This window comes from Rhodanobacter sp. ANJX3, assembly GCF_014200755.1.
GTDB lineage: Bacteria > Pseudomonadota > Gammaproteobacteria > Xanthomonadales > Rhodanobacteraceae > Rhodanobacter.
Window position 1 is genome coordinate 1 of record NZ_JACHCM010000008.1, and the last position, 56,556, is coordinate 56,556.

General features: G+C 61.6%; 50 protein-coding genes and 1 pseudogene. 23 read left to right on the plus strand and 28 right to left on the minus strand.

Annotated elements, in window-relative coordinates; genetic code table 11:
* From HDE76_RS17900 to HDE76_RS17920, 5 genes are all read left to right on the plus strand, one after another.
* Positions 1-3,045 (plus strand): RHS repeat protein (locus tag HDE76_RS17900; protein WP_184509545.1); only part of this gene is annotated, 3,045 nt, incomplete at its 5' end.
* Positions 3,045-5,090 carry an RHS repeat protein gene (locus HDE76_RS17905; RefSeq protein WP_184509547.1) on the plus strand — a complete coding sequence of 682 codons (2,046 nt, stop codon included), beginning with the start codon at positions 3,045-3,047 and terminating at the stop codon, positions 5,088-5,090. The genes HDE76_RS17900 and HDE76_RS17905, both read left to right, overlap by 1 nt.
* A gap of 1,304 nt (positions 5,091-6,394) precedes the next feature.
* Positions 6,395-7,114, plus strand: a complete 720-nt coding sequence (locus HDE76_RS17910; RefSeq protein ID WP_184509549.1) for a transposase — start codon at positions 6,395-6,397, stop codon at positions 7,112-7,114.
* A 464-nt stretch (positions 7,115-7,578) separates the two neighbouring features.
* Positions 7,579-8,091, plus strand: coding sequence for a hypothetical protein (locus tag HDE76_RS17915; protein ID WP_184509551.1), 513 nt, complete (start codon positions 7,579-7,581; stop codon positions 8,089-8,091).
* A 3-nt stretch (positions 8,092-8,094) separates the two neighbouring features.
* Positions 8,095-8,838, plus strand: coding sequence for a hypothetical protein (locus HDE76_RS17920; protein WP_184509553.1), 744 nt, complete (start codon positions 8,095-8,097; stop codon positions 8,836-8,838).
* Positions 8,839-8,947: 109 nt separating this feature from the next.
* On the opposite strand, the gene HDE76_RS17925 is transcribed toward HDE76_RS17920, so the two are convergent.
* The gene (locus HDE76_RS17925; RefSeq protein ID WP_184509741.1) at positions 8,948-9,247 is read right to left on the minus strand and encodes a helix-turn-helix transcriptional regulator; all 300 of its coding nucleotides are present in this window, start codon (positions 9,245-9,247) and stop codon (positions 8,948-8,950) included.
* 462 nt (positions 9,248-9,709) lie between these two features.
* Between HDE76_RS17925 and HDE76_RS17930 the strand changes: the two genes are divergently transcribed.
* Both HDE76_RS17930 and HDE76_RS17935 read left to right on the plus strand, forming a co-directional pair.
* Positions 9,710-12,358 carry a TonB-dependent receptor gene (locus HDE76_RS17930; protein WP_184509555.1) on the plus strand — a complete coding sequence of 883 codons (2,649 nt, stop codon included), beginning with the start codon at positions 9,710-9,712 and terminating at the stop codon, positions 12,356-12,358.
* A gap of 52 nt (positions 12,359-12,410) precedes the next feature.
* The gene (locus HDE76_RS17935) at positions 12,411-14,489 is read left to right on the plus strand and encodes an Atxe2 family lasso peptide isopeptidase (protein WP_184509558.1); all 2,079 of its coding nucleotides are present in this window, start codon (positions 12,411-12,413) and stop codon (positions 14,487-14,489) included.
* 8 nt (positions 14,490-14,497) lie between these two features.
* Here the strand turns inward: HDE76_RS17935 and HDE76_RS17940 are convergent, their stop codons facing one another.
* The 4 genes from HDE76_RS17940 to HDE76_RS17955 form a co-directional block, all read right to left on the minus strand.
* On the minus strand, positions 14,498-16,246 hold the full coding sequence (locus HDE76_RS17940; RefSeq protein ID WP_184509560.1) for an asparagine synthase C-terminal domain-containing protein: 1,749 nt from the start codon (positions 16,244-16,246) through the stop codon (positions 14,498-14,500).
* Entirely contained in the window at positions 16,246-16,923 is a 678-nt protein-coding gene (locus HDE76_RS17945) for a lasso peptide biosynthesis B2 protein (protein WP_184509562.1), read from the minus strand. Before HDE76_RS17945 ends, HDE76_RS17940 begins: the two co-directional genes overlap by 1 nt.
* A 45-nt stretch (positions 16,924-16,968) precedes the next feature.
* Positions 16,969-17,109 carry a benenodin family lasso peptide gene (locus HDE76_RS17950; RefSeq protein ID WP_184509565.1) on the minus strand — a complete coding sequence of 47 codons (141 nt, stop codon included), beginning with the start codon at positions 17,107-17,109 and terminating at the stop codon, positions 16,969-16,971.
* A 215-nt stretch (positions 17,110-17,324) separates the two neighbouring features.
* The gene (locus tag HDE76_RS17955; protein ID WP_184509567.1) at positions 17,325-17,954 is read right to left on the minus strand and encodes a GntR family transcriptional regulator; all 630 of its coding nucleotides are present in this window, start codon (positions 17,952-17,954) and stop codon (positions 17,325-17,327) included.
* Between the two features lie 376 nt (positions 17,955-18,330).
* Between HDE76_RS17955 and bla (HDE76_RS17960) the strand changes: the two genes are divergently transcribed.
* Positions 18,331-19,395 (plus strand): class A beta-lactamase, encoded by a 1,065-nt coding sequence (gene bla, locus HDE76_RS17960; protein ID WP_184509569.1) that lies wholly within the window; start codon positions 18,331-18,333, stop codon positions 19,393-19,395.
* A 99-nt stretch (positions 19,396-19,494) separates the two neighbouring features.
* Here the strand turns inward: bla (HDE76_RS17960) and HDE76_RS17965 are convergent, their stop codons facing one another.
* The 3 genes from HDE76_RS17965 to HDE76_RS17975 all read right to left on the minus strand — a co-directional run bounded on the left by HDE76_RS17965 (position 19,495) and on the right by HDE76_RS17975 (position 21,921).
* Complete coding sequence (locus HDE76_RS17965) at positions 19,495-20,295, minus strand: hypothetical protein (RefSeq protein WP_184509571.1); 801 nt, start codon at positions 20,293-20,295, stop codon at positions 19,495-19,497.
* A gap of 123 nt (positions 20,296-20,418) precedes the next feature.
* Positions 20,419-20,826 (minus strand): hypothetical protein, encoded by a 408-nt coding sequence (locus HDE76_RS17970; RefSeq protein ID WP_184509573.1) that lies wholly within the window; start codon positions 20,824-20,826, stop codon positions 20,419-20,421.
* Between the two features lie 453 nt (positions 20,827-21,279).
* Complete coding sequence (locus tag HDE76_RS17975; protein WP_184509575.1) at positions 21,280-21,921, minus strand: TetR/AcrR family transcriptional regulator; 642 nt, start codon at positions 21,919-21,921, stop codon at positions 21,280-21,282.
* Between the two features lie 80 nt (positions 21,922-22,001).
* Between HDE76_RS17975 and HDE76_RS17980 the strand changes: the two genes are divergently transcribed.
* On the plus strand, positions 22,002-22,736 hold the full coding sequence (locus HDE76_RS17980) for an SDR family oxidoreductase (protein ID WP_184509578.1): 735 nt from the start codon (positions 22,002-22,004) through the stop codon (positions 22,734-22,736).
* Between the two features lie 200 nt (positions 22,737-22,936).
* Here HDE76_RS17980 and bla (HDE76_RS17985) read toward each other — a convergent pair whose 3' ends face one another.
* Positions 22,937-23,860 (minus strand): subclass B3 metallo-beta-lactamase, encoded by a 924-nt coding sequence (gene bla / locus HDE76_RS17985; protein WP_184509580.1) that lies wholly within the window; start codon positions 23,858-23,860, stop codon positions 22,937-22,939.
* A gap of 113 nt (positions 23,861-23,973) precedes the next feature.
* A complete protein-coding gene (locus HDE76_RS17990) occupies positions 23,974-24,921 on the minus strand; it encodes an AraC family transcriptional regulator (protein ID WP_184509582.1) in 948 nt (315 codons plus the stop codon).
* A gap of 102 nt (positions 24,922-25,023) precedes the next feature.
* Between HDE76_RS17990 and HDE76_RS17995 the strand changes: the two genes are divergently transcribed.
* Positions 25,024-25,770, plus strand: a complete 747-nt coding sequence (locus tag HDE76_RS17995) for an SDR family oxidoreductase (RefSeq protein ID WP_184509584.1) — start codon at positions 25,024-25,026, stop codon at positions 25,768-25,770.
* Positions 25,771-25,782: 12 nt separating this feature from the next.
* On the opposite strand, the gene HDE76_RS18000 is transcribed toward HDE76_RS17995, so the two are convergent.
* The 6 genes from HDE76_RS18000 to HDE76_RS18025 all read right to left on the minus strand — a co-directional run bounded on the left by HDE76_RS18000 (position 25,783) and on the right by HDE76_RS18025 (position 32,713).
* On the minus strand, positions 25,783-27,300 hold the full coding sequence (locus tag HDE76_RS18000) for a peptidoglycan-binding domain-containing protein (protein WP_184509586.1): 1,518 nt from the start codon (positions 27,298-27,300) through the stop codon (positions 25,783-25,785).
* Positions 27,301-27,327: 27 nt separating this feature from the next.
* Entirely contained in the window at positions 27,328-27,777 is a 450-nt protein-coding gene (locus HDE76_RS18005) for a lysozyme inhibitor LprI family protein (protein ID WP_184509589.1), read from the minus strand.
* A 209-nt stretch (positions 27,778-27,986) separates the two neighbouring features.
* Entirely contained in the window at positions 27,987-29,060 is a 1,074-nt protein-coding gene (locus tag HDE76_RS18010; RefSeq protein WP_255481668.1) for an alpha/beta hydrolase, read from the minus strand.
* A gap of 25 nt (positions 29,061-29,085) precedes the next feature.
* Entirely contained in the window at positions 29,086-29,916 is an 831-nt protein-coding gene (locus HDE76_RS18015; protein ID WP_184509592.1) for an AraC family transcriptional regulator, read from the minus strand.
* A 155-nt stretch (positions 29,917-30,071) separates the two neighbouring features.
* Positions 30,072-30,848 (minus strand): TIGR00266 family protein, encoded by a 777-nt coding sequence (locus tag HDE76_RS18020; protein ID WP_184509594.1) that lies wholly within the window; start codon positions 30,846-30,848, stop codon positions 30,072-30,074.
* A 224-nt stretch (positions 30,849-31,072) separates the two neighbouring features.
* The gene (locus tag HDE76_RS18025) at positions 31,073-32,713 is read right to left on the minus strand and encodes a histidine kinase famiy protein (RefSeq protein WP_304624929.1); all 1,641 of its coding nucleotides are present in this window, start codon (positions 32,711-32,713) and stop codon (positions 31,073-31,075) included.
* A 116-nt stretch (positions 32,714-32,829) separates the two neighbouring features.
* Between HDE76_RS18025 and HDE76_RS18030 the strand changes: the two genes are divergently transcribed.
* Positions 32,830-33,381 (plus strand): GFA family protein, encoded by a 552-nt coding sequence (locus HDE76_RS18030; RefSeq protein WP_255481669.1) that lies wholly within the window; start codon positions 32,830-32,832, stop codon positions 33,379-33,381.
* Positions 33,382-33,441: 60 nt separating this feature from the next.
* Positions 33,442-34,047 carry a hypothetical protein gene (locus HDE76_RS18035; RefSeq protein WP_221262474.1) on the plus strand — a complete coding sequence of 202 codons (606 nt, stop codon included), beginning with the start codon at positions 33,442-33,444 and terminating at the stop codon, positions 34,045-34,047.
* A 442-nt stretch (positions 34,048-34,489) separates the two neighbouring features.
* On the opposite strand, the gene HDE76_RS18040 is transcribed toward HDE76_RS18035, so the two are convergent.
* Entirely contained in the window at positions 34,490-35,194 is a 705-nt protein-coding gene (locus HDE76_RS18040) for a hypothetical protein (protein ID WP_184509597.1), read from the minus strand.
* Positions 35,195-35,469: 275 nt separating this feature from the next.
* On the opposite strand from HDE76_RS18040, the gene HDE76_RS18045 reads away from it, so the two are divergent.
* Positions 35,470-36,270: a transporter gene (locus HDE76_RS18045; protein WP_184509599.1), complete on the plus strand. Its 801-nt coding sequence runs from the start codon at positions 35,470-35,472 to the stop codon at positions 36,268-36,270.
* An 86-nt stretch (positions 36,271-36,356) separates the two neighbouring features.
* Here the strand turns inward: HDE76_RS18045 and HDE76_RS18050 are convergent, their stop codons facing one another.
* The 4 genes from HDE76_RS18050 to HDE76_RS18065 form a co-directional block, all read right to left on the minus strand.
* Positions 36,357-38,369, minus strand: coding sequence for an XVIPCD domain-containing protein (locus tag HDE76_RS18050; protein WP_184509601.1), 2,013 nt, complete (start codon positions 38,367-38,369; stop codon positions 36,357-36,359).
* Positions 38,362-38,706, minus strand: a complete 345-nt coding sequence (locus HDE76_RS18055) for a hypothetical protein (RefSeq protein WP_184509604.1) — start codon at positions 38,704-38,706, stop codon at positions 38,362-38,364. The genes HDE76_RS18050 and HDE76_RS18055 overlap by 8 nt, the downstream gene beginning before the upstream one ends.
* On the minus strand, positions 38,703-39,044 hold the full coding sequence (locus HDE76_RS18060) for a hypothetical protein (RefSeq protein WP_184509606.1): 342 nt from the start codon (positions 39,042-39,044) through the stop codon (positions 38,703-38,705). Before HDE76_RS18060 ends, HDE76_RS18055 begins: the two co-directional genes overlap by 4 nt.
* Before the next feature lie 178 nt (positions 39,045-39,222).
* Positions 39,223-39,540 (minus strand): putative quinol monooxygenase, encoded by a 318-nt coding sequence (locus HDE76_RS18065; protein WP_184509608.1) that lies wholly within the window; start codon positions 39,538-39,540, stop codon positions 39,223-39,225.
* A 165-nt stretch (positions 39,541-39,705) separates the two neighbouring features.
* Between HDE76_RS18065 and HDE76_RS18070 the strand changes: the two genes are divergently transcribed.
* Both HDE76_RS18070 and HDE76_RS18075 read left to right on the plus strand, forming a co-directional pair.
* Positions 39,706-40,638, plus strand: a complete 933-nt coding sequence (locus HDE76_RS18070) for a M14 family metallocarboxypeptidase (RefSeq protein WP_184509610.1) — start codon at positions 39,706-39,708, stop codon at positions 40,636-40,638.
* 140 nt (positions 40,639-40,778) lie between these two features.
* A complete protein-coding gene (locus tag HDE76_RS18075) occupies positions 40,779-41,501 on the plus strand; it encodes a hypothetical protein (protein WP_184509612.1) in 723 nt (240 codons plus the stop codon).
* 100 nt (positions 41,502-41,601) lie between these two features.
* On the opposite strand, the gene HDE76_RS18080 is transcribed toward HDE76_RS18075, so the two are convergent.
* Complete coding sequence (locus tag HDE76_RS18080) at positions 41,602-42,435, minus strand: lysophospholipid acyltransferase family protein (protein ID WP_255481670.1); 834 nt, start codon at positions 42,433-42,435, stop codon at positions 41,602-41,604.
* A 357-nt stretch (positions 42,436-42,792) separates the two neighbouring features.
* Between HDE76_RS18080 and HDE76_RS20840 the strand changes: the two are divergent.
* Together HDE76_RS20840 and HDE76_RS18085 are read left to right on the plus strand one after the other, a co-directional pair.
* Positions 42,793-42,897, plus strand: a pseudogene (locus HDE76_RS20840) (LysR family transcriptional regulator); the annotation flags it as partial.
* A 102-nt stretch (positions 42,898-42,999) separates the two neighbouring features.
* On the plus strand, positions 43,000-43,221 hold the full coding sequence (locus tag HDE76_RS18085) for a TonB-dependent receptor (protein ID WP_179481379.1): 222 nt from the start codon (positions 43,000-43,002) through the stop codon (positions 43,219-43,221).
* A gap of 132 nt (positions 43,222-43,353) precedes the next feature.
* On the opposite strand, the gene HDE76_RS18090 is transcribed toward HDE76_RS18085, so the two are convergent.
* Positions 43,354-43,881: an SRPBCC family protein gene (locus HDE76_RS18090; RefSeq protein ID WP_184509614.1), complete on the minus strand. Its 528-nt coding sequence runs from the start codon at positions 43,879-43,881 to the stop codon at positions 43,354-43,356.
* Positions 43,882-44,045: 164 nt separating this feature from the next.
* On the minus strand, positions 44,046-44,909 hold the full coding sequence (locus tag HDE76_RS18095) for an NmrA family NAD(P)-binding protein (protein ID WP_184509616.1): 864 nt from the start codon (positions 44,907-44,909) through the stop codon (positions 44,046-44,048).
* A 146-nt stretch (positions 44,910-45,055) separates the two neighbouring features.
* Here HDE76_RS18095 and HDE76_RS18100 point away from each other — a divergent pair, with 146 nt between their 5' ends.
* On the plus strand, positions 45,056-45,958 hold the full coding sequence (locus HDE76_RS18100) for a LysR family transcriptional regulator (RefSeq protein ID WP_184509618.1): 903 nt from the start codon (positions 45,056-45,058) through the stop codon (positions 45,956-45,958).
* A 93-nt stretch (positions 45,959-46,051) separates the two neighbouring features.
* Positions 46,052-47,398, plus strand: a complete 1,347-nt coding sequence (locus HDE76_RS18105; protein WP_184509620.1) for a peptide MFS transporter — start codon at positions 46,052-46,054, stop codon at positions 47,396-47,398.
* A 24-nt stretch (positions 47,399-47,422) separates the two neighbouring features.
* Here HDE76_RS18105 and HDE76_RS18110 read toward each other — a convergent pair whose 3' ends face one another.
* A complete protein-coding gene (locus tag HDE76_RS18110) occupies positions 47,423-48,316 on the minus strand; it encodes a LysR family transcriptional regulator (protein WP_184509622.1) in 894 nt (297 codons plus the stop codon).
* 113 nt (positions 48,317-48,429) lie between these two features.
* Here HDE76_RS18110 and HDE76_RS18115 point away from each other — a divergent pair, with 113 nt between their 5' ends.
* The 3 genes from HDE76_RS18115 to HDE76_RS18125 all read left to right on the plus strand — a co-directional run bounded on the left by HDE76_RS18115 (position 48,430) and on the right by HDE76_RS18125 (position 51,457).
* Complete coding sequence (locus HDE76_RS18115; protein ID WP_179481367.1) at positions 48,430-49,275, plus strand: SDR family oxidoreductase; 846 nt, start codon at positions 48,430-48,432, stop codon at positions 49,273-49,275.
* A gap of 206 nt (positions 49,276-49,481) precedes the next feature.
* Positions 49,482-49,943 (plus strand): MarR family transcriptional regulator, encoded by a 462-nt coding sequence (locus tag HDE76_RS18120; protein WP_184509624.1) that lies wholly within the window; start codon positions 49,482-49,484, stop codon positions 49,941-49,943.
* A gap of 8 nt (positions 49,944-49,951) precedes the next feature.
* On the plus strand, positions 49,952-51,457 hold the full coding sequence (locus HDE76_RS18125; RefSeq protein ID WP_221262475.1) for a DHA2 family efflux MFS transporter permease subunit: 1,506 nt from the start codon (positions 49,952-49,954) through the stop codon (positions 51,455-51,457).
* Between the two features lie 402 nt (positions 51,458-51,859).
* On the opposite strand, the gene HDE76_RS18130 is transcribed toward HDE76_RS18125, so the two are convergent.
* The gene (locus HDE76_RS18130; RefSeq protein ID WP_184509627.1) at positions 51,860-53,257 is read right to left on the minus strand and encodes an Hsp70 family protein; all 1,398 of its coding nucleotides are present in this window, start codon (positions 53,255-53,257) and stop codon (positions 51,860-51,862) included.
* Positions 53,258-53,373: 116 nt separating this feature from the next.
* Positions 53,374-54,282, minus strand: a complete 909-nt coding sequence (locus HDE76_RS18135; RefSeq protein WP_184509629.1) for a LysR family transcriptional regulator — start codon at positions 54,280-54,282, stop codon at positions 53,374-53,376.
* A gap of 139 nt (positions 54,283-54,421) precedes the next feature.
* Between HDE76_RS18135 and HDE76_RS18140 the strand changes: the two genes are divergently transcribed.
* Entirely contained in the window at positions 54,422-55,183 is a 762-nt protein-coding gene (locus HDE76_RS18140) for an SDR family oxidoreductase (RefSeq protein WP_184509631.1), read from the plus strand.
* Between the two features lie 81 nt (positions 55,184-55,264).
* On the opposite strand, the gene HDE76_RS18145 is transcribed toward HDE76_RS18140, so the two are convergent.
* Positions 55,265-56,341, minus strand: coding sequence for a DUF6765 family protein (locus tag HDE76_RS18145; RefSeq protein ID WP_184509633.1), 1,077 nt, complete (start codon positions 56,339-56,341; stop codon positions 55,265-55,267).
* Positions 56,342-56,556: the final 215 nt, after the last annotated feature.

Below are 56,556 nucleotides of genomic sequence, written 5' to 3' on the forward strand. Positions count from 1 at the left end.
TATCTCGCAGATGACACTCAGAACATCAGCATCAATTATGCGACCGACAGCGCAGGCAACGTCCAGGCGACGGTCACCAATCCTTTAGGTCATCAAGCCACGCAAACCTATGATGGCACCTATGGAACGAACGGCGGTTATAACGGCCAATTGAGCTCGGTCAGCAATAATGCGGTAGCCGACTGCGGCGCGACGGTCAATTCGCGGCAGTACGACAACAACGGCAATTTGTCTCAGACCACCGACAACAACGGCAACGTGCACACCTACACGTACGCGGCCAACGGCCAGCTGCAGACGGAGACCGAAGCCTATGGCACGTCGCAGGCACGCACTACGGACTACGTGTGGGACCCCAACGCGCAACTCAATCGGCTGACCAGCGTCACGGTCGAAGGCTGGTCCAGGACTAGCTATACCTATAACGCACAGAACCGCTTGGCCTCCGTGTCAGTCACCAACCTGTCGGCCAACGGCACCGCCAATCAAACGCTGACCACCACCTACAACTACACGCTGTATGCCAACGGCATGGTGCAGACGATGTCGGTGACGCATCCGTCGCCGAACAACAGCGATACCGAGGTGACGACCTACGATGCGCTGGGCAACGTCAGCTCGTTTGCCGATGGCCTGGGACACACCACGACCTACAGCAACTACAACGGGCTCGGCGAGGTCCAGCATGTCGTCGGTCCCAACGGCGATGCCACCGACTACACCTACGATGCGCGCGGCCGCCTCAGCACCAAAACGACGTATCCCTATGGCATTAAAGGATCGTGGACCTACACCTACGACGGCTTCGGGCTGCTCTACACGCTCACGACGCCCGATAACGAGGTCACGACCTGGAACCGCAATGCGGAAATGATGGTGCAGACCATCACGCACAACGACAAGGACGGCACCTCGACGGAGACCTTCGGCTACGACCCCAAGGGGGATGTGACCAGTCATGTCGTCACACGCGGCAGCGATGTCGGCCTCAAGGAAACCGCCAACTATGACGCCCTGGGTCGGTTGTATCAAAAGACCGGCAACAACGGCCAGATGCTGACGTACGCCTATGACGGCAACGGTAATGTGGTTTCGACCACCAACGCCGTCGGGCATGTCATCAACTACCAATACGATCATCTCGATCGCCTCACGCAAACCGTGGAAAGCGGCGGCGCCAGCCCTTCGATACCCACGGCAGCGCCGACGCTCAGTGCACCGGCGAACAGCAGCAACGGCAGTTATACCGTCAGCTGGACGGCCGTGAGCGGCGCCACGAGTTATATCCTGCAGGAGCAGGCCAACGGCGGCGCATGGACGACGATCCAGAACAGCAGTGCCACCAGCGTGGCGCTCAGCGGCAAGAGCCCCGCCACCTTTGGTTACCGTGCCCAAGCCTGCACCAGCAGCGGGTGCGGTCCATGGAGCAACACGGGTACCGTCATCGTTACGCAAGTCTACGGCTACGTCGGTGGTGTATCCATCGATGGGTCGGGCAATGCCACCGTGACAGGCTGGGCGTGTTCCACAGGGATAGCGCAGTCCATCAGCGTGGATCTGTATCTGGGCGGACCGGCCGGCGCGGGTACCGACATCGGGCGCTACACCGCCAACCAAGCCAGCGAACCGGCGGTCGCCAGTGCCTGCGATGTGAGCAGCGGCAGCTACCGCTTCAGCATTCCCCTGTCCGTCGCCACTCGCACTCAATACGCAGGTCAGGTGATCTATCTCTACGGCATTTCACCAATAGGTGCCGCCAACCTCGCCCTGGTCAACTCCGGAAATTTTCAGGTACCGGTGAACGAGCCCGCCGGCGCGCCGACCCTCAGTGTGCCGGCCAGCGCCAATGTGAGCTACTACACCGTGAGTTGGAGTGCCGTTAGCGGCGCTACCAGTTACACCTTGCAGGAACAGGTGAACGGTGGCGCGTGGGCCACGGTGCAGACCAGCGCAGCGACCAGCTGGGCGGCCACGGGCAAGAGCAACAACACCTATGGCTACCGCGTGCAAGCGTGCAACAGTTCCGGCTGTGGCGCATGGAGTGTCACGGCCACCGTCACGGTCGCCATTCCACCGATACCGGCCAGCGCCCCCGCGCTCAGTGTGCCGAGCGTTAGCTACACCGGCGGCTACACGATCAGTTGGGGCGGTGTGAGCGCGGCGACCAGTTACACCCTGCAGGAGCAGGTCAATAGCGGCGGATGGAGCACGGTGCAAACGAGCGCATCGGCCAGCTGGAGCACCGCCAGTCGGGGCGCAGGCACCTATGGTTATCGGGTGCAGGCGTGCAATGTCAGCGGATGCGGTCCCTGGAGTGGTACCGGTTCGGTGACCGTTACGGCACCTACCGCCGCTCCCGGTCTGAGTGCGCCAGCCACCAATGCCACCGGCAGCTACACCGTGAGCTGGAGTGGCGTCACCGGCGCGAGTGCCTATCTCCTGCAGCAGCAGGTCAATGGCGGCAGCTGGACGAGCCTGCAGAACTCGGCGGCGACCAGCGTGGCGGTCAGTGGCGAAACGAATGGAAGTTACGGCTACCGGGTACAGGCTTGCGATGCGGTAGGTTGCGGGTCGTTCAGTGCCACGAGTACGACGGTGGTGACCATTCCCGTACCTCTCGCGATCAATGGCCAGTCGTACACCGAGAGCTATTCCATTTCTAAGGCCAGCGGAAGTGCGTCGATCGGTTTCGAAATCGTGAGCGGTACCACATGGGATGTTTGGGGCTCTAAGCCCAATGCAACCCATGCCGTGCTGATATCCGGCGCCGTGCCAGCCACGGCGGTTACCGTCCAGTACGTCTGGACGCTCATCGGCCCGCCTGCGGGTGATTCGGCGTCCACGGGTACGTTGGTCAATCCTGCCGCCTCACCGGTAGCGATTACGAGCAACCCTTCCAGTAACTATGTCACCAGCCTGTACACCTCATCGTCGAGTGGCAACGGTGAGCAATATCAGTTCACGGTGACTTTCTTCAATGCGGCTGGAGCCAACGTGTCCAGCTCGACCTGCACGCTCACGGCGAAAGTGGTGGGGACGAACTGATGAAACCACGTCTCACCACGCCGACCGTGCTTGGCGCCAAAAACCCAAGGAAGGACACCATGAATGCCCGGAAGAAAGGGTCAGCCGGCCTCAAGCTATTGCCCACAGCGGTACTCATGGCGCTTTGCTCACCCGCATTGCGGGCCCAGAGCGTCACCACAGTGATGACCTACGACGCCGGTGATCACGTGGCGAGCGTCACCGACCCACGCGGCCTGGTAACGACCTATACGCACGACGGTCTGGGCCACCTGCTGCAGCAGGTCAGCCCTGATACGGGCACCGTCAATTACGCCTACGACGGATACGGACGACCGTCCAGCATGACGCGCGCGGACGGAGTGCAGACCACCTACGGCTATGACAGCATCAACCGCCGCACCACCGTGAGCGCCGGTGGGCTGACCCAGACCTACGCCTACGACAACTGCACCAATGGGCTCGGTCGCCTGTGTTCGGATAGTGACTCCACGGGAGCCACGTCCTACAGCTATACGCCGGAAGGATGGATGGGTGGTCGCGGCTTCACCATGGGCAGCACGACGTATGCGCTGGGCTTTAGTTACGACGCCATGGGTCGCGTGACCGTGGTGAATTACCCCGACAGCAACCAGGCCATTTACGCCTACACCAATGGCGCCGTCTCCGGCATTTCCCTGAAGATCGGCAGCGCCTCACCGATCAATGGCGCCACGGCCATTACCTATCGGCCCATGGACATGGCGATGTCCGCCTGGACGTCCAGCAATGGCCTCACCAATACCCTGAGCTACGACACGGACGGGCGGCTGACGAGTATTAGCGTGCCAGGCAAGCAAAGTCTGGGCTTTACCTACGACGCGGCCGATCGCATCACGCAGATCACCAACGGCATCGACAACACGCTGACGCAGAATTTCGGCTACGACTACGTGTCGCGTGTCACGTCGGTGTATTCCAGTGTAGAAAACGAAAGTTACCAGTACGACGCGAACGGCAATCGGAACACGGGGACCGTCAACGGCGTCACGCAGACCTATACCTACAGCCCTATCAGCAACCAGCTGACCGGGATAAGTGGGGGCGCCAGCACCCAGTACGGTTACGACGCCAACGGCAACACTACCCTGGTCAACGGGGCAGCGAGCTATCAGTACGACCCTTACACCCGGCTCGATGCCGCCGGCGGCGCGGCCGACTATGTGAACCCGGAAGGACAGCGCCTGCGCAAGGCGGGCGGCTCGACCGGCACAACCTACTTTGCGCCCGGCACAGATGGCACATTATTGGCCGAGGACGACAACGGCACCTGGGTCGACTATGTGCGGTTGAATGGACGGTTGATCGGCCGGATCAGCACCGGGCAAGTAAGCGCCATCCACGACGATCAGGTGGGTCGCCCGGAAGTAGTGACGGATGCCTCGCAGAACGTGATATGGCTGGCGCAGAACTTCCCGTTTACGCAGAAGGTGACTACGGCAAACATTACGTTGAACCTCGGTTTTCCGGGGCAGTACTACGATACCGAAAGGCAGACCTGGAACAACGGCTATCGGGATTACGTTTCCAATGAGGGGCGTTACCTCGAGAGCGATCCCAGTGGCTTGGCGGGTGGAATTAATACCTACGTCTATGTCGGAAGCAACCCTGTAAGTTATAAAGATGCACTGGGCTTGGAGGGCATCGGTTCATGGACCTTTGCGCCCGGCCCCCAGAGAGATGAGTACAGCGCTTTTGAAAATGGCGGCTTATCTTATGGGAATGGCAGCGGCAGTTATATGTCTAATGGTACAAAAATAGGTGCGGTTGCAGGAACTGCGATTGGAGTCATTATAGTGAATGTGGCAGGATTTCCTGAGGCTGAAATTGCGGAGGGCGCGATTGGAGTAATGGGCGTCGAAGGCTTCGACACTATAATGGGATTAGACGCCATAGCTGGTGAACCCGTCGCCTCTTATGTCGTTGGCGGGTTTATGGGTATCGGCCCCGGCTTTATTTTAGGTGGTGGAATAGGCAAAGGATTTGACTGGCTAACGGGCAAATACGATAAAAAGAATTGCCAATAAATATTTTAAGTGGAGGAAATGAAGTGTCATTTAAAAAATCCAATTTTAATAAGTCGCCAAAAGCATTTTTTATTTTTATATTGATGTTAAGCGTCTTGTTGCTTGCTGTGCCAGAATTTGTTTATTTTGCAATAAGAGAGGGGTCTCGGGGGCGATTAGTATGGAGCGAAGCGCTTTTTGCGGTGTGCATAAGTTTTTTAGGATCTCTGGTTTTCGCTACTCTCCTCTGGATAATATTTGAGCCAATGAGAAAAAACAGAAATTTAAGAAAATAGATTATTTAATAGAGGGGCATCTGAAAAATTGCTTGTTGATATGTTATTAACATGCTCAGCAAACAAAGCCTGATTTCATGTTGCTATCGTCGATCTCGTTATGCAGATCATCAATGCACGCTCCGGCGCGGTTGGAACCAGACCATTCATCTTCGCAGTCACTTAGAGTCCATCCGGAGAATCGTGAGCGTTCAATCCATTAAGATATATATTAGATCCATCACATAAACTGAAAAAAACTGCCCCTAGAAAATGCGACATTAAGATAAGAATATATAGGCAGAGACTGTGACAAAATCAAAATTTATTAATTGGGTCAGCAGATCACTTTTCGGAAATATCGTATTAAGTGAAATTTTTATTAGCCTCCCATCATGTGCGGCATTTCTGTACTTAAGCTACAGGCAGGGTATTTTAACTTTAGATCGTGCTATTTTTGTATTCGTCGTATCCGCTTTGGAGGGCGTGCTGGCCGGAATTTTAATTTGGCTTACTTTGACAAGAACTCTATTAAAAAGAATGATAAAAATATCAGTAAATAAATTAGATAATTAATAACCTAATTAATTTACTCTGATAGAAAAAGTTTTACGGAAGCGGCAAAGGGAGAGGCGTGCAACACGATTATAAAATGCGTGTGCCTTTTTCTTGCTAAACGTAACGCTCAGGCAAGCAGGCTTCTATTTACATTAGCTAACCGCATTCGTTGCATCGGCAGCCAAACCCGCCACCCGGTACTCGTCGAATGTCACCACTTCTCGGCCCATCCGCTCATTGAGCTGCTAGAAGCGCGTCTGCAACGGCCGCAGTTCGTTGACGGCGAACACCTGCGCCGCCGGAATCACCGACACAAACCGCTTCGTACCCATCGGCAAGAGGCCGAGCATTTGCGGCGGCACGAACAAATGGGACGGAGGTAGTTAAACCATGGCCGTCAGCAGCGGCGGCCGACATGGACAATCGTCAATGTCTGGCTGATCAGGTGCAGATGAGTCTCCACACTCGGCGAGCAACCCATGCGGACCTACCATGCCTCGCCAACCCCGTCTCGAGATCCCCGGCATTCCCGTTCATGTCACTCAGCGTGGAGTCAATCGGTGCGCCGTATTCCTCGACGATGACGACCGACAACACTATTTGAAACTCCTAGCCGCCAGTGCGCAGCGGCACGCGCTGCAAATTCATGCCTACGTGCTCATGGGGAACCATGTGCATTTGCTCATCAGTTCCGAGAAAGCGGGTGCGTTGTCCAAGGCAATGCGCCAAGTCGGGCAAAATTATGTATCGACATTCAACCGCAGGCATCGGCGTACCGGTACATTGTGGGAGGGGCGTTTCAAGTCTTGTTTGGTCGATTCGAATCGCTATCTGCTTACGGCGTACCGCTATATCGCGCTCAATCCAGTGCGCTCCGCCATGGTCGAATTACCCGAGCACTACGCGTGGTCAAGTGTTCACGCCAAACTGGCTTTGCTACAAGATCCGATCGTCACTCCCCATGAGGCATTTCTAGCTGGGGCTCCAGATCGACTGCAACGCGCCGAAGCATATTCTGCGTGGCTTCGTGCCGGAGTCAGCGACGACGAGCTGGCAGGTATCCGCCAGCACATCAAACAAGAGCGGGCGCTAGGAAGCCCACGATTTCAGGCGATGGCAGAGAAAACATTGGGACGATCAGTCATCGTGCGGCAGCAAGGAAGACCGCGAAGCAAACAAAAGGATGAAAGCTCAGCCAAACGCTCAGGTTAACTACCTCCGTCCCCTTTGCTGCGCCCAACGATCTGGGGCTGCTGGTGGCGCGCGCAGGGGGTTCACTTCCGGAGGTGGAAAAGCTGAGCGGCATTAGCCGGGTCGAGGTCTTTTGCCAGCCAATGAAGAAGTCGGGTTAGATGCATTGCTTCGGCGACTAGGAGGTGAACCTGCCCCAGTTTTGCGCCGACAAATAAGAGGTCAGCTTGGATGCGCTGCTTTGACTATTAGAGAGTGAAACCGCGCCTGTTTTGCGCGAACTCGAGCGGTTATGTAGGTCTGAACGGCTTGTCAGCTAACCGGTTCATTAAGTTTTTTCTGAGCGCGCTCCGCTTGAGAAAATTTGTTTTGGCTGTAACACAAATAAGACCTCCATCGAAGGCTGTGAGATTGGTGTATAACGTTCGTTAGGCGGGTGAGAATCATAGGTTGGAATGCAGATCAATTCTTAAAGGAGAAAGGCGATGAGCAACGAGGATTTCGAAAAAACGAAAAAGATGCTTGCTGAGATTAATGCAGTTGTTATTGGGATGGATCCATCTATCCGGCCAGCAACCTTTGAAATCCTTGTTTCTCGATATCTCGGCAGCCCTGGTGCGGGTGCGTCAATTACACCAAAAGCAAAGGTTAAAGAAACAGATTCGAGCGATGAAGCGCCTGATACAACTGATCTGGGGGCATTCATCAACTCTTTCGATACGAAGAAGCCTGCCGATGCGGTTATGGTCTTAGTTGCATGGCTGTACTCAAATTATGGTGCTTACGCAATTTCGATCAAAGAGTTGAAGGAGCTTGCAGATTCCTGCGGCCTTACCGTGCCTGCACGTGTAGACATGACGCTCAGGCAAGGGAAAAGCGGCGGCAAGAGTCTTTTTGTTCAACAGAATAAATCTTGGAAGCCGACGGTAAGCGGTGAGATATTTCTGAAAGATACTTACAAAATTAGCAAGGGCACAAAGTCGCTTCCGCAGGAGTAGTAAATGACTCTGGTCGAATTTCTTCACCCTCTAAAGGGGAGTCCTCTTAAGGACATCTGCCTCGCGGCGATGTATTTCCATCAGCGATACGAAGCGTCAAGCGATATAACGATTGAGAGCTTGCGGGCACTTTTGAAGAGAGGACGCGTACCTCGTGCAGGAACGCTCAATCTTGCAGATACGATTTCAAAGTCTGCCCCGTATGTCCATCTTGCTGGGAAGGAGGGAAAGAGATTTTTGTGGTCTCTTACTTCGAGCGGACAGGACTATGTACGAAAGCTTTTGCAGTTGCCAGCCAATGATGTTGAAGTTGAGAACGATGTTGCGACGTTGAAGGCATTGATTTCAAAAGTTGGTGATACGGATGTTTCCGACTACTTGGAAGAGGCGCTGAAGTGCTTGCAGGTTAACGCTCTTCGGGCAACGGTAGTGTTCGTTTGGTCTGGTGCGGTCAAAAAGATTCGTGACGATGTTTTTGCATGCGGTGCGGTAAATGTAAATGTAGCGGTTCAGAAACATGATCAGAAGGCAAAAACTATAAATAAGGTCGACGATCTGGTTTTGATCAAGGAGGTTACCCTGCTATTGGCTTCTCAGGAGCTAGGGTTGTATGACAAGAACCAAAAATTGGTTCTTGAGGAAGGTCTAAATTTAAGAAATAAGTGCGGTCATGCAGGTAAATATAAAGTTGGGCCAAAGAAAGTTAGTAGTTTTATCGAGGACTTAATCAGCATTGTCTTCAAGTGAAGATAACTTGGGAGAGTAGTAAAGATAAGCGAGCCAGATAAGCGAGCCAGAGCCTGTTGTCTCTTTTTCACTTGTGTGTTCTCGAACCCTTGAAACACGTGTGGATAGCTCAGCGCTTGGCCTTTGCCTTCAATTCCGCAGCCATCCGTCGTTGTTCCGCCGGCGACATACCTGCGACCGCAAGAATGATCTCTGCGAGTGCGTCGTTGTCTGCCAGTAGGTAAGCCAACGGAACGCCAAGTTCTTTAGCCAGCTTGCTGGCTGTCGCGAAGTCCGGCTCAGAAGTTCCGAGTTCGTACCTTGTGACCCTGCTGGACACCACGTCCTCCGATAGTCCAATTCTCCTGCCCAGCTCTCGCTGGGAGATTCCCAAAGCCAAGCGTGCCTCTTTCAGGCGCTTGGTGAACATGCTGCGGGAGTTGGAAGGCGACATGAACCGTAGAAAGCCATTTCTGTAGTTCGCTACAGGATGGCTTCCCAAAGCTCAATCGTATGCTACATTATATGTAGCATCTTGCGAATGGCACGCTTGAGCTGGGTGATGCTCAAGCGCTCAACGTTTTTATGACTGCCGTGCGAGTGAATAGAGCGGAGGAAAAGCGGATATAGCTATGTCGCCAAAGCTACATTAAATGTAGCAATTAATTGTCGCCGCGCAATTTTCGGCTATCGAATTTTTGTGATTTACGACCGTGTGGCGGGCGAAAGAGGAGGCGAGTGAGACGTTAAAGGATGTCTTCGCCAGCAATGCTCCGACACTTCCGCAAGCCACACACAAAACAGCTCTTGCCCGACGACCTCGCCAAGGCCCGGACACCACCGGACCGGCAGGCCAAGAGGGCCAACCCAGGGGAAAGCAAAGGACGCCACCATGAAAACAAACACGCTACGCCACGCCGTTTCCATCGCCTTGCTGGTGGCCGCCACCGGTGCGGCCGAGCCGACGCGGGCGCAGAAGGCCGCCACGGATACGAGCCCGCCGCCGAGGGTCGCGGTGAGCGGTTCGCCGATCGACAGCGATATCGATCTGCCGGCCGGCACGCTGGCCGCTGCGCTCGATGCGCTCGGCCAGCAGAGCGAGCTGCGGATGGACTATCCACCCGCACTTGTCGCTGGCAAGCAGGCGAGGGCGGTGCATGGACACATGAGCTGGCGCAACGCGCTGGGCCGTTTGCTGCAGGGCAGTGGGCTGGCGTATCGGCAGGCGGGCGATAAAAGCGTCGTGATCGTGCGCGTGCCGGACAGCGCCGCCTCCGCTCCGCGTTCGGCGGCCGACGGCGCGGCAGCGACGGCATCGCCCGCGGCACCGGCGGCGCAACTGGCCACGGTGACCGTGACCGGCACGCGTATCCGCGGCGGCAGCACGCCGTCGCCGGTGGTGTCGATCAGCAGCGAGCAGATCCAGCAGGAGGGTTTTGCCGACCTCGGCGAGGTGATACGCAGCGTGCCGCAGAATTTTTCCGGCGGGCAGAATCCGGGCGTCGCCGCGGGCGCCACCGGTGGCGGGCAGGGCAACCAGAACATTACCGGTGGCTCGGGCCTGAACTTGCGCGGCCTGGGTCCGGATGCCACCTTGACGCTGCTCGACGGCCGGCGCATGTCGTATGGCGGGTTCACCCAGATGGTGGATATCAGCGCCATTCCGGTGGAGGCGGTGGATCGCATCGAAATCGTCGCCGACGGGGCCTCGGCCATTTACGGCTCCGATGCGGTGGGCGGCGTGGGCAATGTGATTCTGCGTCGCGACTTCGATGGCGTGACGGTGGGCTCCCGCTATGGCAGCGCCACGGACGGCGGGCTGACCACGCATGAGTACACCGCCACGGGCGGCACGCACTGGTCCACTGGCGGGTTCATCGCCACTTGGCAGAAGACTGACAATGATCCGATCTATTCGGATCAACGCTCCTACACCCAGGGCATGTATGCGCCGTCCACGCTGTATCAGGCGAGCGATCTGCGCAGTGGGTTGTTCAGCCTGCATCAGTCGTTGGGCGATATCGGCGAGTTTCGGCTGGATACGTTTCGCACCGAGCGCGAGATCGCTACGGACGAGGGCTATGCCACCAACTACGAACACAATGCGCCGTCGACCACCACCTCGCTGATTTCTCCCAGCCTCGACTTGTTTCTGCCCGGCGACTGGACGTTGTCGGTCGACGGCACCTGGGGCAGGGAGAGCACCGACGTGAACTACTCGGTGGTGACCCCGGCCAGCGAAACGTCCACGCTCTCGCGCACGGGCTACCGCAATCGAAGCCGCGATTACGAGATCGGCGCCGAGGGGCCCTTGTTCTCGCTCAACGGGCAGGAGGCGCGGTTGGCGGTGGGCGCCGGTTATAGGGACAACGCTTTTCAGAGTCGCAACCTGGTCAGCGGCGTGGCGCAGGTCGACGGCAGCGTCAGCAGTCGCTTTGCCTATGCCGAGCTCAACGTGCCGTTGATCGGTCCGGAGCAGGGTGTGCCCGGCGTGCAGCGGCTGGCGCTGACCGGTGCGCTGCGCGGCGAGGACTACGACAGCTTCGGCAGCGTCACCACGCCGAAGCTGGGCGTGGTCTACAGCCCCAGCGGGGACTTCACCCTGAAGGGCTCGTGGGGCAAGTCGTTCAAGGTGCCCACGCTGTCGCAGCAATACCTGGAGCGCGATGCGTTTCTGTTTCCAGCCGCGGCACTGGGCGGCACCGGCTACGCGCCGAATGCGAGCGTGCTTTATCTCACGGGTGGCAACCCCGACCTGCGTCCGGAGAAGGCGCGAACGTGGAGTGCGTCGCTGGCTTTTCATCCCGAGGCGTTGCCTGGGCTGGAGACGGAGCTGACCTGGTTCGACGTCGACTACGCCGACCGCGTCGTGCAGCCGCTGGTGCCTGCGCAGGCGCTGAGCAACCCGGCCTTTGCGCAGTTCATCGTCGATGCGCCGTCCGCCGCCGAGCTGGCGCAGATACTGCAGACCTTCCGATTCACCAACGCCACCGGGGCCGCGTACAACCCCGCCAACGTGGTCGCGATCGCGCCCAATCTTTTCATGAACACGTCCCGGCAGCAGGCGAAGGGGCTGGATGCGTCGGGCTCGTACCGGTTCGATCTGGCGCCGGGCCGGTTGACGCTGCGCGGTTCGGCCAGCTGGTTGCACAGCACGCAGCAGATATCGTCGGCGCAGCCGGCCTACGACCTCGCCGGCACGTTGTTCTATCCGGCGAGGCTCAACAGCCGGCTCGGGGCGGTGTGGCAGCAGGGCGGCTTTACCGCCTCGCTGTTCGGCAACTACAAGAGCGGCGTGACCGACACCGTCGATGGCCGCAAGGGTGCCTCGTTCACCACCTTCGACGCCACGCTGCGCTACGACACCGGCGCACGCGACGACGCATGGTCCGGTGTGGCGTTGGAGCTGAGTGTGCAGAACGCGCTCGACCGGGCGCCGCCGCTGTACGCCGTGACATCGCGGACGTATGCGCCGTACGACTCGACCAATTATTCGGCGATCGGGCGTTATCTCAGCCTGTCCGTTTCCAAGCACTGGTGATGCCGCGCGATGCACAGCGCACTGCGCTGCAAACCCCCACAGGAGCGAGATCATGAGGTTTGTTTTATGCCGAACCATGGTCAGGCGTGTTGTCTGCCTGGCTGTGTTGCTGAGCGCCTTTGCCGCGAGCACGCACGCGTTTGCGGTGTCGCCACGGCAGCTGGTGGAGATGGCGGACTTCAGCAGTCCCGTGGTGTCGCCCGACGGTTCGCGCGTGGCGTTCCGGATACAGCGGGCGTCGATCGAGCGCGATACGTACGACACTGTTTGGTACGTCCAGCCGATGGACGGATCGTCGCCGCCGCAGCGCGTGGGCGATGGCGGTGTTCCCTTGCGCGACTCGGCCGGCATCGAGCTGCCGCCCACACCCGTCTGGTCGCCTGACGGGCGATGGATTTACTACCGTGCCCGCCTGAATGACCGGATAGACATCTGGCGCGCATCGGCGAACGGCGATGCCGCCGAACGCGTGACCCAGGGCGATGCAGATGTGCGGGACTTTTCGCTGAGCGTAGACGGCAAGGTGCTGCAGTACAGCGTCGGGCCGACCCGCGAGGACGTTGCGGCAGCAGAGCAGGCCGAATACGACCGTGGCGTTCGCGTCGACCGGAGCACGCCACTCGGGCAGAACCTGTTCCGATCCGGCGCCACCGGGGGACGGTTGGCGACCCAGCGTCTGGGGCTGATCTTCAACCGGGTCGATCTGACGGACGCAGTGCCGGATCGTTGGAAGGCGGTGGATCTGGCAACCGGCGCGGTACGCGATCTCGCGCCGTCCGAAAAACCTGCTGCCGCGTTGACGGCAGCGGATCTGGCGAAGCAGGTAAACCACGTCTGGAAGCTGGATCGTGACCGCGCAAGCGGACGCCTGGCGCTGTTGACGCGCACGGCAGAAACCACCGACCACCCGCAGATCGTGCTGGCCATGTTGCCGGCCGGCAGCACTGGCCGCGTGGTGACGTGCGTGGCGAAGGCGTGCAGCGGCAAGGCGATCAGCGGTGTGCAGTGGCGTCCGGGGAGTGACGAGGTGATCTTCACCGTGTCGCCCTACAGCGATGGGTTCGCACAGTCCATCTACCGCTGGAACGTGGACACGGGTGTCGTGACTCCAGTAGCGACGTCCACTGGCATGTTTGGCGGCGAGGGCAGTTGGGGGCCCGGCGTCTGCGGCGTATCGCCGACCGCGCTGGCGTGCGTCACGGCCGAAGCCAATCGCCCGGCGCGACTGGAACGGGTCGATCTGCAGACGGGTGTGCGCGCGGTGTTGTTCGATCCCAATCAGGCACTGGCGCAGGCTATCTCCGGTATTCCCATGCAGCGGCTTCGCTGGACGGATGCGAAAGGGCAGACCTTGACGGGGCAGCTGTATTCCGCGCGCCGCACCGGCACCGCGCCGCCGCCGCTGTTCGTGACCTACTACCGATGCCTCGGCTTTATGCGCGGAGGCTCGGGCGATGAGTGGCCCTTGGCGACGATGGCAGAGCAGGGCATCTCCACGCTTTGCATCAACGCGCCATCGTTTTCGAGCGATGCCGCCACACGCTACGAGGTGGGGCAGTCGGCGGTGGAAAGCGCGATCAATCGACTCGCCGCCGAAGGCAAGGCCGACCGGTCGAAGATAGGCATGGGTGGGCTCAGTTTCGGCAGCGAAGCGATGATGTGGATACTCATCCATTCTCACGCCATTGCGGCTGCATCGATGGCGTCGCCGACGACATCGCCGATGTATTACCTGCTGGGCAGCAATATCGGCGATCCATTCGTGTCGCTGCTTCGAAGCAACTGGCAGCTGGGCAACCCGGACGAAGCCTCGGCGCCGTGGCGACAGATTTCCCCCACTTTCAACCTGGGCAGGATCGACGCGCCGATCTTGATGCAGTTCTCGGAGCAGGAGTACATGCACGGTCTCGACTATGCCATTCCGATGATGCGGAGCAACCGCGCGGACCTTTATGTTTTCCCCCACGAGCCGCACAACAAGTTTCAGCCGAAGCACAAGCTGGCGGTGTACGAGCGCAATCTGGACTGGTTTCGATTCTGGCTGCTGGGCGTGGAAGATCCGGCGCCGGAAAAGGCGCCGCAATACGTCTACTGGCGATCGATGCGGTCGAGCCTGCACGACGCGCGCTAGAGCACTCCCTATGGCTGGTGACGGACCCAGTTTTCGACCATGCACAGATCGAACATCCTCAGAAAGGTCTGGTCGCGCGGTGGCAAAGGCCTTGCAACGAAGTCGTGGATGGCGCGTGCGTCGAGGAGGCGTTGCGACTGCAGGCGACCCGACAGCAGAAAGTCTGCGATGTGATGCTTGTTCTTTTCGTAGACGGCGCCGAGATAGCTCATATAGGTCGCCTTGCTCTGGCGGTTCACGACGTCCGGCGGCAACACGTCGGAAAACGCCGCTCTGGCAAGCGCGCGATTTTTGCCGTCGGCTATCCACATCCAGCTGGGGGCGCGAAGGCAGGCTTCCATCACCGGCTGCGACAACAACGGGAAGCGCAGGGGGCGGCGCGCTCCACGCGACGCTTGGCCTTGAAAGAGCTGGTTGCCGGCCAGGTCGAACAGGCGCTCTCTGTCCCCGGGTAAGGCGTGCTTCGGGGCCGCAAACCAGGGGTGCGCTTCCGGGCTGACGTTGGCCGTGCCTGGCGCGAGGAAGGTGGCATCGTCGTGGTAAGGCGATGTCGGAGGCCGACGCAGTTTGGCGATGGTGAGCCGGCCTGCTTTCCAGAGCGTGCATTGGTGCAGTTTGGATAAGTCTCTCGACGCAGCCCATGCCGCGCGAAACCCGCTCGCCCTGAACGCATCCGCCGCGGGGGCCGCCGTTCGGAGGTAACAGAACACCGAGTCACCGCCGCCTCCCGAGTAGTACGCGTCGGCGCCGTGGCGTTCGGCAGCAGACTCCATGATTTCGTCGATGGCGTGCTGGAGCGCTCCCATGCCGGGGGCAACGGAATCGGGCGATGGAGCGAAATCAAAGCGCGCTCTGTCGATGTCCAGGCGTTCGGTATGGAGTTTGACATCGAGCTGTCGGGCCATCAGGTGCGCGTAATGCCGCTCGTCCACGCCGGGGACGGACGTCGTCAGATTGCAACAGATGACGCGCGCATGGCTATCGCGCAGGCAGGCCGCGACAATCGAAGAATCGAGACCGCCGGACAGTTCCAGCAGTATGGACCGGTCCGCATGCGTCCACGCGCGGACGGCCATCGAGACGGCGTGCCGGATATGGTCGGCGGCCTCGCGCCGATGGCGGTAGCGCTGATCGGGGCGGACGAAATCCCAGGGCGTCCACGCTTGGCGGGCGGCGATTTCGCTACCGCTTACGCTTAGCGAACATCCGGGCAACAACTCGACAAGATCGACGAATCCGCAGCGCTGCGTCTTGATGCCGGGATACGTCAGGCGATGGGCTATGAAGTCCCAATCGATCTGTTTTCGATAAAGCCCCGCCCTGATCGCCAGGGAGATATCCGATGTCAGAAAACCGGACCCTGCTTGGATGGAATAGATGCATGGAAGATTGCCCGCGGTCGATGGGGCTCGCGTGATCGTAAAGGCTTCCGGGGCATGCGCATCGGGTTGGATGATGAGGTAAGAGCCCCAGCAGGTTTCCAGAATGTGCTTCCGGGTCTGCGCCGGGTTTGCGTGTTCCGAAAACTTCGCGCTGTCACTGATGGGCATTCCGTCCTGCCCGAACAGGTACCCGATGAGAACCCCGCCGCCGGGTAGTGACAGCACCGGCAGGTCGTTCGTACCGAATAGCGTCATCGAACCGGACGCATGGCGGACGCGCATGCCCATCGTGTGCAGGGTGTCGCCGAGGTTGGGGAAGGCCACATCGAAAAGGCCTGCCGCAGGGGCAAGAACGGCAAGGTAATCGCTGTCCATCAAATCACCCGTATCGGCGTATAGGTCAATGCGTGTCCCAGCGCATCGTTCAGCACCGTCGTACCGTATTGCGCCCAGCAATGTGCCGAGAACGGATCTGCCGTCACGCCAAAGACGAGATCGGCATGAAGTTGGCGCTTGGCCAGGAACGTGATCATTGCGATGGAATCAAGCAGGCAGCAGGTATCTATCGGAACGTACGGGCGTGCGCTGCGGAAGGCGGCGGCCGTATCCATCGCTCGTGATTCGCTATCACTGGAGGTTGGCAATCCAGGCGTCAGCTTCGCTCTACGAGATGCCAGCCCGTCGAGTATTTTTTTCAGGCGGCAGGATTTCAGTTGCCGCTGTGTCGAGCAAACGATGGCGGCGGTGTCCAGCACCTCACCGACACTGGCTCGCCTGGCACGGGCCGCTTCCTCCATCGCGCTGCGTTTCGGAACGTTCTTGAAGGCGGTCGGTATGTGGCCGAAGTCGTTCGATCCGTCGACAAGTATTTTTCTTTCGATCAACGTGCGGACATCGCTGTCTCGGCTGTCGACACGATCCAGGTAGGCAATTAAGGCAGACTCCAGACGCTCTGTGAGACGAAAGTAACGATCGTTTTGAACGTCGAGGAAGATCAGGTGGCCGTCTATATTGCAGTACGACAGGTCGCCATGCAGTTCGAGCTGGGTCATTGCACCACTCCAAAAAAAGGCGCGCCCTTCGGCGCGCCTTGTCGATCATGCTTCGGAGATACCATCGATGGGGACGAGGCCGAAGTTTTCGGTGATTCCAGCCATACCCTTTGTCTCGACGCTGGCGACGCCGAGCTCGATGACGTCTTCCGATGTGTCGTTGCGGATGTTCTCGTTCGTGTTCATGTCGGTCTCCTACGTTCGCGTCATGGCAGTTCCATGACGCGCGCAGCGTAGACGTCTGAAAATTTAATTTGCCAATGATTATTGCGTTGTCATCCGGTGATTAATTTCGGAGGGTGACGCAGGTCTTGTTGGGCCTGTCTGCGCAGGTTCGTCGGTCGACGCATGCCGCCATTGCGCGGGCAGCGCGGATGGATGCCGTGTCGTCAGCGTGCGATTTAGTGCAGGTAATCGATGCGGCCGCTGAGCGCGGCCACGATGGTCGGTACGAGTTGTTTGCGGCGCTCGTGGTAGTCGCGCAGGGCCGACTTCAAGCGGGGGATGTCGCGCATGCGCCAATACCGGTCCAGCTGCGATAGTTCCTCGTCGGCGTGCTCGATCAATTCTTTTTTCGCGCGTCGTATCGGCGCCAGCCGGTCGTTGGCCCGCTTTACGGCATGGTGCAGCGACCAGTGGGTTGTTGCGCGGGCGATCGCATCGAACAGCTGCCATGTCAGCTTCACCACATCGTCGTCGGCGGACACGATCTCCGGCTCGGCGATCGGCCGAAGTGTCGGCACGACCCCGATATCGCAGGCCATCAGCAACAGGCGCTCCATCCAGTCGTAGAGGTCGCGCAGCGCGACTTCGGTGAGCAGCGGCACATGCAGCCCACTGCGTGCATGATCGGCAATCAGGCCTTCGCCGACGAGTCGATACAGCGCGAGTCGAACCGGCGTGGGGCTGGTGTGGAACTCTTGCGCGAGCCTGGACGGGTCGATCCGCTGCCCCGGTGCATAGCGTCCCGATTGCAGAGCGCGTCTGACCTCCCCATACACGAAGGCACTCTTGGAGTGGATGGCATCCATAGCTGAACTCCCTGTCTGCTGATGACTGCTTCCCTGGACCGGACGGTACGAGGATCGTCCGGCAGGGGAATGGGTTTTCGTCGCATGGGGCGTCAGAAAAAAACGCTCGAGCAGGACGACGAAGTGCGAAACCTTGATACACGCAAAATGTTACGGCGAAAGGATGCACCAAAATCGGTTCAGAGTCACTTTCTCGATACGACACACGGGTGCTCTGCCTGGTTTAGGACGCGGGCTTTGCGAGGTCCTCCGGTGTTGGTCGAGGCGTGCGCTCCCGATCCCTTATGATTTACGTGCACCTTGAGCCGCTACACCTGTGGGATAAGTTCAGGTAGAGGATCTTTGACCCGGGTGCGCACCCAACTTTCGGAAATCCATGAGCACGCACCTTCAATTTTTCATCTGCCGCTGGTTGACCCTGTGCCTGGCACTTTCGCTAGTCACGCCTGCCATGGCTGCCGAAGCGCCAGATACACGCCTGCAACACGCGCTGGCGCAACTCGCCGACAAGGCGCAACCCGGCGTCCTGGGCATCACGGTGGTAGATCTGGATACGCGTGCGCGACTTCGAATCAATGCCGATCGCGCGTATCCGATGATGAGCGTGTTCAAAGCGCCGGTCGCTGCGGCGGTGCTTGCACAGGTAGATGCGGGTCGCATTCGTTTGAGTCAGGAGGTGACGATCACCCGCGCACAAGTGGTGGATGGCGCTGCCGTACCTTCCATCGGCGCGCATTTCTCGGGTGAGCAGATGCACTTCACGGTCGAGCGATTGCTGGCAGCTGCGGTGAGCGAAAGCGACAACACCGCCGTCGATGCATTGATCCGATTGCTGGGCGCCCCGCAAGTGGTCACGGCGTTCTTGCGCAAGCACGGCATCGAGGGTATGCGCGTTGACCTTGGCGAGGGCGGCATCAGCCGTATCTTCGAAGAGACGGCTAATGGGCAAACCATCCCTACCAACGAAACCGATGAAGCGGCACTGGCACGACGGCGGCGCGGTTATCGCGCGTATTTGAATGACCCTCGCGATCGGACGACGCCTGACGCGGCAGTGGACTTTCTCGACAAGCTTTGGACGGGTCGACTGCTTTCGGCGGATTCGAGCAAGCGGCTGCTCGATCTGATGTACGGACAGACGAAGCCGGTTCGTTTGCGCGCCGGCCTGCCCGCCGACGTGCGCTTTGCCGACAAGTGCGGCACGTCCTATTCGCTGGACGGCGAAACCGCCGCTTACAACGATATCGGCATCCTGACCTGGCCCAACGGCCACACCGTCATCGTGGCCGCCTTTCTGACGGGGTCGAAGGCCGACAAAAACACGCGGGACGCGCTGTTTGCCGAGATCGGCAAGGATGTGAGCGACATGTCCGGGCATAGGGGCCGAAACATTTTTTGGATGGTGGGTGAAGGCCTGTGCCGACGGCCCCCTTTCTCTTAGTCCGTGCGCGGATTGCCTGTCCTTGAACGGGAAAGGGAGCCGAAGCGGCTCCCTTTCAAACAACAGAATCAGACTGACTCGCTTAAACGGCCAGCGGCATCACGGGTCGACGCCGAAGTCGTACAGCCCGCCACTGAAGAGGCCGTATTCGCCCGGCTTCAAATCGTTGCTCGGCGTCAGTTTCCACTGGTTGCCGTTGCCCATCGAGACGACGTCGTAGGCGACCTGGTTGTCCTTGTCCGGCGCGCCCACATTCTTCATGCCACCCCAGAAGCGGGCGTTGCCCAGCTTCAGCGAACGATCCTGATCTCCCTTGTCCACGTCGAGCGACACGATGTAGATGCTGCCCTTCGGCTGAACCGTGGAGTTGACGATGAATGACGGTCGCGGGTCGTGCGTGCGCACGGCGGCTGCCATACCTGGGTAGTTCTGATGCATCAGCACGGTGACCACGGCATTCGTCGTGCTCATGGTCCCGGAGATGCTGCGCAGGTGCACACTGCCGCCGTCCTTGGTCACCAGCGTGACATCGGGGCCGCCCGGATAACCGGCCGGGCCGGATGCAGAGGCCATAGCGGAACCCGAAGCCGAAGCGGCCCCACCACCGTCGGCACGCTTGAGCATGGCGGAAATGACGTCCTGCGAAACACCGGCGTTCTTCAGCTTGACCAGATCATCGACATCCAGCTTGAAATTGACCGTCGATGCCCCGTTGATTTTTTCCTTGATGATCTCCGAGCCGAAACCCAGCTTGGCCAGCTTGACGACATCCGCATTGGTCATCGCCGCCGTGCTCGACGACTGTGCGTGAGCCGTGGATGGCGTGAGCAGTGGGACCGATACCGCACTCAGCACGAACATCAGTGCGGCCATGGCTATCCTTGCGTAACGTGACTTCATCGAGCATCTCTCCTTGGTTGCAATGGGGCAATCCGTTTGACCGCCCTCGAGTTTCCGCATTGTATGGCAGCCTTGCTTCTCGGCGCGATTGCCACCGAAAAAGGAGGGCGGCGTGGGATGACTTCACCCACCCGCAGAACTACTGGCGGCCGGTGCACTGGCGGGAACGCTGGTGCGGGGCGCAGCGTGGGTCGTGGCTTTCTTGGGCGACTTTCTGCGCGGACCTTGGGCGGCGATCAGCGCCGCTTTGTCCTGTTTCCTCTTGGCCTTGGCAGCCACCTTGGCGGCCTTGGCGGCCTTTTTGGCAGCCTGCTGTTTGGCTTTGGCTGCTTGCTTGGCTGCCTTCTGGGAAGCCTTGTCAGCGTTCCTGGTGGCTTTGTCGGTGGCTTTGGGCGTTGCACTCGGCGGCGCCGCTGCCGGTGCGGTGGCAGGAGCTGGAGCGGGCTGAACTCCCTGAGCCTGCGCCAGCACCGCACCGGAGAGAGTCACGCCAGCCGCGAGCAGCACGGCGATTACACGTTTGCGTATCATGATGATGAGGCCTCGAGTTTTGAGTTGCCGCGGCTCCGGCATGCTTTGCACGCACGGGCGATAGGGCGCATCGACAATGCATGGATATCGGCATACCGACGCTGAATAGTCGGGGGAAATGGCGTAAGGCACCGTTTCAGTTCGGGCTAAGCACCGGGCTAAGCGGGTCAGGGCACGTTCCTGTTGTGTACTTTGATCTGTATCAATCCGCTCCGACGTGCGTGGTCGCTGGCATCGCGCCTAACGTCTCAGGAAAGCACCGGCATCGGTCCCATGTATTTGTCCATGCCAAAAGCGACGGCGTCGTGCCAGCCGATCGCCCCCGATGCGGGCTGACTGATCCATCTGGAGATGCGCGTGGCCAACACCGATGGCATTCGTCAAATCGGCGGCGTTGTCGCGAAAGCAGACGCGGCGAGTGCGCCTTGACGGTAGGCGAAGACGGCGTTGCGACTACGCAACACCGCCGCGCGATGCCGCCACCAGATAGGCCCGGCACATCAGTGGAACCTGCGTGCGCAGCATCGTCAGCGCCGCCGGCGATGCGTCGTTTTCCAGGCCGGCTCGCACGGTGCCCACCAGCAGGGTGCGCACGGCGAACGTGACGGTGGCGATGTCGTCGAAGCCGGCGTCCGGCGCACTGGCCAGCAGACGCGCGATGGCCCGGTCGGTTCGGTCCAGCACATCGCTGATCAGGCTTGCCGTGTCCAGATCCGCAGCGACCGTGTACAGCGCGAGTGAGCCGGGCAGATAGCGCAGCTTCGCATCGAGGTAGGCGCCGACCAGGCCGTCCGACATGTCGCACAGGCGCGCACCCTGGTAGCGTGCGCACGCCTCTTCGATGGCGACGACGACCTCGTCCAGGTACTGATCCAGTACGGCATACAACAGCGCCTGCTTGTGCGGAAAGTACTGATACATCGTGCCCACGGATACGCCGGCACGTTGCGCCACGCGTGTCGTGGTGAGTCGGGCGATACCGTCGGACAGAAGAACCTGAATAGTCGCTTCGTGAATTGCCGTCACGGTCGCGGTCGAGCGCGCCTGACGCGGCGATTTGCGGGGCTTGAGCGCGTCGGTAGGTATGACTGGCATATGCGAATGTAAAAGCCGAAGGATAGTTCGCATATCACAGTACAGCACCACACCCCCACTCACCATCCGAAGGAAACGCCATGAACGCAGCAGATCGCCGTATCGCCCTGATCACCGGCGCCAACAAGGGCATCGGTCTGGAAGTCGCGCGGCAGCTCGGCAAGGCCGGCCACCACATACTGCTCGGCGCCCGCGACGAAGCGCGCGGCCGCGCGGCCGAGAAAGCCCTGCGGGACGAAGGCATCGCCGTACGCTTTGTCGCCATCGATCTTGCCGATGCCGCATCGTTCGCAGCCGCCGCGGCCGATATCGAGGCTCACGAGGGCCGCATCGATATTCTGGTCAACAATGCCGGCATCGCGGTACAGGGCGACGGACTGCCCGGCACTACTGACCTCGACGTCATACGCCGCGTGTTCGAAACCAACTTTTTCGGCACTATCGCAGTGACTCAGGCGCTGCTGCCATTGGTGAAAAAATCTCGCGCCGGTCGCATCGTCAACGTCTCCAGCAGCCTCGGCTCGATCACGCTCAACGCCGACCCGAACTGGGATTACGCCGCAGTCAAACTGATCGGCTACAACGGTTCGAAGGCCGCGCTGAACATGTTCACCGTGCTGCTCGCCGCGGAGCTCAAGGACAGCGGCATCAAGGTCAACGCGGTCAACCCGGGTTACACCGCCACCGACCTCAATGGCAACAGCGGCCACCAGTCGATCGAGGAAGGCGCCGCCGAAACGGTTCGCATGGCCCAGATTCCCGACGATGGCCCGACTGGCGGGTTCACCAGCACGGAGGGCGTTGAACCCTGGTAATTGACGCTCGGGCGCCGCGAGACGACCTCGTCAGAGTGCACGTTTCACAGTAGCGACGGCGGAAAGAAAAAAGCGCAGGACGCGCTTTTTTCTGCAATGGACTTACCCGTGACGGTGAGATTCAGTGCGGCATGGAAAGTCTTTGCACAGGCTTTATTCCTGTGGCTGTCCATATCGAGCGTTCGCTGCTGATCGAACGCTTACGGCCGTGCGTTTTTCGCCGACGCTGCATCGGCGCGCTCCTTCGCCAGCTGTGCCTCAAAATTTTCGCGCGAGTCGTTGGCGTAGGTGCGGCACAGCGTGGGGTCGATCAGCGCGTTTGCGTCGCCTTGGTCTCGCTTCGCCACGCGCGCCCAGAAATCCACCATCTCCGGATGCGGCGCGAGCGCGATGTCGCACGGCAGCGTGGCGATCATCGCAAAGCTGGCGCGAAAATCCTTGACGGCATCGGGATACTTCGCGTTGCCGATCAGTGTGAAATCCGGTGCCGATAGGCTGCCGACATCGACCATACGCAGGCAGCGTACGCCCTCGCAGGATGTCCACGTCCAGGTCGTATTGCCTTTGGTATGCCCTGGCGTGGCGTGAGCCGTCAGCACCAGATCGCCCAGATGCAGACGCTCACCGTCGGTCACCTTGCGCGTCACGTGCACCGGTGGAAACACGAATCGATCCCCGTATTCCGGGTCGTCGTGGCCGCCCCGCGCCAGCAGCGCGCTATCGGCGGCACCCGCGACCACCTGCGCACCCGTGTCGTGCGCGAGCTGCGCGATGCCGCCGGCATGATCGCAATGCGCATGCGAGTTGAGTATCCATCGGATGTCGCGCAGCTCGATGCCCAGCGCTCGGATATTCGCTTCGAGCAGTGTCGCGTCCTGCGGTACGCCGCCATCGATCAGAACGTCTCCCGTCGGGGCGGTGATGAGGAATACGCCAAGACCGCGTGGCCCGACAAACCAGGTGTTGCCATAGATGCGAAACGGCGTCTGCGCCGCCGTCCAGCTCGGATCGTTCGCGCATGAGCGCTCGCTCGCGGTGCTCGCTTTCTCTACCGAGGGCGTCTTCGCATGCGCACTCTGCGCGATCAAAGCGGTAATAAGAATCGCTGCCAGCCCTGTACGCATGTTCGACTCCGTTTTCATGGAAGCTTGCAGCATCCGTGGCTCTGGTGAATCGCCTGGGGCGCAACGCTGGCATTTTGCGGGCGACGAGTCGCTGCGATGGCCCATCAATACTTTCAGCCGCGTAGGCCGATTCCCAGCTCCTGCTCGTCATCCCGAGTCGGCGCGCCGACATGTTCCCGCGCGTAATGCGTCGGCGCCTTGCCGACGTGGCGGGTGAAGGCGACGCTGAAGGTGCTGGCGGAGCTGTAGCCGATGCGTTCGGCGATGGCGGCGACGCCGGTCTCGTTTTTCCGCAGCAGATGCTTGGCCAGGGCCATGCGCCAGGCGAGCAGGTAGGCCATCGGGGCGACGCCGACGGTGCGGTTGAAGCGTTCGAAGAACGCCGAGCGCGACAGCGCAGCTTCGCTGGCCAGCTGCGCCACCGTCCAGCTGCGATCGGGCTGCGCGTGCATGGCGCGGATGGCCAGGGCGAGGCGATCGTCGGCCAGGCCGCGCACCAGGCCGGACGAGGCCGCGGTGTCGGCGTTCGAGCGCAGCGCTTCGATCAGCAGCACCTCGAGCAGGCGTGCCAGCACCACGTCGCGCGCGGGCCGCTGCTCGCGCGACTCTTCGCCGACGAGCGTCATCAGCGTCGCCAGACGCGGCTCGCCGCGGATATGCACCAGCCGGGGCAGCAGCGCGACGAGCAGATCGGCATCCGGTGACTCGAAGCTGCAGTGGCCGACCAGCATGCGTAAATCGGCCGGACCGTCCTGGTTGCCGATGCGAAAGACACCGTGGCCCTGCGCCACGGGCAGGCTGTTGAGCCCGGCCGGCGGCGTTTCCAGACTGGACATGGCGACGCCCCAGGCGGCAGGCAGCAGCAGAAAGTCGCCCGACTGCAGCGTCAGCGCGGGCCGTCCGTCGACCTCGACTCGGCAGGCGCCTTCAAGCACCACGAAGTACCACGGCTGGCCCGCATCCGCATGGCGGATATGCCAGGGGCCAGCGCCCACCACCACTTTGGAGTACTGCGCACCGGGCTGCAGCAGCGAGACCACCTCGGCGAGTGGATCGATCATGTCCGGACTCCTGACGATGAAACATGGACTGATGATTGTAGTGAGTACGGTGTTAGCGGCCTATCGTGACGTTCCCCCATGCATCACCCCAGGAGTTTCTCCATGAACACGGTCCTTATAACCGGCTGCTCGTCCGGCTTCGGCGTCGAGATTGCCCGCTATTTCCTCGACCGCGACTGGCAGGTCATCGCAACCATGCGCACGCCGCGCGACGACGTGCTGCCCCGCTCAGAACGCCTGCGCGTGCTGCCTCTTGACATCACCGATGCGCAGAGCATTCAGCAGCTCGTCGAGGTGGCAGGGCCGATCGATGTGCTGGTCAACAACGCCGGCTTTGGTGCGGGCTCGCCGGTCGAACTCACGCCGATGGCCACCGCGCGCGAGCTGTTCGAGACCAACACCTTCGGCACGCTGGCGATGACGCAGGCCTTTCTTCCGCAGTTCCGTCAGCGCGGCGCTGGCGTGATCGTCAATGTAACGTCCAGCGTGACGCTCAAGGCGCTGCCACTGATAGGCATTTACAGCGCCAGCAAGGCAGCCGTGAACGCCTTCACTGCATCGCTGGCGGCGGAGGTCGAGCCGTTCGGCGTGCGCGTGCGGCTGGTGCTGCCGGGACGAGCGCCCGAAACCCGCTTCGGCGACAACGCCAGCACCCGCCTGCACGGCATGCACCACGAGGCCTACGCGGATTTGGCAGCCAGCGTTCTCGCCCGCATGCGCGACGAATCTGGCCCGGTCACGTACTCGTCCGACGTGGCCGAAGCCGTGTGGCGCGCCGCGACCGACCCATCGACGCCACTGCGCATTCCCGCAGGCGAGGATGCCGTGGCCTGGGCCAACGGCGGCTGAGGTGACGGACGGCTACATGCCGATGGACGGCGCGGCCTGCTGTGGCGACGACTGCTGCACGACTGGCTGGGTCGGTGCTTTGTCGGCCGTCTGCAGCGCCTGACTGCTTTGCGCCACCGGCGTGTGGACGGCTTGCGCCGTCTGCACCTGCGCGTAGTGCTTGTGCGCATCGTTCTGCACGGCGTAGGCGCGCGAGCCGTCCTCGTTGAGCACGACCTGATCGATTCGCGTCACGCCTTCGCGTTTCGCCGCCACGGTGAGCGCGGCGGCAAGGTTGTCGCTGTGCTGGTCGGGCTTTCGTCCCATGCGCGCATCGAGTTCGTACACGGCCTTTTGCGCCTGCACGTACAGCGCATGGTCGGGATGCGAGGTCTCTTCGAGGCTGGTCGTTTTGCCGGACTTCGCCTGCTGGTGGATGGCGGCGAGCGTCTTGGGTCCGGCGACGCCATCGACGGTGAGATGGTGATCGCGCTGAAACGCTTCCAGTGCCGCTTTCGTGCCGGGCCCGAAATCGCCATCGGCTTTCAGCGCATGCCCCTTGGTGTCGGTATAGCCGAGCGCGGCGAGTTCGCTCTGCAGCGTGCCGACGGCCTTGCCGTGACTTCCCGAGTGCAGTGCGCCGCTATCGTGGTGTGCGCGTGTGGGTGCCGACTGACCGATGGCTTTCAAGGCGGCCTGGATGTCCGGATCGGTTTTTTCGCTGGACGGATCGTAGATCGCGCTGCTCACTTTGCGGTTGGCCCGATCCAGCGCCTCCTTGTTCCCCGGTTGCCCATAGGCGTTGTCGTAGGCCTCGGCGATGGTGGCCGCCTTGGGGCCGTCGTAGAACCGCACGGCGGAGCGCAGGGCGTCGGCATGCTTGAGCACGTCGTCGTAGTTGCCGCCGTCTTTGAGGACTTTTTCGAAGCCGGCGATCTTGCCGGGTATCTGGTTTTCCGTTTTGGCCAGGATGCAGATCGTCTCGAAGCGCCGATCCTCCGGGATGTTCTTGCCGTACTTGTCGACGATGGCGGTGGCGTCCGCGGTGATGCTCTTGATCTGCGGATAATCGACGTTTTGATGGATCCACTGCTTGCCGTCGCTGGACGACGCCCATTGGTTGATGCTGTCGCGCGTGTGGGTGTCGATGAAGTGGATCGACGAATGTTGCCCCTGACCGTCGCCGTGCGAGAGCAGATCCTTGCGCAGTGCGGTCAGATCGCCGGTGTAGGGCAAGTTGTGCGTTTTTGCATAGGCCGAGCTCTGTTCGATGATGGCATCGACATAGGTTTTCTCGCCCGGCTTCAACGGGCGGTCGCTGGCTGAGCCCAGCGGCCGCAGCCCCTGCTGGCCGAGGTCGACTTGAATCGTGCCTATGCTGTAACCGCTGTTGGATGCCACAGCGCTCACGTCGCCCCAGTCGGCGTTTCGAACGCCGGCAACGGACAATCGATAGGAATCCGAGGGGCCGCCCTCCGTGCCTCGGCCGACCACGAAATACACCGCGCCGGCGGTGGAATCGATGTTGCGGGTGTCGATGCGATCCGTCATGGCATGCCTCCAGGCAGCGTAATTGGGTCAGAGCTGGGCCAGCGTAAGGTAACTATCCAGTGCATTGGCTCGGGTGCAGAGTCGGGCCAGCTTGTTTTCCAGCTGCTGCGCGTTCTCTGCCTGCGAGTCGCCGTAAAGTTTGGACTCGAACGCTTCATCCTTGGCGGTGGACTGCACCCAGGCACGTTCGGCGTCGATCAGTGCCGCTTTGGCGTCCGGTTTCAGGGCGCCGAGCAGGGCCTTGTACGTTTTGTTGAGGCGAGCATCCTGCACCTTCATTTCGCTGCTCATGCACGCGTCGCTGGCGAGCGCATTGTCGCCGGCCGACGTCTGGCAGGAAATATAGGCGGGCGACATGCCCTTGAGATGCGTGAGGCCGGGATCGTCGTTGCCGGACGGCGCGGCGGCAAACGCGGCAAGTGGCCCGCAGCCCATCAACAAAGTCAGAGCCAGAGCGAAAGGTTTCCTTGAGGACATGGTGTTTCTCCCGGGTTGCGCCGATGCACAGCATAAAACGCCATGGATGAAATTGGCATGTCAACGGTTTCGGACGACGACAAACGCTGGTCTGACGCGGTGTTACCCCGGCGGCAGGCCATGCCGAAAAGCGCGCATGACGGGTACACGAAACGCTCGATGCAGGTTTGTCTGCAGCTTCACGCTGGCGCGCTTATCTTGCTGGGCGGCTAAAGATGATCGGCAAAGAACGCTTGTGCGGTGGCGATCGCCATCGCGTGAGTGGTCGACTGGGGTACGTGAAACTGCTTGCAGAGCGGCTCGCGCTCCACGCCCAGCGCTGTGCAGTCGGCCAGAAAATCGTAGTGGCCCACGCCAGGCAGCACTTTCAGGGTGGCGTGCGGCAGCAACGTTGCGGCCAGCCTGCCATTGCTGGCCGGCGGCGCCACCGGATCGGCATCGCCGAGCAGAATGCCGATCGGTGTGTCCAGCGCATGCAGGCTGGACGGGGCGATCGCTTCGATGGCGCCGGGCGCCATGACGAACACGGCACGAACGTCGGGTATCGCATAGTCGTCGCCGGCATGCTTTGCCAGTGCCGCCAGCGGTGGCGTCTTCAGCGCCTGCTCTCGCGTCGCTATGGTTTGATCGGGCGCCTCGGCCTGCGGCATGCATGTCGCATCGGTGGCGTGCGAGCGGCAGAACTGGATGATGTGGTCGAGGTCGACCCGCGCGCCCGCGCTCACCAAGGCGGTGAAGCCACCCAGCGAAAAGCCGGCCACGCCGAGTCGCTGTGTATCCAGATGCGGTTTGATCTGCTTGTCGGTGATGACGGTATCGAGCGCCATGCGCAGATCGACCGCGCGCTCCCATATCAGCACGCTGCCGGCGATGGTCATCGGGTCGCGACCGTTATTGCCTGGATGATCCACCGCGATGACGACGTTGCCGGCGCGCGCCAGCGCCGTACCGAACCAGGCCATCATCCGCGCGCTGCCGCCGAAACCGTGCGAGAGCAGGATCACCGGGTGCCGGCCCGACGCGAACGGCGCGTCGGCAGCGGCACTGCCGGCGGCGAACAGGGGTTGATCCGGTGGGCCGATCGGCAGCGGTGTTTCGCGCACGCCGTCGACGGCGGGATACCACACGGTAATGCGCAGCGCGTCGCTGTGCTGCGCATCGCGAAGCGCGGCGCTTGGTAGGTGTGCCACACGATGGATTTCGCCGACGGCGCTCGCGCGTGCCGTGGTGCAAACGCCTAGCCACGCGGCAGCCAAGGCGATCAAAAGGGTACGGGCGGTCATGCGGTCCTCGTCGATGCTGATGGGTTCATGCTTGCAGGGGCAGCCAGATCTCGACATCGCCGATGCCGGTGGCATCGTCGAAGTCCGCGCTGTATTTCTCGAAATCGGGCGCGTCGGCGGCGCGAAGGCCCGAGCGCGGCAGCCAGTCGACGACGAAGGCTTGCCAGGTACGGCGGATGTCGGAAATATGGCCGCGATGCGTGGCCACGACATACTCGCGCGCCGGTAGTCGCAAGGTGCTCAACGCGGGGTCGAGACCGCTAAAGCTCGGTACGTCGACACCGGCGATGTATTCGAAGCTGCCCTCGTCGTCGCTGTTGCAGAACACGCCGAACGCGATGCCTTTCGGCGGCAGCGTCGCCGCGTGGTGCAGCGACAGCCTTTGCCACTGCGCCGGAATGCCCTGCGTAGTATCCGAGGTGTAGCGGCAGCCCAGGCCGGCGATCAGGCGAATGCCGTCGCGCGCCAGACGCGGCCGATCCAGCACGACGTTCGGGCCGTCCGGGCTGCGCCAGGGTTCGACCAGCCCAAGCTCGGCTACCGAGCCGCGCTCGCGCACGCTCGCTGGACTCAGGCCGAACTGCTCGCCGAAGGCTCGCGTGAACGCTTCATGCGAGCCGTAGCCGCTGGTGAGCGCTACCTCCAAAATATCCGGCGCACCACCGGCCAGCCTGTGCGCGGCCTCGCTCAGCCGGCGCGCGCGCAGGTAGCGCATCACCGAGCAGCCGATCATCGTCTGAAACAGCCGCGCCAAATGAAACGGCGAGACGCCGGCTACGTCGGCGATAACGCCAAGCGAAAGATCCTCGCTGTAATGGCTTTCGATGAACCAGAGCGCTTTTTCGGCAGCCGCCATCTCAGACCCGGTGGTGGAATCGACCGCTGCAGATTAATGGCAGGCGAGGGCGGCGCGTTTGATCGTTCTTGCGCCTGGAGAAAAGGCGTCGAGAATGATTTGTAAGGGTCGCTCCCGGTCGGGGTCCTGGTAATGCAGCCTGTGTTTACAACCGCTCAGTTGTCGTTGCCGTTGAGCATCGAGCCGACGATGCCGCCGAGCAGGCCGCCGCCCATACCGACCGATGCCGCCCGTCCACCGCCACCGCTGCTGGGCAGATATTCGGCGATCTGGTGCGCGAGGCGGGAGATCGGCAGGGTCTGCAACCAGACGGTGCCGGGGCCGGTGAGCGCCGCGAGAAAAATGCCGTCGCCGCCGAAGATCGCGTTCTTGATACCGGGCACCGTGGTGATCTGAAAACCGACCGACGCCTGAAACGCACCGACATGGCCCGGATGCACGCGCAAGGTTTCGCCAGGCGCCAGATTTTTCTGGATCAGCTCACCGGAAAGCTCCAGCCACGCGGTCCCGTTGCCGCCGATCTTCTGCAGCAGAAAGCCATCGCCGCCGAAGATGCCGGCACCCAGCGACTGCTGAAAGCCCACGCCGAGGGTGACCTGCGGCGTGGCGCAGAGAAAGCCGTGCCGGTGTACCAGATATTCGTTGGACGGGCTTACCGGTACCGGCACGATATGTCCTGGCACCTTGGTGGCGAACGCGACCTCGCCGGGCCGCTGCACGGCGCGGTATTCGGTCATGAAGAAACTACCACCGCCGACCGCGCGCTTGAACATGCCCATCAGCCCACCGCCGCCGCCCATCTGGGTGTGCGTGGTCATCTGGATCGATGCGGTCATCCACGACAGCTCGCCGCTCTCGGCGAACACGCTGTCGTTGGGATCGAGCTGCACTTCCAGCACGGGCATGACTGTGCCTTGGATACGGGTCTGCATGAGGCGTCCTCCTGATAGTTGGCGTTGACCGGTTGCCCCTGGCGTCGGGCGACCACCGGCAATTCGGCAATGGCTAGCGGATAGTACGCCGCTGCTGCCTCTTCTGGTCGCCGTCATTCGCTTGGGTCTCGAGAGAACGCTTGCGCCACTTGCCGCTGTGCGAACCGCTTCCGCACCTGACGGTGGTGCAGACGTCTTCGGCGCACTGTTTTTGATGCTGCTGCCTAACTGACGCCGGTGTGACCGTTCAAGACGATTTTCACCTTGCGCGCCAGCTCGGCGCGGCCGTAAGGCTTGTGGATGACGTCGAACTCGCTGCCGCGCGTATCGGTACGCTCGATGGACGAGTCGGCGTAGCCGGTGGTCAACAGTACCTTGAGACGGGGCAGGCGCTGGCAGGCCTTGCGTGCGAGCATCACGCCGTTCATGCCGCCGGGCATGATCAGGTCGGTGAAGAGCAGATCGTAGTGCGGGTTCGCATCGATGGCGTGCAACGCGTCGGTCGCATTGTTGGCGACCGTTACGCGGTAGCCGTACTCCTCCAGGATATCTCTGGCCAACACGGCCACGTCTTCGCGATCCTCCACGACAAGGACATGTTCGCGACCGCTGTGCGGCACGACCTTTTCTTTCAACACGGCCGCCGGCGAGTGCTCCAGCGCTTCGCTGGCGGGAAAGAACAGGCGCACGGAGGTTCCGACGTTTTCCTCGGAGTCGATCAGCACCGTACCGCCGGACTGGCGCACGAAGCCGTACACCATCGACAGCCCGAGGCCGGTGCCTTTGCCTTCTTCCTTCGTGGTGAAAAAAGGATCCATGACGCGCTTTTTGATTTCCAGCGGCATGCCGGCACCGTTGTCCGATAGGGCAATGACGACGTATTTGCCGGGTTTCAGATCGATACTTTCATATTTGTTGCCGTGGACGACGCTGACGTTTTCCGTCTTGATGCGTATCAGCTGATCGTCAAGCCCGGCCATCGCATCGCGTGCATTGATGACGATGTTGAGCATGGCCACTTCGCACTGCGTCGAGTCGATGCGCGCGTTCAACAGGTCGGGCGCCAGATCCAGCTCAAGCTCGGCCGATTCACCGAGTGCACGCGACATCATCTCGTGCATGTTCTCGATCAAGTGATTGACGTTGACCATGCGTCCCTCGAGCTGCTGCTTGCGCGCGAAAGCCAGCAGCTGCTTGGTCAGCGTGCCGGCGCGCTCCACCGCTTTTTGGCAGATGTCTATCTGGCGATGCAGTTTCGGCCGGTCGACGTCGGGTCGGTCGATACCGTGCCCAATGCCCTCGAGAAAGCCGGTCAGCACCTGCAGAATATTGTTGAAATCGTGCGCAATGCCGCCGGTGAGCTGGCCCAGCGCCTCCATTTTCTGCGACTGGCGCAGGGCATCTTCGGCATCGCGGCGGCGGCTGACGTCGAGCTGCGAAGCGAAGAAATAAACCAGGTTGCCCTGCTTGTCGTAGACCGGCGAAATAAACAGCGCGTTCCAGAAGGTAGAGCCGTCCTTACGATAGTTGAGAATTTCGGTGGCGTATTGGCGCCGCTGTTGCACGGCGGCGCGAATGCCCGCGACAACTTCGGCATCGGTATCCTTGCCTTGCAGAAAGCGACAGTTCTGCCCGACGATTTCATCCACCGTGTAGCCGGTCATACGCAAAAACGCCTTGTTGGCGAAGATGATCGGGTTGTCCGGCCGGTGCGGATCGGTCACCGTCATCGGCATGCGGGTGATTTCGACCGCGGCGAAAAACATGTCCTCACCCGGATGATCCATGCCGGTGTAGGAAATGGCAGCGGCGGGCGAGGTGGGCTCCGGGAAATCGGGTGGCTTGACGTCGGTCGATTCGATCATGGATGGGCTCTGGCTTTGATTCGTCGATTTGAAAAGAGTTGACCTGTGCGGCAAGGCAAGGCTCGCCGGCGAGAGATCGCCTCTAACCGTTTGCACCCGATATTTCGACACCATCCATGCCGCACAAGGCGGGCGTCACGCGGCGTGGATGTTTCCACCCCCTTCCCGTTAAGCTCGGTGAAGAAAACGTGCCTGCAGGAAAAACCGCTGGCCGCCATTCGAACGGCGCCAGCAAGCCGATGGGCCTCAATCAAAGGAGTTGTTCGATGGAGCTAGCGACGATCGACGGTTCCTGCCACTGCGGTTCGGTGCGATGGCATCTCGACCACACGCCCGACAGCGCCACGGCGTGCAATTGCACGGTCTGCCGCCGTTACGGCGTGCTCTGGGCTTACGGTCACGAGAACGACGGCGTGCGAATCTCGGGGAACACGCGGGCTTACTGGCGCGGCGGCGGGATCGAGTTTCATTTCTGCGCGGTGTGCGGCGGCGTGGCCTACTGGCGCGGTCGCGAGACGGACGCGACGGGGCAGCGTCGGATCGGTGTCAATCTGCGCATGGCCGAGCCCGCATCGGTGGCGCCCATTCCCATCGAGCACCTCGACGGGCTGGACACGTTCGAGCCCCTGCCGCGCGATGGTCGCTGTGTCGGTGACTATTGGTTCTAGCGCAAGCGATTCCGCCATGCGTGCATCTCGGCGCGCGTTACCGGCTGCTAATCTGCGCGCATGATCAACGCACGCCGTTCCACCATGATTGGACGACTCGGCATCGCCTTTTTTGCGCTTGGCCTGCTGGCCTTGAGCGGGTGCGCCACCACGGCGCCGCCGCGCAACAGCCAGAGCATTTGCCAGGTTTTCGATCAGTACCCGAGCTGGTATCGCGATGCTCTCGCAGCACAGAAGCGGTGGGGCACGCCGGTGAATGTGCTGATGGCCTTTGTCCAGCGGGAATCCGATTTCCGCGGCAAGGCGCGCCCGGATCGACCGCACTTTCTTTTTATTCCGCTACCGCGCCGGTCCAGCGCCTATGGTTATGCGCAGGCGCAGGATCCGGTATGGAAGGAGTATCGGAGGGAAAACAGCGGCTGGTTCAAGAGCCGCAAAAACATGAACAACTCGCTCGATTTCCTCGGCTGGTACACCGACCGCATCCATCGCGAGCTGGCCATCTCGAAGTGGGATCCGAAGAATCTCTACCTTGCTTATCATGAGGGTATCGGCGGTTATCGCAGCGGCCAGTGGAAGCACGATGCCCACCTGCTGCAGACTGCCGACGTCGTCGACAACCTGGCGCGAGCGTACGGTGCGCAGCTGCGGCAGTGCAGGCAGTGAGAAAGAACGATCGGAGCGCGCGTTTCCTCAGTGAGCCGTTTTTAGGCTTCTATAGGATTTCACTCTACGTTTGAAACGAAACGAAGCGGCATCCCGATCGTTCTGTGCATGCTCGCGGCTCCTTTGTTGCCGCCCAGTCCGGTACTCGCCGAAAAAGTGTCGGAGATCGGCATCGATCGCTCCGGATTGAGCAGGCAGGACGAAGCCACGCGAGAAAAGACGCTAAACGATATTCGTACGCTTCATGCCATTTGGTTTCGTGACGGACCGACCTCCGGCTCGCCGCAGCGTCGATCTGTGGGAAGGAGTGCCGGACGGGTTCGCCGGCTCGATGGGTCGACTGGATGGCGCGGGTCAGGCACTAGCCGCTATCGCTGCTTTTCTGTCCGGGCCCATGGCCGCTTTCCATGTCTCAGCTAGCGTCTGTTATCTGCGCTATGCCTCAGGCACCCACGACCCATGAGGTCAATGCCTGCCACGGCGGCAATGCCGGCAGCACGAAGATTCCGACAATCATCAGCACGTACAGTGCCAGGCCCCACCGCGTGGCCCAATGGACGCGGCGTGTCGTTGCCAGATCGTAAGCGGCGAGGGCGAGCGGAAAGGCGGTGAGAACTGCCGTGGTCATCAGGATCGAGTTCATAAAGGCGAACGGCCAGCGATCGACCGCAGGCGCCAGTATTGCGATGGTGGCAAACAGCATTAGCCGCTTGTGCGCTGCCGGTTCCTTGCGCTTGCGCAGGGCCCATGTCACCAGAATGGCGAAGGCAATCAGCTGTAACAGATCGCCGGCGAAAAACACCGACGGTTGTATGCGTGGCACCGCGTTGCGACGAAGCGCCAATACCAGAGTCACAAAGCCGGCAATCACCATCAGCGGCGCCATCACAGCACCAAGCACGCCGAGTTGGCGATGCCAGCGCGTGTGTCCGCTGGCGACCAGCGTGATTTGCACGGCGAGCAGCAGCACCCAGCCGACGAACAGTGCGCCGTGTATATGCACCATTACGCTCGGCAGATGAGCAAAAATCAGCCCGGCCCGAAAATAGCTGTTCTCAAACCCGATATAGACGGCTGCGGCGACAGCCAGCGCCATCGCCCCGAAAAAAACGTGATCCCGCCTCCGCCCCGAAACGACGTTCAGCATGACATTCCCCTGGCTACCCCGGTTTGAGAAATAGTAGTTCAGATATTTGTCGTTCGCAGCGTATGCGCAAACGCCAGCTATGCCAGCCGAGTCACGCGAAAGGGTTCCCCGGTTTTGACGTCCAATTACTTGCGCCGGAATGACGAACTTTTTACGGGAATCCCCGCAAAGGATGTGCTCCTTTTACGCACCTGCCTGTAATTTCTTGCGACACCCACCGCGCCGAGATGGATCGGGCATTTGTCCGCCACGTTCGGCGCCACGCTGGATCGCTGATGAAAAAACCCCTTTTTATCCTTACAGCGGCACTGTTCCTTCAGAGTACCCCTATCGTCCACGCCCAAAGCGCCGACACCACGCCCATTTGCACCGACCGTCCGACCAAGGCCAACGCGACCTGCACCGTACCGCAGGGCAGCTGGCAGCTGGAAACCGATATCGGTAACACCACGCACGATCAGCATGGTGGTGTGAGCACCGATACCCTCTATTACCTCAATCCCTATTTCAAATATGGCTTAAACGATCATCAGGACATTGAGATCAACTGGGCGCCAGCCATCCGCGTGCGTACCAAGGACGATGGTCGGAACCGCAGCGTTTCCGGTGCCGGCGATGTCTACGTGCGGCTGAAGTCGCGGTTGTTCAGCGACGACACGGTCAGCATGTCGCTGATTCCCTTTATCAAGGCGCCTACCGCATCGCACGATCTGGGCAACGATCGTTGGGAGGGCGGCCTGGCGGCGCCGATCGGCGTTGCATTGCCGCGAGGTTTTTCACTGACGTTGGGACCGGAGCTCGATCTGCTGGCCGATAGCGATGGTCACGGCCATCATGCTGCCGTGACCGGCCTAGTCAACGTGGCGCATCCGCTAACCAGTCGATTGAGCCTCGCTGTCGAGCTATGGGCACAGGACAATCGCGACCCGGCCGGCACCATCCGCCAGCGATCGGCCGACGCGGCGTTGATTTTTCTGGTGAACCCGACACTGCAGCTGGACGTCGGTGCCAATTTCGGCCTCAACCGCAGCACGCCGGATAGCCAGATTTACCTTGGGCTGTCGCATCGGTTCTAGCGCTGGTGGTAGCGCGCGAGGTGGCCAAAACGCCTGCGCGCAAGCGCCGAACAAAGCTCTGCGCGTCATGAGTGCCAGCGCCGCGTTTACCGCGATAACGGTGTCGCGCTTCGCTGTTGCTGCGCTTCCGGCGCGTTCTGCATGGCAGTCGGAGCTTGCGCTTGCGCCTGCTGCTGGTTAACGCGTGCCATGGTGGCGGTGCTCTGCACGATGGACGTCTGAACCGCTAGCGCGGTGTCCACCGGGTGCGCGATCTGTCGGGCAGGTGATCCAGGATCGCCCTGAACGGCGAAGGCTCGACCGCCGTCCTCGCTCAATACCACGTGATCGATGTGTTTCAGGCCGCTGCTGCGCGCGGCTACGGCAACAGCGGCAGACAGGTTGTCGCTTTTCTGATCCGGCGTATGGCCGATCTGTGCATCGACTCTGTGCACGGCGTTTCGCGCCTGCAGATAGAGCGGGTGGTCGGGATGCGCAGGCTGGTCGAGCCGCGCTGGCGCGGCTACGGGTGCACTAACGCTCGCGCGCGCTGCTTCCGTTTGCCGAGTGGCATCGAGTTCATCGCGCAGATTGCCGCTTGCGGTATTCGTACCCCACAGAGTGCCGGGTGTGCTCCACTGCCCATCGACCGCTCGCGTATAGGTATGCCCGTCCGATGCTTGCACGATGTTGTTGGACGTTTTCAGCGCGTGAGTTACCGCGTCGGGCATGGCGCCGTATTGATTCCAGCCGTACTGGGCGTAAGCAGCCTGGTAGCGTTGGGCCATCCCTTGCGGTGAGGTAGCGATATTCTCGGCAATGGTTTGCCGCGCTGCCTGATCGAGCTGCGCCGCCCGCATGGGGTTGGCGGTTTCCACGCGCGTGCCGGCCATGCCGTGTTCGAGTATTTGATCGGTCAGCTCGCGCGTCCACGCATGCGTCTGCGCATCGCGCGTCCAGGGCGCATTTCTCGCGCTCGGCGCATCCCCGGCAGCGGCCGGTTGCGCGTAGGGATCTTTTGGCGTGGCGGGGTTGGCCAGCGCCACCTGCACCGCGGTGCTCGACGCCTGAAAATTGAGCTGATTGGAAAGCGCCGCATCGGCGGTCAGCGTGCGGTGCTGTTCCTGACGCGTCCAGCCCTGGGCCGGCTGCTGCGGATCATATCGCCAAGTGCTGCCTTGACTGTCAGATTGGTTATAGATGCGATGATGATCGATCGCATCGGCGATCTTGCTGCCACCAATCGCGCCAGCGATGCCACCAACGGCACCCGTGGCAAGCAGGCCTGGGCCCGATTCCACGCCCAGCGCCGCGCCGGTGGCCGCGCCAAGCTCCGCGCCCGCGAGCATGCCGAGATTTCGACCGCCAAAATGCAGAATCTCCGATTGGCCGCCGACACGGTTGCCTGCATGCAGCAGATCAGCCGTACGTTGCCCCGTAGCGGTGGCATCGTAGATCACGGCAGCCGCGCCCAGCGCGCCGAGCCCCCTGCTGGCTGCACTGGACGATAGCCCTGCGCCGGCACTGCGCTCGGCCTGCACGGCGAGGCTGTTGTCCAGGCTCTTCAGGTAGGTGGGTTCGCTATACAGCCCGCGATGCGGCACCAGATACTGCTCGGCTCCGCCGGGCTTGGCTACTAAGCCGCCGAGTTCGGACGTCGGGGCGATGTGGCTGACGAACACCTCGGTCGGCGCCTTGGGTTTGATTTGATAGACGTCGTAACGCGCTGCTTCGCTCTGGATTGGCAGGCCGAAACGATCGGAGAGATTGTGGCCTTGATGCAGCGCGTCTTCGAACGCCGATTGCTTGGCGAAAAACGGCGAGTATGGCGACACCGTGCTGCCCGTCGGCACGATCTTCACTAGCGGCTCGCTGTTGAGTTCCATGCGCGGAAGTTCGCGGCCGGAGATGATCTGGCTAACGGCGCGATCGGTTATTTTCGATGCCGAGCTAGTGGGGTCGGCTTGTACCAGCCGCTGCAGATAGATCTGGCCATCCGAGGTTTTCAGATAGCTTTTTGCCGCCTCCTCACTCACGCCCTGTGTAACGAACGTTTCGCTTCGGCTGATGGCGGCGGCATGTTGCTGTCGCAGGTCGTCGGGAGTGATGCCCTCAGTCATGAGCTTTCGCTCCGTCGATCATGGCCTGAACACTGGCAATGATGTCGTTCTCCTCCTCGTCGCGCCCCCCGCGCATCTGCGCGGAGAATTCCGAATACGCCTCGTCGACGTCCGGATCTTTATACGGTGTGTAGAGGCCATCGCCAAAGTTATAGTTGCCCGGAATATTCCTTCGATCGACGGGCTTCAGCACTTGTCCTGCCTTGGCCGCTTCGATAAGCGGCAGCAAAGCACGAAGGAGGCTCTGCACGTCCTCACTATCGGGATATTGCTTGAGCGTCCACTCCAGATGCTCTGCACTCGCCTGGAGCTTTGCCGGGTCGATGGACTGGGTCATGGCCTGATTTCCTGAGTCGATTGCGTGGATGAGCGAAAGGCCCGCATCCGATCAGGCCCAAGCGTCTTTCCTCGCGGGTTTCGTTCGGTGAAGCCGTCCTTCATTTCGGACATGAAGCTGTTGTGGGTGCCTTTTCGATAGAAGAGCCACGAGATGCGCTGAACACCAGCGGCGATGTTTTGGACCGCGGGAAACGGCGTAATTGCCTCAGACGTTGTGCGCGATCGCTCAACGAAAAAAAGGTTTAGCGAGTTCGACGCTGGCACAAAAACAGCTGCAGTTTCGCCGGAGCCAATCACATTTTTGGCAGTATCACCCGGATAAAAAACGAGGCGCATGAACAGGCTCTCCGTGCGTTCAAAGCGAAATTCAACTTAGCACCGGTGGCGTCGATCGCGCAAACGTCTGCACCAACACGAGATAGGCGAACGAATGGAGCCGCAAGAGCAGCGAGCGATGAAACGATCGCCTGCTGGGTTTACGTGCGTGTAAGACGCGACGATAGAGCGCCGGCAATCAACTCGTTGTGTCGCGCATCACGTGCAGCACGCGGTTGGCGATCAGGTCGCCGGTTTCTTCGCCGTACTTGCGCATATGGTCGGTCGCCGCATGCGCATCGAGCGCCGCCACGCTGGACCACTTTTCAACAACGATATACGTGTCGGGGCCGATGGCTTCACGCGCACCGTCGAGCCCTGCGTCATTGTCGATGATGGGCCGGTATTCGATGCAGCCGTCTTCGGTGTGCACGATCGGCACCACGGCGAGAAAGCGTTCCAGCAGCTCGGCGCGGCGGCCGGGTTTGGCCGTGATGATGGCAATAACGTGGATCATTTCGTTTGCTCCTGAGCGGGAAGGGCAACCTAGCAGGGCGGTCATTCAATTGGAGTGAGGTTTATCGGTCGGTGCGGCGTTTGGGATGATTGCCTGCCGTCGATTCGAGGCCTGCGTCCAGTGCTAGAGTGATGCGATTGTCGTCACTTGAAAGCGAGCCGCGCAATGAGTAGTACCGAAGCCCCTTATTCCATCGGCACACCGGGACGTCCCTGGGGCGAGGCTGAGGTTGCGTTATGGCTGTCACGGCAAGTCGTCCAGCGCAGCTATGCCGCGGATGTGGTCAGCGTGATCGATACCTTTCGCTCTCGCTTCGATGTATCCGAGTACGGCCGGATCGACTACGCGCCGGACAGCTATCCGCTGTTCGCCATCCGCAGCCGCGACTGGAACGATGCGCTACCCGTGGTACTGGTCACCGGTGGCGTGCACGGTTATGAAACCAGCGGCGTGCACGGCGCGCTGCAGTTTGTCGATCGGCAGATGGCGAACTACGCCGGCCGGGTCAATATTTTGGTGGCGCCATGCATCAGTCCCTGGGCCTACGAACGCATTCACCGCTGGAACGCCGACGCGCTCGATCCGAACCGTTCGTTTCGCGCCGATAGTCCCGCACAGGAGTCGGCCGCATTGATGCGACTGGTCGAGCCCATCCGCGCTCGCGCCTTGATGCATATCGACCTGCATGAAACCACCGATACCGACGAGTCCGAGTTTCGGCCGGCCTTGGCCGCACGCGACGGCATCCATTACGAGCCCGACGATATTCCGGACGGCTTCTATCTGGTGGACGACAGCGAAAACCCGCAGCCCGCGTTTCAACAGGCGGTGATTGCCGCGGTTGCCAAAGTCACCCATATCGCGCCGGCCGATGAGCGCGGCGAAATCATCGGTTCGCCGATGGTCGCGCCGGGGGTCATCGAGTACTCGCTGAAAAAACTCGGCCTGTGTGCCCGCGTCACTGACGCCCCCTATGTCACCACCACCGAGGTCTATCCCGACAGCCCTCGCGCCACGCCCGAGCAGTGCAACGCCGCGCAGGTGGCGGCGGTGTGTGCGGCGATCGATTTTGTGTTGGCAGAAGTCGCTAGTGCCTGAGTTGAGCTGAAGTGGCCAAACGCCATCAATGCAGGTGAGAGCTCAGCTTTCGACTTGGGGTGTAAAGATAAAGGACGATAAACAGCTGCGCCATGCTAGATTCCCCGGTACTACAAGGATGCGTTCCACAGGGGAGCACAATGACTTTTAGAGATATGTCCAAGCGGGCATTTTTGCTCGTCGTTGTCTTGTCGTTGGCTGGATGCGCAACTGCTTACCAATCGAAGGGAATGACGGGCGGGTTTAGCGAAACAGATCTTGGTCCAACGAGCTTCAAGATTGCCTTCAGCGGCAACGGCTTCACCAGTGCGGAGCGCGCGTCAGACTTCGCCATGTTGCGCGCCGCCGACAAATCCATTGAAGATGGCTGCAATTATTTCGGCGTAATGAATGAGGCCGATGGCGGTTCCACCAGTTCAGTCACGATCGCAAATGCCGGGTACGGTAGGCACGGAGCGTGGGGGAGCGCTTTCACTACGCCGATATTCAAGCCGAACAGCATGCTTTTGATTAGGTGTTTTGCTGTTCAGCCACCAGGTGCCGAATTGTTCGACGCGCATTACATCGCACATTCCATTCGCACTAAATACCAGATACCGGATAGCTCAGGGCACACGACACGAACTGCTGCCGTTACATCTCAGGCGGGACCGGTCATCGTCACCGCCGCCGCACAGATTGCGGCGCCTGCCGCAAATATTGCGCAACAGGTGTTGGCAGCTCAAAGCCTTTCCACAGGTCAGGGATGCGGTGATGTCAGTGCAAACCCAGACGGTACATTCCAGGCGTCCTGTCCCGCGGGCACGATGATTATCGAGTGCAGTGGGACATCGTGCCGGCCCGTGCGAATGAAGGTCGATTGAAAATCGTAAATGCGGTGCCGTGCCATTCGCCTGCTTCAAGTCATAGGCGAGGGGGTTGCGCGTACTGCGGAAGTGCTAGTCGTGTCGCGAAGTTAACAAATCAAGCCTCGTGCGTTGCAGGCATCTCAGTGGAAGAAAGGCTGTCCGCCACGATGTCGTGCACTTGTTTCGCGAGCGCCTTGCGGTCGGTGCCGGGCACAATGGCGATGGGTTCGTGGAAGGTCACGCGCACCCGCGCGCCGGTTGCGCGAAAAAACCGGCTGACGTGCGGGCCGGCTTCCATGCCGCCGTGGAAGGCGTAGCCGTCGCGATCGCCGCCGGCTGATAATGCGCGGCCATCCACGGATACGACGTCGAGCGTAAACGGCTGCAGCTGCCACGCCTGTGCGGCGGCCTGTGGACCGAGGAAGGGCGCGAGCAGGCTGGACTTAAAGGGCGCGACCTGCTCGCCGGATGAGGTGGTGCCTTCGGGGAACAACACCAGGTCGTGATCGGGGCGCATCTGCGCGGCAATAGCGGTCGCCACGCTGGCGGTGTCCTGCCGGCGCCGGCTGATGAACACCGTCTGCCCCAGGCCGCCGATAAAGCGTACGCCGGGCCAGCTTTCCATGTCGTCCTTGGCGATAAAGCGCGCGCGCAGAATGCTTCCCAGCAGCACGATGTCGTAATGCGAAATGTGGTTGCCGACAAAGAGCGTGCCGCCTGTTTCGCGCGGTGCGCCGACGATCTCCAACTGCAGACCCATCGCGCGGCGCAGGCAGACGAACCACAGCCGCGGCAGCACAAACGCGACGCGCCCGCGGGTAAAACGCATGAGCAGCCACTGTGGCGGCATCAGCACCGCGCTCGCCAGCAGGATCGCGGCGATCTTGATGCCTGCGCGCAGTGAGGCAAAAGCGTTGCCGGGGGCAGGGCGTGCGGGGTCGATGCTCATGCGGGAGATACGTGTTGTCGAGGGGCGGCGGATGCGCGCAAAGGAACCACGCACGGGTCGCCCATTGTCCCTGAAGCGGACACCTAAAACGAAACGGGTCGCGATCACTGCTTCTGTCGAAGCAAACCTAGCCCGGGGTCGTCGATGGTGCATTTATGCCGGCGCGGGTCCCGCCAGATATTCCTTGGACGTCTCGTCGATCAGCTGCGGCGCGTTCAACGAGCGCGGATAGCCGATGAATGGCAGGCTGTGCGCGTGGGAATGCGAGAAGGGTAATTATGCCTCGAACGTGCGCGCCGAAGGCCGGCTTACTTTCAGTAGAGTCCGGTAGATACTGGAGGCGTGCTGGCCCACCGGTGTCCGCCGTTTCCGGGCTATCACCTGTATTACCCCAGCCGTAGTCAACCGTCGTGGGCGTTTTCGCTGCTGCTGGAGGCACTGCGTCAGCGTGTTTGGCGGTGACAGCCCATGGCATTGCGTGCCTGACGCCGCGGCTCATGTTTTGAGCACGCCGCGCGCAAAGGACTATGCTGGCCCTCTTACCCAGGCTCAGAGGCATCCGTCATGAGCAACGTCGCCGGCAAGACCAGCAACGGCTATACCTACGAAGGCGACCACCACCCGGGCAGCTCCGGCCGGGTCAACTGGACGGCAACGTATCGATTGAAAGGCGAGTTTGCCGGCATACGCCACGGGCTGGTGCACGACATGCTCGGCATTTCCACCGACGGCGTCGACAGCGCGGTGAAAAGCGATATCGAATCTGTTTGGACGGATGCGGCCTGACCGGCTGCCGCTTTCACCCGTTCCAGTCACGCTAGTCGCTCGCGCCCGTACTCGTGAAAAGGCCTGCCGAAGCGCTTCGTACGCGTCGGCAGGTCGGTTTCACTGCATACCGGCTTTGGCCGGCAGCATGTTTTACGGGGTCTGGACAACCTTCTTCAGATTGTCCAGGCCGGCCTGGTACACCCCGCCGATCACCTTCGTTGCGGTAGCGTCATTGGCGTCGTCGGCCGGCTTGGGGCCGATGTCCTTGCGCTTGAACGTGCCCGACCAGGTGACCTTGGCGCTGTCCTTGCCGACGGCGATGACTCGGAAGGTAGACGTATATGAGGTCACCGGCAGCACGCCATCGAGGATGACGTATTTGAACTGGTGGCCCTGCTCGTTGAAAGCGATCAGCTTTTCGTGGACCTTGCCGCCATCGCTCAGCGTGAGCTGGCGTTCCGCGCCGGGCTGGTTGTCGGTACCGGCAACGATCTCGTCCTTGGCCACGGCCGGGTGCCAGGTATTGAGGCCGCTGAAGTCCTTGGCTTTGGCCCACACCGCATCCGGCGTGGCGTGGATGACCACGCTTTTGCTGACCTTGAGCACCGGCGCAGCAGCCAGGCCGATACCGGGCAGCGCCACGAGCGCGACAAACGCAATCTTGTGAAATCTTTTCATGAAAGACGACCCCTTTGATTGGTGGACGCCGGAGCGCGGGGCGACCCTGCCGATCCCGGGAGCCGGACTGGCCGAATCTGACACAAAGATTCGGCGTAGGCTTGCCGCGTTGCAGCGGCTTTGCATCGGCGCGGGAAAACACATCAGATCGGAGTGTGAGCCGATCAGTGGCGATCGATCAGTTTGGCAATCACGACATTGAGCGAAGTCGAACCCTTGCGCACATGCGCGTCATCCGACTCGAAGCGAATCCATCCCTCGTTGAAGCCGTCGATCATCTGGGCGCGCGGCGTCGGGTTCTTCATGCCTTGGCGCGTGAACTCGTCGATCCAGCCATCCCGCGGAACGACTTCGGCTTTGACATGATGACCCAGTACTTCAGCGAACGCCGCAGCCAGTTGGTTCGGTGTGACGCGCTGCGGGCCTTCCAGTTCGACGATTCGGGTACCCGTCCAGGTTTCCAGCAGCAGTGCAGCGGCAAGCATGCCAACGTCCTGGGTGGCAACCATAGGAAACGCCCGGTCCAGCGGCTGCAGATAGCTGCGCAGCACGCCTTCCTTTCGCGCTGCCGCTACATCCCACAATGCGTTCTCCATAAACCAGCCGGCGCGCAGAAAAGCCACGGGCAGCGGCAATTCGGAAAAACTCGTTTCCATCATGCCCAGCAGATTGAGCAGATTGGGCTGGACTGCCTGGGCACCGATGGTGGAAAGACAAACGATGCGCGGGGGTTTGGCGGCCTCCAATGCGGCACGTAGCGAGGCCAGCATCGCTCTGCCTTCGGTAAAGCCGGGGCTGGGGTCGAATATCGGTGGCAACAGTACGAAAACGCCATCGACACCCTGAAAGGCTTTAGTGAGCGCAGCGACATCGTTGACGTCGGCAACGGCGATCTCGCAGCCGCGCGATTTCCAGCTTTCGGCCTTTGCCGCATCGCGCACGACTGCACGAACCTTGAGACCTTGCGTCAGTAGGGTGTTGGCGACGGCGCTGCCGACCTGGCCAGTGATTCCGGTAATGGCATACATGGTGATGATCCTTGGTTATGGTGAAGCAGGATCGGAGGGGCTGGCGCGCTTGTCCTCCGGCTGCGGGCAAGATTAGCGATCGGGATGTCTTGACTGAAGATCACTTTTTTCAGATCTTTCATGACTGAAAATCAGGAGTGATGACGATGGCCTTCGATGGAAAAATGCTCGCCAATCTGGGCGTGCTGGCGGCGGTCGTGGAGTCGGGCAACTTCGCCCGTGCGTCGGATGCGCTGGGCATGACGTCCTCCGGCGTCAGTCGCGCCATCAGCCGCATGGAAGGGCGGCTCGGTATACGGCTGCTGCATCGGACCACGCGCTCGATCACGCTGACCGACGAAGGCCAGCGCTTCTACGCCGAGGTACAGCCGCTGCTCGTGGGCATCGAGGAGGCGGCGTCGCACGCGGGCAGCGCGTCGGCGTCGGTGCGCGGCCGTCTGCGGATCAATGCGGACCCTTTGTTTTCACGGGAAGTGCTGGCGCCGAAATTGCGGGCGTTCATGGCGCGTCATCCGAAGCTGGAAATCGAGCTGATCACCCGCGACGAGCTGGGCGACATGATCGGCGACGGCATCGACGTCGCGGTGCGCTTCGGCGTTCCGCCATCGTCATCGCTGGTGGCAAGGCTGTTGCTGGAGACGCGCATCATCACGGTGGCGTCGCCGGCGTATCTGAAAAAGCACGGACACCCCAGGACGCCTGCCGAGATCGCCAGCCACACGTGTATCCAGTTTCGCGACTCGCAGACGCGCCGAGCGTTCGACTGGGAGTTTTGCAAGGGCCGCAGGGTGGTGCCGGTAACGACGCATGGCCCGCTGCTGGTTACCGATGCGGGAACCCTGATCAGCGCCTGCGTTGCCGGCGCGGGGCTGGCGCAGATGATGTCGCTGGGCGTGGTGCAGGATCTGATCGCCAGAAAAAAATTAGTGCAGGTGCTGCCGGACTGGGCCGACGAGCGCTTTCCGCTATATGCCTTCTATCCCTCGCGCCATCATCCGGCAGGCAAGGTGCGGGCCTTCATCGATTTCTGCCTGGAGATACTGACCTGACGCCGCGTGTGCGATGTTGAAAAAAATACAGACGGCGTCGGCCGCTTGTGCAAATAATCACCGCTTATCGATTCGCCTTTCATTCGGGACTTCATGACTACCAACGCAACTACTGGCTCGAAGACGTTTTTCGGCGAACCCAGAGCATTGGCCTTTCTCAGCTTTACCGAGGCGTGGGAGCGGTTTTCGTATTACGGCATGACCTCGATCCTGGTGCTCTATATGAGTCAGGCGCTGCTGCTGCCGGGGCATGTCGAGGGCATCGTCGGCTTCACGGCGTTTCGGGCCGGGCTGGAGTCGGTGTTCGGACCGATGACGACGTTGGGCCTGGCCTCGCAGATCATGGGGCTGTACACCGGCTTCGTTTATTTCACGCCGGTGCTGGGCGGCTGGGTGGCCGATCGCTGGTTGGGTCGGCGGCTGGCGGTCATGATCGGCGCGATGATGATGAGCGTGGGCCAGTGGGCGATGGCTTTCGACGCCTCGTTTCTCATGGCGCTGCTGCTGCTCGTGGCCGGCTGCGGTTTGCTGAAGGGCAATATTTCCACCCAGGTCGGCGAGCTTTACGCCGAAACGGACGGCGAGGGCCGCACGCGTGCGTTCGCGATCTTCTCCATCGGCATCAACGTCGGCGCGGTGGTCGGTCCCCTGTTGTGCGGTCTGCTGGCGCAGCTTTACGGCTGGCATGCGGGTTTCGCGCTGGCCGGCACTCTGATGCTGATCGGCCTGTTCACCTATATCGCCGGCTTCCGCTATCTGCCGAAGGATCGGCCGCGCGCCGGTCAGCGCGAGAAAACGTCACTGACGGCGCGCGAGTGGCGCGTGGTCGGCGCGCTGGCGGTAGTGGCCGCTATCACCATTTTCCAATCCGTCGGTTATTACCAGAACACCAACCTGGCGCTGGTGTGGATCGATCGCAGCGTCGATCTGAATTTCCTCGGCTTCCACGTGCCGGTGGCCTGGTTCAATTCGATCGATCCGCTGTCCAGCATTGTTTTTGTACCCGTGCTGTTCGCCCTTTGGCGATTTCAGGCGGCGCGTGGCAGCGAACCGGATGACCTGGGCAAGATCGCCACGGGCGCCTGGGTGACGGCGGCAGCGAATGCGCTGCTGGCGGTGTCGTGCCTGCTCAGCGCGCGCACGCCGGTGCTGGTGCCGGTGATTTACGACATCCTGCTCGGCATCGGTTTCCTCTACTACTGGCCGACCCTGCTCGCGCTGGTGTCGCGAGCGGCGCCCGCGTCGATCAAGGCAACCCTGATGGGCGCCGTGTTTCTAAGCCTTTTTACCGGCAATTTCATCATCGGCTGGATCGGCGGCTTCTACGAGCACATGACGCCGGCCGGCTTCTGGTCCATGCACGCCGGCATCGCGGCGGTCGGCGGTGTGCTGGCCATCGCGCTCAGTCGTCCGTTGAAGCGGATGCTGGCGGTGGACTGAATCGACGTCCAGACGTCTTCTCGATCAACCGAGAGCTTTTAATACCTCGATGAATGCCTTCAGTCCCGGCGGCACGTGGCGATGGCCGGGATAGTAGAGAAACAGGCCGGGGATCGAAGGGCACCAGTCGTCCAGTACGGTTACCAGATCGCCACGTTCGATCCACGGCGCAGCGGAGTGCGCCGAAACATAGGCGATGCCGAGCCCCTTCGCCGCGGCCTCGGCCATCAGTTCCACGTGATCGAGCGTGAGTGCGCCGGGAACGTCGACCGTGATTTCCTGGGCGCGTTTGGCAAACTCCCAGCGAAACATTTTGCCGCTGGCCAGGCGAAAGCGGATGCATTCGTGCTGCTTGAGGTCGTCGGGCGTCTTCGGCTTTTTGCGGCTGGCGAGATAATTGGGCGAGGCGACAGCGACAAAGCGAACCGGGCCGCCGAAACGCACGCCGATCATGTCCTGCGGTATCGCTTCGCCGAGCCGGATGCCGGCGTCATAGCCGTCGGCGACGATATCGACAAGGCGTCCTTCGGTGACCAGGTCCAGCTTCATCTGCGGATGTCGTGTGAGGAAGGTCGGTACGACCTGTTGCAGGAGCAGGCGGGCGGCGATCTCGCTGGTGTTGATGCGCAAGGTACCGCTGGGGCGGTCGCGAAAATCGTCCACTTCCGCCAGCGCCAGGTCGAGGTCGCGCAGCACCGGCTGCAGCCTTGCAACGAGGCGTTCGCCCGCTTCGGTCGCCGATACGCTGCGGGTGGTCCGGTGCAGCAGACGCACGCCCATGCTGGCTTCGAGCGTACGCATCATGTGGCTGAGTGTGGATGGCGCCACGCCGAGTTCGTCCGCCGCCTTGCGAAAACTGCGGTGGCTGACGATGGCGGCAAAGGCGGCGAGGTCGCTGAGCGCGGGCCGGCTATTCATGGCTTATTTTCACTGGCTCATGCGGGATTGTGCGGATAGTAACAAGAGTGATCCGGGACTACGTTGGATGGCAGACACCCCGCGCTCCTGCGGCTCCGATCGAGGCTATCCCCGTGACCACTTCTTCCACTTGGCTTATCACCGGCACCTCGTCGGGCTTCGGCCGCGCGATGACCGAAAAATTGCTCGCCCGCGGCGATCGCGTGGCGGCCACTCTGCGCAAGGCCGATGCGCTGGATGATCTGAAGGCCGAGCATGGCGAGCGCCTGTGGGTCGCCGAACTCGATGTGACGGATACGGCAGCGGTGCATCGGGTCGTGGATCAGGCGTTTGCGGACTTCGGCCGCATCGACGTGGTCGTCAACAACGCGGGCTACGGCCTGTTCGGTGCCGCCGAAGAAGTCAGCGATGAACAGATTCGCCATCAGATCGACACCAACGTGATCGGCTCGATCCAGGTCATTCGGGCCGCGCTGCCGCATCTGCGCGCGCAGGGCGGTGGCCGCATTCTTCAGGTGTCGTCCGAAGGCGGACAGGTGACGTATCCGGTCTTCAGCCTGTATCACGCCAGCAAGTGGGCGATCGAGGGCTTTGTCGAGAGCGTGGCGCAGGAGGTCGCCCCGTTCGGAATCGAGTTCACTATCGCCGAACCGGGCGCGGCCAGAACGCGTTTCGGCGACGGTTTGGTGCAGCCCGCGCCGATGCCGGTGTATGAAGCCTCACTGGTGGGTGACGTGCGTCGTGCCGTGATGAGCGGCAATCTGGAAGATTTCGGTGCCATGGGCGACCCCGACAAGATCGCCCAGGCGATGATCGATTCGGCAAGCCTTAGTCCCGCACCGCGGCGGCTTGCGATGGGCAGTTCGACCTATGCCCATATTCGTGAGGCGCTGACGACCCGTCTCGCCGAGCTCGAAGCGTTGAAAGACATCACGCTGTCGACGGACGAGACGGCATAGCAGCAAGGCAAAGGGAATCCGCCCACGAAGGGAAGGTCGGCGGCGAGTCGGCCTTTCATTCTTTCCGAGCCTTTGCTCGTTGACCCATGCAGACCGTGGATTATATTTGCGTATATGCAACTATTATTTACTGAGTTATAGTTGCGCCTATGCGAACATTAGCCCCAGCCGACGATTCTCTCAGCCATCGCCTTATCGCCGCCATCATGCCGCTGATGAAGGGCAGCCAGGCGGAGGTGATGTCGGCCACCGCGGAATTCGAGCTCACCATGACCCAGCTGCGCATGCTGTTCGTGCTGGAGCATGCCGGGCGCGACATGGCCGTCAACGAGCTGGCCGAACAGGTCGGTGTGTCGATGGCGGCCACCGGGCGCGCGGTGGATATCGTCGTTCGCACCGGCCTGCTGTCGCGGCGCGAGGATGACAGCGACCGCCGCATCAAGCGCATTGGCCTGACCGAGTCCGGGCGTGACGCGATCGTGCAGATTGGCCTGGCGCGTCGTCGAGCGGTCGAAGCGTTCGTGGCCAAGCTCGATCCGGATGAGCGTGCCGCACTCGATGCGGCCGTCGCTACGCTCGGCGAACTGACCGCACGGCACCTGCCTCTGCCCGGCGGCATCCACGCCCCCTCGTCGTGCGCCGCGACGCCTTCCAAAGCTTCCCAGTGAATAAGCCCATGCCGAACCCCCAAACTCCTGCTGCAGCCACGCTCGATCCACGCCTGCTTCGCATCGCGGCGGTGGTGATTCTCGGCACCTTTATGTCGATCCTCGATACGACCATCGTCAATGTCGCGATCAAGGATTTGTCGAAAAGCTTCAGCGCGCCCCTGGCGACGATGCAGTGGATTTCGACCGGTTACATGCTGGCGCTGGCCACGGTGATTCCACTGACCGGCTGGGCCGCCGATCGCTTCGGCACCAAGCGCCTGTACATGGCGTCGATCGGCATGTTTCTGCTGGGCTCGGCGCTGTCCGGCGCGGCGTGGTCGGCCGGCTCGCTGATCGTCTTTCGCGTGCTGCAGGGCCTGGGCGGCGGCATGATCATGCCGGCCGGCATGACGATTCTGACCCATGCGGCCGGGCCGAAGCGGATGGGCCGGGTGATGGGTATCGTCGGGGTGCCGATGCTGCTGGCGCCGATCGTCGGGCCGATTCTCGGCGGCTGGCTGGTGGACGACGTGTCGTGGCGCTGGATCTTTTTCGTCAACCTGCCGATCGGCGCGATTGCGCTGTTCGCTGCCTTGCGCGTGTTCGAGCGCGACGACCCGAAGCCGCACCATGCGCTGGATTGGCCCGGCCTGCTGATGCTGTCGCCGGGGCTTGCGATCTTTGTCTACGGGTTGGCGGAAACCGCGGCCGGCTCGGGTCTGGATTCGGTCGGCGGCGGCGGAGCGGTGCTGCTCGGGCTGTTGCTGGTCATCGCCTTCGTGCTGCATGCGCGCGTGCGCCAGGGCGCGCTGATCGACGTGAAGATGTTCGCGCAGCGCGCCGTGGGTGCGCCGGCGCTCACCGTGTTTCTTTTCTGCACGGCGTTCTTCGGCGTGGCGCTGCTGATGCCGCTGTATTTTCAGGTGGTGCGCGGCGACTCCGCCCTGCGCGCTGGCCTGCTGCTGGCGGCACAAGGAATTGGCGCGATGATCTCGATGCCGATCGCCGCGCGCCTGACCGACAAGCTCGGCGCGCGTCGGGTCGTGACGGTGGGTTTGTCGCTGGTGGCGCTGGGCATGTTGAGCCTCAGCCGGATCTCGGCCACCACCACGCTGCTGCAGGTCGAGCTGACGCTGTTCCTGATGGGCCTGGGCATGGGCTCGACCATGATGCCGGCGATGAGCGCCGCGCTGTCCTCGATCGAGCGCCATGCGGTGGCGCGCGTCACCGCCGGGCTCAACGTGCTGCAGCGGGTCGGGGGTTCGATCGGCACGGCGCTGCTGGCGGTGGTGTTGTCGCACGAGCTGGCCGCGGCCATGCCGCCAGGTGCGGGCGCGACGACGCTTCATACCGGCGAAGCGGCTCCGGCCGTCGCTGCCGCCCGGGCGGTTCCCGCGCTGGGTGCCGCATTCGGTCACACCTTTACGTGGTCGCTGGTGCTGGTGGTGTGCGCGCTGGCTGCCGCGTTCTTTATTCGCCGCCGCCATGTGGATGTGACGGCGCCCGGCGCCGCGCATGTGATCGTCGAATAGTTGCCCGCGCTATCGGCCCTCTGAACCTTATGCCGGGACAGACGGCATAAGGTTCAAAGCTATCCATGCAGCCGTCCCGGGCCAGCCAGTTGCCACGACTGGCCTTCTTGCAACTGGATTTCGCGATTTTCCGCAGCACGGCGGGAAGGCGGCTTCTTGCGTGGCGCCAGGGCACATTCCAGGCCCCCGCTCATGCACGACCATAAAACCCGAGCATAAAAAAACCCGCAGAGGGGAGTCTGCGGGTTCGGGGGTTCCATCTGAGTGCGGGCTATCGGAGGGGAGCCAATGCCACGCGGTGGGAGGAATGTCTCACGACATGGGGTTAATGTACTCGGTGGTTCGTTAATGAAGTGTGACCAGAAACGAGGCAATTCACCGATTTTTGCAAATCGGTTGGAACTAACCCGGATCGGCCTCGTTCGCCGCCACGGCCAGCCCCGAGACCACGCCAAGCGAGGGGTCGCCCTGGACCAGCGGGATCTCCGGGAAGCAGGACTGCACATGGTCGCGGATCTGCGGTGAACGCGAAGTGCCACCAGTCAGAAAGAGGCTGGCCGGCAGCTGGGCAAGGTCGCCACGCACGATCGTGAGGGTGCGTTCCATCTGCAGCAGGAAGCTGTCGATGGCGGCATGAAAGTCGTCGCGGCCGAGTTCGACCGCGAGGCCGGGCTCGAGGAAATCCAATTCGGCGCGAAAGCCGGCCGATGCGCTCAGCGTGATCTTGCTGCGCTCGGCGAGCTGGTTGAGTCGGGTGGTGGCACCGGCCTCCTGTAAGGCGCGCAGGCGCGAGCCGTAAGGCTCGTCGACGAGGCGATAATCCTGCTGGCGAAATTCACGCTGCTTGGGCAGGTTGTGCACGCTGGCCGCGTCGACATAGCGATGCGCCGGCATGCTGATGATGTCCTTGCCCAGCTGCGGCATGAAACTGTGCAGGCTCACATTGACATCCAGATCGGTGCCGCCCTTGGGCAAGCCCCAGCTGCGTACGATGTGGGGCGCTTCGTCGCCGCCGAGCTGTGCGTGGGCCACGTCGGTCGTGCCGCCGCCGATATCGACCACCAGCACGTGCTGACGCTGCGCCAGGCTCTTGTGATAATGCATGGCCGCGGCGGCGGGCTCTTCCAGAAAGCTCACGCTGTCGAAGCCGGCCGCGGCCGCCGCCTCGCGCAGAATCTCGATCGCCTGCAGCGAACCCTGCGCACCCATCGAACTGCGAAACTCCACTGGCCGGCCGATCACCGCGCCGCGCACCGGCGTGCCGAACTGCTGGCTGGCGCTGAGCCGAATGTGTTCGATGATGTGCGTGGCGATATGCACGATGACCTTGCGCACCTGCGGATCGAGTCGATAACCGAACATCGACTTGGGCGATTCGATCAGGTTGCCGCCGCCGCTTTCCAGATAACCCTCGACGGCGGCTTCGCCGAACAGCGCGTGCTGAAAACTGGCGACGGATGCGGTGGCGTTGCGCGTTTGTTCTTCCATCCACTGCCGCCGCACCACGCGCAGCGCTTCGCTGCGCAGCTCATGCTCGCTGCGCGCCACCGGCGCTTGTCCGCGCGCGCTCGCGGCGGTTGCCAGCTGACGCTGCTGCTGTCGGGCCAGGCGCAGCTGGTTTTCGAGCTGCGCTTCGAGCGCAGGCGTCAGGGTGAAGTCGCTGGGGTCGGGCACCAGCTCGGGGAAAAACACCGCCGTACGAAACTGCTCGGCGTCGCCGAAGCGCACGAGCTTGAGTTCGCCGTCGATGATGGCGGCCGCGGCCGAATAGCTGGTGCCGAAATCGATACCGATATGCATGGGTCACGCTGTCGCTGGATGGCAACCCGGCATTATGAGGGTTGCGCCGGCGACGGCCCATGACCACGAACGTTCGGCACGGCCGCGCTCGACCGCACCTGCCGGTGAAAAGCGCCTCAGGCCAGCGGCTCCAGATGCGGCTGCAGTACCTGCGTGATCCAGGCCATGAAAGCCTGCACGCGTCGGGGCAGGTTGCGGCGGTTGGCGTAGAGCAGCGACACCGGCATCGGTTCGGCGCGGCAATCCGGCATCACTTCCACCAGCCGTCCGGCGTCGATCAGCGGCTGCAGGCCGGCCGCGGGCGCCTGGATCAATCCCAGTCCCGCGATGCACGCGGCGGTGTACGAGTCGCTGTTGTTGACCGTGATGCTGCCCGCCATCGGAAGGCTGGCGTAGCCGCCGCCCTCGGGATATTCCCAGCCGGGCGAGCGCGCGCCCAGGGTGGACACATAATGGACGAGCTGGTGCGTCGCGAGGTCGTCCAGCGTCCGCGGCGTGCCATGGCGTTCGAGATACGCGGGGCTGGCGCAGTTGATGATGCGGAACGCGCCCAGCGGCCGCGCCACCAGGCTGCTGTCGACCAGCGGTCCCACGCGCAGCACGCAGTCGAACCCTTCGCGCACCAGGTCCACCAGTCGATCGGTGCTGCTCAGCTCCAGCTCGATCCGCGGATGCGCCTGCATGAAATCCGCCAGCTGCGGCAGCACGAAAAGCCGCGCCACGCCACCGGACATGTCCACGCGCAGCCGGCCGCGCAGCGATTGTTCGCCCTGCTGGAACATCGACTGCAGCTCGTCCACATCGGTGAGCAGGTCTTTGCTGCGTTCATAGAATGCCTGGCCGTCGTGCGTCATCTGCACCCTGCGCGTGGTCCGGTGCAGCAGCCGCGTGCCCAGGGTGGCCTCGAGTTGCTGCACGGCGTTCGAGGCGCTGGCTTTGGGAATGCCCAGGCTGTCGGCGGCGCGGGTAAAGCTGGCCAGTTCGGCCACCCGGATAAAGATCTGCATGGCTTCGAGCGGGTTCATGTGGCGTGGCTTTCCCAGCGGCCTGGCTTATTGATCGATTTATTTGAACATATAAATCGAATGGCGACGATTTATCCGCACTATCTCAACCAATAGAGTGTGCTTACCGAATCCTTCCTGCCATCTCAAGGAGTTACCCATGAGCACACCATCCATCGCCATTATTACCGGCGGCAGCCGCGGCCTGGGCAAGAGCACCGCCTTGAAACTGGCCGAGCAGGGGACGGACGTCATCCTGACCTACCGCAGCGGCCACGACGAGGCCGTCGCGGTCGTCGCCGCCATCGAAAAACTGGGCCGCAAGGCCGTGGCTCTGCCGCTGGATGTCGGCAAGAGCGCCACCTTCGACGATTTTGCCGCCACGGTTCGCGACGCGCTGAGCAAGACCTGGCAGCGCGAGAGCTTCAACTTTCTGGTCAACAACGCGGGCACCGGCCTGCAGGCCAGCATCGTCGAGACCACCGAGGCGGACTTCGATGAACTCGTCAACGTCCACTTCAAGGGCGTGTTCTTTCTCACCCAGAAGCTGCTGCCGCTGATGGCTGACGGCGGGCGCATCGTGAACATTTCCAGCGGGCTGGCGCGCTTCGCGTTGCCCGGCTCTTCCGCCTATGCGGCGGTGAAAGGCGCGGTTGAAGTGCTTACGCGCTATCAGGCAAGAGAGCTCGGTTCGCGTGGCATCGCGGTAAACACCGTGGCACCGGGTGCGATCGAAACCGACTTCCGGGGCGGTGCCGTACGCGACAACCCCGAGATGAAAAAAATGATTGCGTCGATGACGGCGCTCGGCCGCACCGGCTTGCCCGACGACATCGGCGGCGTGATCGCCTCGCTGCTGCTGCCGGCCAATGGCTGGATCAACGCCCAGCGCATTGAAGCCTCCGGTGGCACGCTTATCTAGTTATAGCGGTTCGATGAAGAAGCCAGTGCACGAGATGCACTGGCTTCTGTCGATATAGGCCACGGCGAACGGTCCGCCTACTCAAGCCAGCCGCACACCGTGCTTGGGAAGAATCACCTGCGTGACCACGAAGCGGTGTTCCTTGATCGCGTCGTGGAATTTCCGGTAGTCGGATTGTTCGAAGGCTTCCGACCACACCGGCTTTTTGTCGCCATCGCCATCGTCGTCGACGATGCCGGTGGCCTGGTCTTTCCACGAACCGGGGCCTTTGCCGATGTAAGGCGTCACCGTTTCGGCGAAGCCGGGCACCTGGCCTTCGGCGAGGGCTGCGCACAGTACGTCCAGTCGTTTGATCGGATCGTCATCGCGATTGGAGGTCAGCAGTGAAGCGAGTGCCGCCTTGGTTTCTTCGGACAGTCCTTCCTCCTGCGCGAATGCCGTGTTGCCGCGGCGAAATCCCTTGATGGCCCGATACGCCATATCTGCCGCTTCCATAAAAATCGGCAGGTTGTCGCGCTGGAAGGTCAGGCCGTGGCCGTTCTGGTACTGCCATTTGGCCCAGGGCTGGTCGGGGAAATGCAGCGCTGCGCCGTGGCCGAGCTTGACCACGTGATCGAGAAAATCGGACTGCGCCGTGTGCACTGCATCGCTGGCCATATGCTTCAGTTTTTCGAGCCATGCTTCGTGCGAGTAATCCTCGCTCGTCAGCGACGTCACCACATTGTGGTCGCTGATGGTGCCGGTAAAGTTCTGGTGCGCCCAGGTGTCGACGTAAACATGCAGGGTTACGCCCAGGCGGTGCAGCGCATTCTCGGCGCCGCGGTTGTCGATGGCGTGCGCGACCATGTCGCGTGCTATCGCGCTGTCGGGTTTGCAGATGGATTTATCTTCCAGCGTGCTGCCTTTGCCGGCCGGCAGGAAGTGGAAAGGCGCCCAGATGCGCTTGTCGCTGGTGTTGCTGATATTCATGTAATCGAACATCTTGTGCGCACTGGCAAAGCGCTCGTAGCTCTCGCCGCCGGCGAATTCCAGCGTGCCGCTGACCGTGGCGTCATCCACGTACTGGCAGCAGTGCGCCACGATCCGGGCGTCCGACTTTTCGAGTCCGGCGAGGCGGCTGACGAGATAGATCACGCCGTAGTGGAAATCGATATTCACCGGATGGCCTTTTTTCGGGTTTTTCGAAGCGGCAGCGCACTGGCCCCGCGCGGAGATGCTGTCTGGACCAGTCTTGTACGCAATGCCTCCAGCGTGGCTGAAAGCGCTGGCGGCGTCTGGCGACGGCTGGAGCGATAAAGCTAGCAATTTGGCAGTGTAATGCGAAGCCCGCCGCTCTGGCTTAAGTGCTTGGCGGTATAGGCCAATGCCGACAG

Excerpts from the sequence above, each read along its gene's own strand:
- HDE76_RS18120 (WP_184509624.1), top strand. The coding sequence starts at position 49,482 with ATGCCGCTGATGAAGGGCAGCCAGGCGGAGGTGATGTCGGCCACCGCG.
- HDE76_RS18045 (WP_184509599.1), top strand. The coding sequence starts at position 35,470 with ATGAAAAAACCCCTTTTTATCCTTACAGCGGCACTGTTCCTTCAGAGT.
- HDE76_RS18100 (WP_184509618.1), top strand. The coding sequence starts at position 45,056 with ATGGCCTTCGATGGAAAAATGCTCGCCAATCTGGGCGTGCTGGCGGCG.
- HDE76_RS18050 (WP_184509601.1), bottom strand. The coding sequence starts at position 38,369 with ATGACTGAGGGCATCACTCCCGACGACCTGCGACAGCAACATGCCGCC.
- HDE76_RS18105 (WP_184509620.1), top strand. The coding sequence starts at position 46,052 with ATGACTACCAACGCAACTACTGGCTCGAAGACGTTTTTCGGCGAACCC.
- HDE76_RS18005 (WP_184509589.1), bottom strand. The coding sequence starts at position 27,777 with ATGTCCTCAAGGAAACCTTTCGCTCTGGCTCTGACTTTGTTGATGGGC.
- bla (WP_184509569.1), top strand. The coding sequence starts at position 18,331 with ATGAGCACGCACCTTCAATTTTTCATCTGCCGCTGGTTGACCCTGTGC.
- HDE76_RS18030 (WP_255481669.1), top strand. The coding sequence starts at position 32,830 with ATGCCGCACAAGGCGGGCGTCACGCGGCGTGGATGTTTCCACCCCCTT.
- HDE76_RS18090 (WP_184509614.1), bottom strand. The coding sequence starts at position 43,881 with ATGAAAAGATTTCACAAGATTGCGTTTGTCGCGCTCGTGGCGCTGCCC.
- HDE76_RS18025 (WP_304624929.1), bottom strand. The coding sequence starts at position 32,713 with ATGATCGAATCGACCGACGTCAAGCCACCCGATTTCCCGGAGCCCACC.
- HDE76_RS17940 (WP_184509560.1), bottom strand. The coding sequence starts at position 16,246 with ATGGACAGCGATTACCTTGCCGTTCTTGCCCCTGCGGCAGGCCTTTTC.
- HDE76_RS18125 (WP_221262475.1), top strand. The coding sequence starts at position 49,952 with ATGCCGAACCCCCAAACTCCTGCTGCAGCCACGCTCGATCCACGCCTG.
- HDE76_RS18055 (WP_184509604.1), bottom strand. The coding sequence starts at position 38,706 with ATGACCCAGTCCATCGACCCGGCAAAGCTCCAGGCGAGTGCAGAGCAT.
- HDE76_RS17905 (WP_184509547.1), top strand. The coding sequence starts at position 3,045 with ATGAAACCACGTCTCACCACGCCGACCGTGCTTGGCGCCAAAAACCCA.
- HDE76_RS17925 (WP_184509741.1), bottom strand. The coding sequence starts at position 9,247 with ATGTTCACCAAGCGCCTGAAAGAGGCACGCTTGGCTTTGGGAATCTCC.
- HDE76_RS17930 (WP_184509555.1), top strand. The coding sequence starts at position 9,710 with ATGAAAACAAACACGCTACGCCACGCCGTTTCCATCGCCTTGCTGGTG.
- HDE76_RS17920 (WP_184509553.1), top strand. The coding sequence starts at position 8,095 with ATGACTCTGGTCGAATTTCTTCACCCTCTAAAGGGGAGTCCTCTTAAG.
- HDE76_RS18135 (WP_184509629.1), bottom strand. The coding sequence starts at position 54,282 with ATGAACCCGCTCGAAGCCATGCAGATCTTTATCCGGGTGGCCGAACTG.
- HDE76_RS18060 (WP_184509606.1), bottom strand. The coding sequence starts at position 39,044 with ATGCGCCTCGTTTTTTATCCGGGTGATACTGCCAAAAATGTGATTGGC.
- HDE76_RS18110 (WP_184509622.1), bottom strand. The coding sequence starts at position 48,316 with ATGAATAGCCGGCCCGCGCTCAGCGACCTCGCCGCCTTTGCCGCCATC.
- HDE76_RS18095 (WP_184509616.1), bottom strand. The coding sequence starts at position 44,909 with ATGTATGCCATTACCGGAATCACTGGCCAGGTCGGCAGCGCCGTCGCC.
- HDE76_RS17970 (WP_184509573.1), bottom strand. The coding sequence starts at position 20,826 with ATGATACGCAAACGTGTAATCGCCGTGCTGCTCGCGGCTGGCGTGACT.
- HDE76_RS18075 (WP_184509612.1), top strand. The coding sequence starts at position 40,779 with ATGACTTTTAGAGATATGTCCAAGCGGGCATTTTTGCTCGTCGTTGTC.
- HDE76_RS18070 (WP_184509610.1), top strand. The coding sequence starts at position 39,706 with ATGAGTAGTACCGAAGCCCCTTATTCCATCGGCACACCGGGACGTCCC.
- HDE76_RS18015 (WP_184509592.1), bottom strand. The coding sequence starts at position 29,916 with ATGGCGGCTGCCGAAAAAGCGCTCTGGTTCATCGAAAGCCATTACAGC.
- HDE76_RS18065 (WP_184509608.1), bottom strand. The coding sequence starts at position 39,540 with ATGATCCACGTTATTGCCATCATCACGGCCAAACCCGGCCGCCGCGCC.
- HDE76_RS17995 (WP_184509584.1), top strand. The coding sequence starts at position 25,024 with ATGAACACGGTCCTTATAACCGGCTGCTCGTCCGGCTTCGGCGTCGAG.
- HDE76_RS18080 (WP_255481670.1), bottom strand. The coding sequence starts at position 42,435 with ATGAGCATCGACCCCGCACGCCCTGCCCCCGGCAACGCTTTTGCCTCA.
- HDE76_RS18040 (WP_184509597.1), bottom strand. The coding sequence starts at position 35,194 with ATGCTGAACGTCGTTTCGGGGCGGAGGCGGGATCACGTTTTTTTCGGG.
- HDE76_RS17950 (WP_184509565.1), bottom strand. The coding sequence starts at position 17,109 with ATGAACACGAACGAGAACATCCGCAACGACACATCGGAAGACGTCATC.
- HDE76_RS18020 (WP_184509594.1), bottom strand. The coding sequence starts at position 30,848 with ATGCAGACCCGTATCCAAGGCACAGTCATGCCCGTGCTGGAAGTGCAG.
- HDE76_RS18085 (WP_179481379.1), top strand. The coding sequence starts at position 43,000 with ATGAGCAACGTCGCCGGCAAGACCAGCAACGGCTATACCTACGAAGGC.
- HDE76_RS17955 (WP_184509567.1), bottom strand. The coding sequence starts at position 17,954 with ATGGATGCCATCCACTCCAAGAGTGCCTTCGTGTATGGGGAGGTCAGA.
- HDE76_RS18000 (WP_184509586.1), bottom strand. The coding sequence starts at position 27,300 with ATGACGGATCGCATCGACACCCGCAACATCGATTCCACCGCCGGCGCG.
- HDE76_RS17975 (WP_184509575.1), bottom strand. The coding sequence starts at position 21,921 with ATGCCAGTCATACCTACCGACGCGCTCAAGCCCCGCAAATCGCCGCGT.
- HDE76_RS17910 (WP_184509549.1), top strand. The coding sequence starts at position 6,395 with ATGCCTCGCCAACCCCGTCTCGAGATCCCCGGCATTCCCGTTCATGTC.
- HDE76_RS18035 (WP_221262474.1), top strand. The coding sequence starts at position 33,442 with ATGATCAACGCACGCCGTTCCACCATGATTGGACGACTCGGCATCGCC.
- HDE76_RS17935 (WP_184509558.1), top strand. The coding sequence starts at position 12,411 with ATGAGGTTTGTTTTATGCCGAACCATGGTCAGGCGTGTTGTCTGCCTG.
- HDE76_RS17965 (WP_184509571.1), bottom strand. The coding sequence starts at position 20,295 with ATGAAGTCACGTTACGCAAGGATAGCCATGGCCGCACTGATGTTCGTG.
- HDE76_RS17980 (WP_184509578.1), top strand. The coding sequence starts at position 22,002 with ATGAACGCAGCAGATCGCCGTATCGCCCTGATCACCGGCGCCAACAAG.
- HDE76_RS18140 (WP_184509631.1), top strand. The coding sequence starts at position 54,422 with ATGAGCACACCATCCATCGCCATTATTACCGGCGGCAGCCGCGGCCTG.
- HDE76_RS18010 (WP_255481668.1), bottom strand. The coding sequence starts at position 29,060 with ATGACCGCCCGTACCCTTTTGATCGCCTTGGCTGCCGCGTGGCTAGGC.
- HDE76_RS18130 (WP_184509627.1), bottom strand. The coding sequence starts at position 53,257 with ATGCATATCGGTATCGATTTCGGCACCAGCTATTCGGCCGCGGCCGCC.
- HDE76_RS17945 (WP_184509562.1), bottom strand. The coding sequence starts at position 16,923 with ATGACCCAGCTCGAACTGCATGGCGACCTGTCGTACTGCAATATAGAC.
- bla (WP_184509580.1), bottom strand. The coding sequence starts at position 23,860 with ATGCGTACAGGGCTGGCAGCGATTCTTATTACCGCTTTGATCGCGCAG.
- HDE76_RS17990 (WP_184509582.1), bottom strand. The coding sequence starts at position 24,921 with ATGATCGATCCACTCGCCGAGGTGGTCTCGCTGCTGCAGCCCGGTGCG.
- HDE76_RS17915 (WP_184509551.1), top strand. The coding sequence starts at position 7,579 with ATGAGCAACGAGGATTTCGAAAAAACGAAAAAGATGCTTGCTGAGATT.